The organism is Microbacterium sp. H83, assembly GCF_001650405.1.
Lineage (GTDB): Bacteria > Actinomycetota > Actinomycetes > Actinomycetales > Microbacteriaceae > Microbacterium.
In genome coordinates this window covers 56,158-112,663 of record NZ_LWCU01000054.1, presented here as the reverse complement: position 1 = coordinate 112,663, position 56,506 = coordinate 56,158, and the positions used below count along the sequence as shown (strand labels likewise).

55 protein-coding genes and 1 tRNA gene (2 of these 56 running past the window's edge) are annotated in these 56,506 nt (G+C 70.6%); 36 read left to right on the top strand and 20 right to left on the bottom strand.

Going from position 1 to position 56,506, the window contains the following annotated elements; genetic code table 11:
• Positions 1-327 carry the 5' portion of a VOC family protein gene (locus A4X16_RS16120; RefSeq protein ID WP_067122589.1) on the bottom strand. Its footprint begins 33 nt before the window's first position, so the window shows 327 of its 360 coding nt (coding positions 1-327); the start codon lies at positions 325-327; its stop codon lies beyond the left edge, outside the window.
• 48 nt (positions 328-375) lie between these two features.
• Positions 376-1,260, bottom strand: coding sequence for an SDR family oxidoreductase (locus A4X16_RS16115; protein WP_067122586.1), 885 nt, complete (start codon positions 1,258-1,260; stop codon positions 376-378).
• 169 nt (positions 1,261-1,429) lie between these two features.
• Between A4X16_RS16115 and A4X16_RS18175 the strand changes: the two genes are divergently transcribed.
• The 4 genes from A4X16_RS18175 to A4X16_RS16100 all read left to right on the top strand — a co-directional run bounded on the left by A4X16_RS18175 (position 1,430) and on the right by A4X16_RS16100 (position 6,863).
• Entirely contained in the window at positions 1,430-1,591 is a 162-nt protein-coding gene (locus A4X16_RS18175) for a hypothetical protein (protein ID WP_197491861.1), read from the top strand.
• 32 nt (positions 1,592-1,623) lie between these two features.
• Complete coding sequence (locus A4X16_RS16110) at positions 1,624-2,262, top strand: gamma carbonic anhydrase family protein (RefSeq protein ID WP_067122583.1); 639 nt, start codon at positions 1,624-1,626, stop codon at positions 2,260-2,262.
• Positions 2,259-5,225, top strand: a complete 2,967-nt coding sequence (locus A4X16_RS16105; RefSeq protein WP_067122580.1) for an aminotransferase — start codon at positions 2,259-2,261, stop codon at positions 5,223-5,225. The genes A4X16_RS16110 and A4X16_RS16105 overlap by 4 nt, the downstream gene beginning before the upstream one ends.
• A gap of 210 nt (positions 5,226-5,435) precedes the next feature.
• Positions 5,436-6,863, top strand: coding sequence for an APC family permease (locus A4X16_RS16100; RefSeq protein WP_231880403.1), 1,428 nt, complete (start codon positions 5,436-5,438; stop codon positions 6,861-6,863).
• Between the two features lie 99 nt (positions 6,864-6,962).
• Here A4X16_RS16100 and gdhA read toward each other — a convergent pair whose 3' ends face one another.
• Together gdhA and A4X16_RS16090 are read right to left on the bottom strand one after the other, a co-directional pair.
• The gene (gene gdhA, locus A4X16_RS16095) at positions 6,963-8,333 is read right to left on the bottom strand and encodes an NADP-specific glutamate dehydrogenase (RefSeq protein ID WP_067122577.1); all 1,371 of its coding nucleotides are present in this window, start codon (positions 8,331-8,333) and stop codon (positions 6,963-6,965) included.
• A gap of 146 nt (positions 8,334-8,479) precedes the next feature.
• The gene (locus A4X16_RS16090) at positions 8,480-11,167 is read right to left on the bottom strand and encodes a phosphoenolpyruvate carboxylase (RefSeq protein WP_067122574.1); all 2,688 of its coding nucleotides are present in this window, start codon (positions 11,165-11,167) and stop codon (positions 8,480-8,482) included.
• Positions 11,168-11,255: 88 nt separating this feature from the next.
• On the opposite strand from A4X16_RS16090, the gene A4X16_RS16085 reads away from it, so the two are divergent.
• The 4 genes from A4X16_RS16085 (at position 11,256) to A4X16_RS16070 (ending at position 15,364) form a co-directional block, all read left to right on the top strand.
• Positions 11,256-12,422 carry a Na+/H+ antiporter NhaA gene (locus A4X16_RS16085; RefSeq protein ID WP_067122673.1) on the top strand — a complete coding sequence of 389 codons (1,167 nt, stop codon included), beginning with the start codon at positions 11,256-11,258 and terminating at the stop codon, positions 12,420-12,422.
• A gap of 53 nt (positions 12,423-12,475) precedes the next feature.
• Positions 12,476-13,132, top strand: coding sequence for a MazG family protein (locus tag A4X16_RS16080; protein WP_067122572.1), 657 nt, complete (start codon positions 12,476-12,478; stop codon positions 13,130-13,132).
• An 88-nt stretch (positions 13,133-13,220) separates the two neighbouring features.
• Positions 13,221-14,471, top strand: a complete 1,251-nt coding sequence (gene hisS / locus A4X16_RS16075; protein ID WP_067122569.1) for a histidine--tRNA ligase — start codon at positions 13,221-13,223, stop codon at positions 14,469-14,471.
• A gap of 71 nt (positions 14,472-14,542) precedes the next feature.
• Complete coding sequence (locus A4X16_RS16070) at positions 14,543-15,364, top strand: SGNH/GDSL hydrolase family protein (protein ID WP_082914519.1); 822 nt, start codon at positions 14,543-14,545, stop codon at positions 15,362-15,364.
• Between the two features lie 27 nt (positions 15,365-15,391).
• On the opposite strand, the gene A4X16_RS16065 is transcribed toward A4X16_RS16070, so the two are convergent.
• A complete protein-coding gene (locus A4X16_RS16065; protein ID WP_067122567.1) occupies positions 15,392-16,618 on the bottom strand; it encodes an APC family permease in 1,227 nt (408 codons plus the stop codon).
• Positions 16,619-16,754: 136 nt separating this feature from the next.
• Here A4X16_RS16065 and A4X16_RS16060 point away from each other — a divergent pair, with 136 nt between their 5' ends.
• From A4X16_RS16060 to A4X16_RS16020, 9 genes are all read left to right on the top strand, one after another.
• On the top strand, positions 16,755-17,192 hold the full coding sequence (locus A4X16_RS16060) for a GntR family transcriptional regulator (protein WP_082914518.1): 438 nt from the start codon (positions 16,755-16,757) through the stop codon (positions 17,190-17,192).
• The gene (locus A4X16_RS16055) at positions 17,189-18,214 is read left to right on the top strand and encodes a DUF1648 domain-containing protein (RefSeq protein WP_067122565.1); all 1,026 of its coding nucleotides are present in this window, start codon (positions 17,189-17,191) and stop codon (positions 18,212-18,214) included. The genes A4X16_RS16060 and A4X16_RS16055 overlap by 4 nt, the downstream gene beginning before the upstream one ends.
• A 32-nt stretch (positions 18,215-18,246) precedes the next feature.
• Positions 18,247-18,906: an O-methyltransferase gene (locus tag A4X16_RS16050; protein WP_067122562.1), complete on the top strand. Its 660-nt coding sequence runs from the start codon at positions 18,247-18,249 to the stop codon at positions 18,904-18,906.
• A 100-nt stretch (positions 18,907-19,006) separates the two neighbouring features.
• Complete coding sequence (gene eno, locus A4X16_RS16045) at positions 19,007-20,287, top strand: phosphopyruvate hydratase (RefSeq protein ID WP_067122560.1); 1,281 nt, start codon at positions 19,007-19,009, stop codon at positions 20,285-20,287.
• Positions 20,288-20,339: 52 nt separating this feature from the next.
• Positions 20,340-20,894 (top strand): FtsB family cell division protein, encoded by a 555-nt coding sequence (locus A4X16_RS17620; protein WP_231880402.1) that lies wholly within the window; start codon positions 20,340-20,342, stop codon positions 20,892-20,894.
• An 84-nt stretch (positions 20,895-20,978) separates the two neighbouring features.
• Positions 20,979-21,521: a DUF501 domain-containing protein gene (locus tag A4X16_RS16035; protein ID WP_067122557.1), complete on the top strand. Its 543-nt coding sequence runs from the start codon at positions 20,979-20,981 to the stop codon at positions 21,519-21,521.
• Positions 21,518-22,810, top strand: a complete 1,293-nt coding sequence (locus tag A4X16_RS16030) for a S8 family peptidase (RefSeq protein ID WP_067122554.1) — start codon at positions 21,518-21,520, stop codon at positions 22,808-22,810. Before A4X16_RS16035 ends, A4X16_RS16030 begins: the two co-directional genes overlap by 4 nt.
• 37 nt (positions 22,811-22,847) lie before the next feature.
• Positions 22,848-24,332 carry an NAD(P)/FAD-dependent oxidoreductase gene (locus A4X16_RS16025; protein WP_067122552.1) on the top strand — a complete coding sequence of 495 codons (1,485 nt, stop codon included), beginning with the start codon at positions 22,848-22,850 and terminating at the stop codon, positions 24,330-24,332.
• Between the two features lie 278 nt (positions 24,333-24,610).
• A complete protein-coding gene (locus A4X16_RS16020; protein WP_067122549.1) occupies positions 24,611-25,519 on the top strand; it encodes a hypothetical protein in 909 nt (302 codons plus the stop codon).
• A gap of 24 nt (positions 25,520-25,543) precedes the next feature.
• On the opposite strand, the gene A4X16_RS16015 is transcribed toward A4X16_RS16020, so the two are convergent.
• Positions 25,544-25,616: transfer RNA gene (locus A4X16_RS16015), tRNA-Leu, on the bottom strand.
• Positions 25,617-25,933: 317 nt separating this feature from the next.
• Here A4X16_RS16015 and A4X16_RS16010 point away from each other — a divergent pair.
• The 3 genes from A4X16_RS16010 (at position 25,934) to A4X16_RS16000 (ending at position 29,146) form a co-directional block, all read left to right on the top strand.
• Positions 25,934-27,181, top strand: a complete 1,248-nt coding sequence (locus A4X16_RS16010) for an alanine racemase (RefSeq protein WP_067122545.1) — start codon at positions 25,934-25,936, stop codon at positions 27,179-27,181.
• On the top strand, positions 27,178-28,491 hold the full coding sequence (locus tag A4X16_RS16005; protein WP_067122542.1) for a D-arabinono-1,4-lactone oxidase: 1,314 nt from the start codon (positions 27,178-27,180) through the stop codon (positions 28,489-28,491). The genes A4X16_RS16010 and A4X16_RS16005 overlap by 4 nt, the downstream gene beginning before the upstream one ends.
• Positions 28,492-28,579: 88 nt before the next feature.
• Positions 28,580-29,146, top strand: a complete 567-nt coding sequence (locus A4X16_RS16000) for a LemA family protein (protein ID WP_067122539.1) — start codon at positions 28,580-28,582, stop codon at positions 29,144-29,146.
• Between the two features lie 60 nt (positions 29,147-29,206).
• On the opposite strand, the gene A4X16_RS15995 is transcribed toward A4X16_RS16000, so the two are convergent.
• On the bottom strand, positions 29,207-29,695 hold the full coding sequence (locus tag A4X16_RS15995) for a hypothetical protein (RefSeq protein WP_067122536.1): 489 nt from the start codon (positions 29,693-29,695) through the stop codon (positions 29,207-29,209).
• Positions 29,692-30,948, bottom strand: a complete 1,257-nt coding sequence (locus tag A4X16_RS15990) for a winged helix-turn-helix domain-containing protein (RefSeq protein ID WP_067122664.1) — start codon at positions 30,946-30,948, stop codon at positions 29,692-29,694. Before A4X16_RS15990 ends, A4X16_RS15995 begins: the two co-directional genes overlap by 4 nt.
• 80 nt (positions 30,949-31,028) lie before the next feature.
• Here A4X16_RS15990 and A4X16_RS15985 point away from each other — a divergent pair, with 80 nt between their 5' ends.
• Complete coding sequence (locus tag A4X16_RS15985; RefSeq protein ID WP_067122533.1) at positions 31,029-32,225, top strand: AI-2E family transporter; 1,197 nt, start codon at positions 31,029-31,031, stop codon at positions 32,223-32,225.
• Positions 32,222-33,451, top strand: a complete 1,230-nt coding sequence (gene ilvA, locus A4X16_RS15980; protein WP_067122530.1) for a threonine ammonia-lyase — start codon at positions 32,222-32,224, stop codon at positions 33,449-33,451. The genes A4X16_RS15985 and ilvA overlap by 4 nt, the downstream gene beginning before the upstream one ends.
• A gap of 84 nt (positions 33,452-33,535) precedes the next feature.
• On the opposite strand, the gene greA is transcribed toward ilvA, so the two are convergent.
• Positions 33,536-34,024: a transcription elongation factor GreA gene (gene greA, locus A4X16_RS15975; RefSeq protein ID WP_067122529.1), complete on the bottom strand. Its 489-nt coding sequence runs from the start codon at positions 34,022-34,024 to the stop codon at positions 33,536-33,538.
• A 95-nt stretch (positions 34,025-34,119) separates the two neighbouring features.
• Positions 34,120-34,506 (bottom strand): DUF4307 domain-containing protein, encoded by a 387-nt coding sequence (locus A4X16_RS15970; protein ID WP_067122527.1) that lies wholly within the window; start codon positions 34,504-34,506, stop codon positions 34,120-34,122.
• A 69-nt stretch (positions 34,507-34,575) separates the two neighbouring features.
• On the opposite strand from A4X16_RS15970, the gene A4X16_RS15965 reads away from it, so the two are divergent.
• Positions 34,576-34,860 carry a hypothetical protein gene (locus A4X16_RS15965; RefSeq protein ID WP_067122525.1) on the top strand — a complete coding sequence of 95 codons (285 nt, stop codon included), beginning with the start codon at positions 34,576-34,578 and terminating at the stop codon, positions 34,858-34,860.
• A 15-nt stretch (positions 34,861-34,875) separates the two neighbouring features.
• On the opposite strand, the gene trhA is transcribed toward A4X16_RS15965, so the two are convergent.
• Positions 34,876-35,604: a PAQR family membrane homeostasis protein TrhA gene (gene trhA / locus A4X16_RS15960; protein WP_067122522.1), complete on the bottom strand. Its 729-nt coding sequence runs from the start codon at positions 35,602-35,604 to the stop codon at positions 34,876-34,878.
• A 97-nt stretch (positions 35,605-35,701) separates the two neighbouring features.
• On the opposite strand from trhA, the gene A4X16_RS15955 reads away from it, so the two are divergent.
• The 4 genes from A4X16_RS15955 (at position 35,702) to A4X16_RS15940 (ending at position 40,640) form a co-directional block, all read left to right on the top strand.
• The gene (locus A4X16_RS15955; RefSeq protein WP_067122519.1) at positions 35,702-36,481 is read left to right on the top strand and encodes an isoprenyl transferase; all 780 of its coding nucleotides are present in this window, start codon (positions 35,702-35,704) and stop codon (positions 36,479-36,481) included.
• Positions 36,482-36,680: 199 nt separating this feature from the next.
• Positions 36,681-38,063, top strand: a complete 1,383-nt coding sequence (locus A4X16_RS15950) for a PhoH family protein (RefSeq protein WP_067122516.1) — start codon at positions 36,681-36,683, stop codon at positions 38,061-38,063.
• A 139-nt stretch (positions 38,064-38,202) separates the two neighbouring features.
• Positions 38,203-40,434, top strand: a complete 2,232-nt coding sequence (locus tag A4X16_RS15945) for a carbon starvation CstA family protein (RefSeq protein WP_067122513.1) — start codon at positions 38,203-38,205, stop codon at positions 40,432-40,434.
• Positions 40,434-40,640 (top strand): YbdD/YjiX family protein, encoded by a 207-nt coding sequence (locus A4X16_RS15940; RefSeq protein WP_067122511.1) that lies wholly within the window; start codon positions 40,434-40,436, stop codon positions 40,638-40,640. The genes A4X16_RS15945 and A4X16_RS15940 overlap by 1 nt, the downstream gene beginning before the upstream one ends.
• Positions 40,641-40,786: 146 nt before the next feature.
• Here A4X16_RS15940 and A4X16_RS15935 read toward each other — a convergent pair whose 3' ends face one another.
• The 6 genes from A4X16_RS15935 to xseA form a co-directional block, all read right to left on the bottom strand.
• Positions 40,787-41,623, bottom strand: a complete 837-nt coding sequence (locus tag A4X16_RS15935; protein WP_082914516.1) for a type IV toxin-antitoxin system AbiEi family antitoxin domain-containing protein — start codon at positions 41,621-41,623, stop codon at positions 40,787-40,789.
• A 220-nt stretch (positions 41,624-41,843) separates the two neighbouring features.
• Positions 41,844-43,256, bottom strand: a complete 1,413-nt coding sequence (locus A4X16_RS15930) for a class II fumarate hydratase (RefSeq protein ID WP_067122508.1) — start codon at positions 43,254-43,256, stop codon at positions 41,844-41,846.
• Positions 43,253-43,942, bottom strand: coding sequence for a carbonic anhydrase (locus A4X16_RS15925; protein WP_067122505.1), 690 nt, complete (start codon positions 43,940-43,942; stop codon positions 43,253-43,255). The genes A4X16_RS15930 and A4X16_RS15925 overlap by 4 nt, the downstream gene beginning before the upstream one ends.
• Complete coding sequence (locus tag A4X16_RS15920; RefSeq protein ID WP_067122502.1) at positions 43,939-44,583, bottom strand: DUF4245 family protein; 645 nt, start codon at positions 44,581-44,583, stop codon at positions 43,939-43,941. The genes A4X16_RS15925 and A4X16_RS15920 overlap by 4 nt, the downstream gene beginning before the upstream one ends.
• Positions 44,580-44,819 (bottom strand): exodeoxyribonuclease VII small subunit, encoded by a 240-nt coding sequence (locus tag A4X16_RS15915; protein ID WP_067122499.1) that lies wholly within the window; start codon positions 44,817-44,819, stop codon positions 44,580-44,582. The genes A4X16_RS15920 and A4X16_RS15915 overlap by 4 nt, the downstream gene beginning before the upstream one ends.
• Positions 44,820-44,850: 31 nt before the next feature.
• On the bottom strand, positions 44,851-46,143 hold the full coding sequence (gene xseA, locus A4X16_RS15910; RefSeq protein WP_067122496.1) for an exodeoxyribonuclease VII large subunit: 1,293 nt from the start codon (positions 46,141-46,143) through the stop codon (positions 44,851-44,853).
• 54 nt (positions 46,144-46,197) lie between these two features.
• On the opposite strand from xseA, the gene A4X16_RS15905 reads away from it, so the two are divergent.
• The 3 genes from A4X16_RS15905 (at position 46,198) to A4X16_RS15895 (ending at position 48,866) form a co-directional block, all read left to right on the top strand.
• Entirely contained in the window at positions 46,198-47,277 is a 1,080-nt protein-coding gene (locus tag A4X16_RS15905; RefSeq protein WP_082914515.1) for a 4-hydroxy-3-methylbut-2-enyl diphosphate reductase, read from the top strand.
• Positions 47,216-48,070 (top strand): IclR family transcriptional regulator, encoded by an 855-nt coding sequence (locus tag A4X16_RS15900; RefSeq protein ID WP_231880401.1) that lies wholly within the window; start codon positions 47,216-47,218, stop codon positions 48,068-48,070. Before A4X16_RS15905 ends, A4X16_RS15900 begins: the two co-directional genes overlap by 62 nt.
• 274 nt (positions 48,071-48,344) lie before the next feature.
• Positions 48,345-48,866, top strand: coding sequence for a DUF6264 family protein (locus A4X16_RS15895; protein ID WP_067122493.1), 522 nt, complete (start codon positions 48,345-48,347; stop codon positions 48,864-48,866).
• Positions 48,867-48,927: 61 nt separating this feature from the next.
• On the opposite strand, the gene fbaA is transcribed toward A4X16_RS15895, so the two are convergent.
• Positions 48,928-49,956 (bottom strand): class II fructose-bisphosphate aldolase, encoded by a 1,029-nt coding sequence (gene fbaA, locus A4X16_RS15890; RefSeq protein ID WP_067122490.1) that lies wholly within the window; start codon positions 49,954-49,956, stop codon positions 48,928-48,930.
• A gap of 182 nt (positions 49,957-50,138) precedes the next feature.
• Here fbaA and glpX point away from each other — a divergent pair, with 182 nt between their 5' ends.
• Positions 50,139-51,125 (top strand): class II fructose-bisphosphatase, encoded by a 987-nt coding sequence (gene glpX, locus A4X16_RS15885; RefSeq protein ID WP_067122487.1) that lies wholly within the window; start codon positions 50,139-50,141, stop codon positions 51,123-51,125.
• Positions 51,126-51,282: 157 nt separating this feature from the next.
• Positions 51,283-51,576, top strand: coding sequence for a hypothetical protein (locus A4X16_RS15880; RefSeq protein WP_157560255.1), 294 nt, complete (start codon positions 51,283-51,285; stop codon positions 51,574-51,576).
• Positions 51,577-51,579: 3 nt separating this feature from the next.
• Here A4X16_RS15880 and A4X16_RS15875 read toward each other — a convergent pair whose 3' ends face one another.
• Both A4X16_RS15875 and A4X16_RS15870 read right to left on the bottom strand, forming a co-directional pair.
• On the bottom strand, positions 51,580-52,923 hold the full coding sequence (locus tag A4X16_RS15875; protein ID WP_082914514.1) for a DNA recombination protein RmuC: 1,344 nt from the start codon (positions 52,921-52,923) through the stop codon (positions 51,580-51,582).
• A gap of 44 nt (positions 52,924-52,967) precedes the next feature.
• On the bottom strand, positions 52,968-53,564 hold the full coding sequence (locus A4X16_RS15870; protein ID WP_067122481.1) for an exonuclease domain-containing protein: 597 nt from the start codon (positions 53,562-53,564) through the stop codon (positions 52,968-52,970).
• Between the two features lie 59 nt (positions 53,565-53,623).
• On the opposite strand from A4X16_RS15870, the gene A4X16_RS15865 reads away from it, so the two are divergent.
• The 4 genes from A4X16_RS15865 to A4X16_RS15850 form a co-directional block, all read left to right on the top strand.
• On the top strand, positions 53,624-54,364 hold the full coding sequence (locus A4X16_RS15865) for a class I SAM-dependent methyltransferase (protein ID WP_067122478.1): 741 nt from the start codon (positions 53,624-53,626) through the stop codon (positions 54,362-54,364).
• A gap of 59 nt (positions 54,365-54,423) precedes the next feature.
• The gene (ychF, locus tag A4X16_RS15860; RefSeq protein WP_067122475.1) at positions 54,424-55,497 is read left to right on the top strand and encodes a redox-regulated ATPase YchF; all 1,074 of its coding nucleotides are present in this window, start codon (positions 54,424-54,426) and stop codon (positions 55,495-55,497) included.
• Between the two features lie 63 nt (positions 55,498-55,560).
• Positions 55,561-55,860 carry a hypothetical protein gene (locus A4X16_RS15855; protein ID WP_067122472.1) on the top strand — a complete coding sequence of 100 codons (300 nt, stop codon included), beginning with the start codon at positions 55,561-55,563 and terminating at the stop codon, positions 55,858-55,860.
• Between the two features lie 105 nt (positions 55,861-55,965).
• A protein-coding gene (locus A4X16_RS15850; RefSeq protein WP_067122469.1) for an alpha/beta fold hydrolase crosses the window boundary here: on the top strand, positions 55,966-56,506 show its 5' portion. Its footprint extends 20 nt past the window's final position; only the first 541 of its 561 coding nucleotides appear in the window; its start codon is at positions 55,966-55,968; the stop codon falls past the right edge of the window.

Genomic DNA, 56,506 nt, shown 5'->3' with positions numbered 1-56,506 from the left:
GTCAGGGTCTCTGACCTCGGCGACCCGCTCGCCCCACGGCTGGTCGGCGGGCGCGGAGACCGCCCCTGCACCCGCCGCCACGGCGCGCGCGAAGGCCGCGTCGGCGTCGTCGGTGTAGAGCCACACGGCCACGGCGTCCCCGCGGACGGCATCCGGAGCGAACCCGATGGCGAGAGCCCCGTCGCCGACCGCGAGAGCCACATAGACGTCGACGCCCTCGTGGTCGAAGCGGTAGGTCACGACCGCGCCGAACGCCGCTTCGTAGAACGCCTGCAGTCGAGGCAGGTCGGATGTCCGCAGGATCGGGAACAGGCTCGAGACGACCATGCCTGCAGGCTAGATCCGTCGGATCGTTCGATCAATGCCCGATCTCGATCACAGCGAGAAGCCCCCGTCCGAGGTGAGCACCTGCCCGACGACCCACGATCCGGCGTCCGAGCACAGCCAGCCGATCAGCCGCGCCGGATCGTCGGGGCGCCCGACCCGGCCGAACGGCGTGCCGGCGATCCATTCGGCGACTCCCGACAGATCACGGTCGGTGGTCTCCTCGTCCAGATAGCCGGTGTTGACCGGACCCGGGTTCACGGTGTTGAGCACGATCCCGACGTCGAGGAGCTCCGCGGCGGTGGATCGGGTGATGCCGGCGAGCGCCGCCTTGCTCGTCGCGTAGGAGATCTCGCCGCGCATCGCGCTGTGCCCCTGCCCCGAGGTCATCCAGATCACGTGTCCGGTGGGTCTCTCGAACGGCCCGGCAGCCTCGATGCGGTCGCCGGGGCGGGCGGCGGCTTCCGTGGCCCCGCCGCCGAGCTCCCGTCGCCGTCTGCGCGCGAGCCCGGCGGTGAGGAGCAGCGTCGCCCGTGCATTCGCCTGCCAGTGCGCGTCGAGGCGGTCCGCGGTCATGTCGAAGATCGATCCGTCGCCTCCGCTCATGGCCTGATTGCACACGAGGATGTCGAGCGTGCCGCTCAGCCCCTCCGCGGCGTCGAGGAGCGGCTCGATCTGCTCGGGATCGCGGAGGTCCGCTGCCGTGTCGCCGGAGCGCGCGCCGTCGACGAGCGCGGCGGCGATCCCGGCGCGGACGGCGTCGAGATCATCGCCGCCCCACGGGTGGTCGAGGTCATGGGGACGGAAGTGGTGGATGTGGACGTTCGCGCCGAGTGCCGCGAGGGTCGTGGCGGTGGCGTAGCCGATGCCGCGGCGACGGGAGACGCCGGTGACGAGGGCCGTCCTGCCGAGGAGGGGGAGCGAGGGGGACTGCATGCGGTGCCTTTCGATCGATCGTGCCGTGGGCGCGCGAGAGCGGCCCGAGAGCGGAGGGGGATCGAGTCACCGGCATTGCATGGGGGCCAGCGTAGCAGCGGGCTAGCGCGGGTCGTCGATCACGTCAACGGGGTGTCCGGTCCGTCCGACACGGCCGGATGCTGTGCGCATGTGGACACTGCTCATCATCCTTCTCGTCGTCTGGGCCGGTCTCGCCGTGTTCGGCTTCGTGATCAAGGGGCTGCTCTGGCTGGCGGTCCTCGGGATCGTGCTGTTCCTCGCGACGGTCGTCATCGGGCTGCTTCGAGGTCGCGCCGCGACGAAGGAGTGAGCCCGAGGCTCCCTCCCCACTACGCTGGCGTCATGTTGTACGAGCACCTCGGGGCTCGGCCCCGGATCCATGACACCGCCGTCATCGCCCCCACCGCCGTGATCTCCGGCGATGTGGAGATCGGCCCCGACTGCCAGGTGCTGCACGGCGCGGTCGTCACGGCCGAAGGCGGGCCCATCACGCTCGGCGCGCACGTCATCGTGATGGAGAACGCCCTCATCCGCGCGACAGCCGCGAACGCGGTGCACATCGGTCCGCACACCCTCGTGGGCACTCTCGCGAGCATCGCCGGCGCGACGGTGGGCGAGGAGGTCTTCCTGGCGTCCGGAGCCCGCGTCTTCAACGGGGCACTGGTGGGAGACCGCTGCGAGGTGAGGGTCAATGCGATCGTCCACCGTCGCGCCGTGCTGCCCTCCGGGACGGTGGTGCCGATCGGGTGGGTGGCGGTGGGCGATCCGGTGCAGCTGCTGTCACCCGACCGCGAGGACGAGATCGCGGCTGCCCAGCCCGAACTCGACTTCCCCGGCCATGTCTTCGGCGTCGACCGCGACACCCCCGACCTCATGGTCCAGCTCACCGAGCGGTACGGCAGCTCCCTCGCCCGTCACGCCGACGACATCCGCATCGACGGCGACGGTCATCGCCGCCCGCACCGGGCGGATCGCGGGTGAGCGTCGGCGCGGGACTCGTCCGACCCGATGTCAGCACCGCGGATGCCGCGGAGATCGCCCGCGACTGCTACGGGATCGCGGCGACGGCCGCGGAGCTCGGCAGCAATCAGGACCGCAACTTCGTGCTGACCGAGCCCGACGGCTCGCGCAGCGTGCTCCGCATCGACAACGAGGTGTTCGAGGATGCCGGTCGCGACGCCCAGCACGCGGCGCTCGACGCGTATCGCTCCGCGGGCGTACCGGTTCCCGCCGTCATCCCCGGTCTCGACGGGCAGCTGACCCAGCGCTGGCGAGGGCACGCCGTGCGGCGCAGCGAGTTCGCGGAGGGCGAGGCGCTCGTGGACGCCGGGTACCTCGCGCCCGTCGTGCTCGCGGAGTTCGGCGCTCTGGCCGCGGCCTCGGTGACGGCGCTCGCGCCCCTCCGGCATCCGGGACTCGAGCGGGAGCAGATGTGGGACATGAGGGTCGCGCACGCGCAGATCCTGGAGCTCGCGCCGTCGATCGCCGACTCGACTCTGCGCCGTCGGGTGCTGCGCGCGGCCGAAGAGGCCGAGGCTGCCCTGGGCGTGGTGGCCTCAGCACTGCCGGTGCAGCCGATCCACGGCGATCTCACGGACGACAACGTGACGGGGATCCGCGGGGCGGACTCGCGGCTGCATCCGCACGCGGTGCTCGACCTCGGTGATCTGGGCACCGGATGGCGGGTGGCGGAGCTCGCCGTGTGCGCCTCGTCGATGCTGCACCACGACCCGCGACGGCCGCTGCGGGTGCTCGAGACGATCGCCGCCTTCCATGCGTCGGCGCCTCTCAGCGACGACGAGGCCGCCGCAGTCTGGCCGCTGATCGTCCTCCGTGCGGCACTGCTCGTCGCGAGCGGATGGCGGCAGCTCGAGATCGACGGCGACAACGACTACGCGCGCGAGCGCATCGACGGCGAGCAGGCGATCTTCGACGCGGCCACGGCCGTCCCCCTGATCGAGGCGACGGAGCACGTGCGCGCACGGCTCGGCATCGACGCACCGACCTTCGAGGCACCGACCGTCGACGGCCCCGAGCTGTCGGCCCTGCTGCCCGATCTCGGCGGGCGCATCGCGATCGCCGACCCCGGCGTCGAGTCCGAGGCGCTGGACGCCGGGCGCTGGACGGACCCCGCGGCCGAGGCCGCGCTCATCGCCGCGGCGCACGATGCCGGAGCGCGCGTCGTGATCATGCCGTACGGCGTGTTCCGCCTCACCCGCACGACCGTGGACTCCGACGAGGCGCCCGAGACCTGGCCGATCGAGACGGAGCTGCACATCGCGCCCGGTCCGTCGGCGCGGGTGACCGCACCGGTCGGCGGCGACCTCACCGTGTCGGGGCCGCGGGTGCGGATCGACCGCGGGGACGGCTGGGAGCTGGTCCTGCGCAGCGACGATCTCGAGCAGTTGCGCGGCGGTCGGGTCGAGGCGGGCGAGAGCATCGGACGGCTCGCCGCCTCCTTCGACGAGCGCACGATCGTGGTCGGTGTGCGCCGCGTCGACGCGCCGCCGTCTCTCTCCCGCGTCGGAGCGCCGGCCGCCGCGCCGGCCGTCGGCGCGGAGCTCGTGCGACCGGAGCAGGTCGCGGCCTGGCTGCGGCTCACGGCGGACCCTGCCTCGCTGCTGGGGATCGGCACGCGCGCCCAGATCGACGAGGCTCCCGGCGAGCTCCGTCGTCGCGAGCGCATCTTCGCGGAGGCGCAGGAGCGCTACTACGAGCGTCCTCCGCAGATCGAACGCGGATGGCGCCATCATCTCGTCGACACCACCGGACGCGCGTACATCGACATGGTGAACAACGTCGCCGGTCTGGGCCATGCTCACCCGGCGGTCGCCGAGGCCGCGAGCAGGCAGCTGCGCACCCTCGCGACGAACTCGCGCTTCCTGTTCCGCGATCTCGCCGAGTACAGCGAGCGCCTGATCGCGCTCATGCCGCAGGACAGCGGCCTCGATACCGTGCTGCTCGTCAACAGCGGCTCGGAGGCGGTCGATCTCGCGCTGCGGCTCGCCCAGGCTGCGACGGGCCGTCGGACGGTCGTCGCGCTCCGCGAGGCCTATCACGGGTGGACCATGGCGACGGATGCCGTGACCACGAGCGCCTACGACAACCCCGACGCCCTCGGAACGCGCCCCGACTGGGTTCACGTCGCCGATGTGCCGAACCCCTATCGCGGCACCCACCGCGGCGAGGGGTCCGCACCGCGGTACCTGGCCGACCTGGCCGCCGATCTCGACCGGCTCGCCGCGGATGGTCGCGACGCCGCCGCCTTCCTGTGCGAGTCGGTGCTCGGCAACGCCGGCGGGGTGCTGCTGCCCGACGGGTACCTCGCGGGAGCCTACGATCTCGTCCGTCGACACGGCGGTCTGTGCATCGCCGACGAGGTCCAGGTCGGCTTCGGGCGGATGGGCTCGACCTTCTGGGGGTTCGAGCAGTCGGGGGCCGTGCCCGACATCGTGACGATCGCCAAGCCGATGGGGAACGGCTTCCCGATCGGCGGCGTCGTCACGACCCGTGCGATCGCGGACGCCCTGAGCGCACAGGGGCAGTTCTTCTCGTCTGCGGGCGGAAGCACGCTCAGCTGCCGGGTCGGCCTCGCCGTGCTCGACGCCATGGTGGAGGACGATCTGCAGCGGAACGCGCTCGAGGTCGGGACGCGGCTGGCCGAGGGGCTGCGGGGGCTGCAGCAGCGGCATCCGCTCGTCGGCCCCGTCCACGGCACCGGCCTCTACCTCGGCGTCGAGCTCGTGCGCGACCGCGGCACCCGGGAGCCGGCGGCCGCCGAGGCCGCGGCGATCTGCGAGCGGATGCGGGAACTCGGCGTCATCGTGCTCACCACGTCGGAGCGGTCCAACGTGCTGAAGATCAAGCCGCCGCTGTGCCTGACGCCCGAGAGCGCGGACCACGTCGTCGCCATGCTGGATCGCGTCCTCACCGACGGATGGTGAGATCCGGGAGACGGTGAACGCCGGGGGATGGGAAAGCGCCGGGGGATGGGAAAGGCGGAGCGGATCGCTCTTCGAATACCGCGTCGCCACGCCATGTTAAATGCGTATTTCGAACCGGATCTGCTCTTCCGCTGACGATTAGGTCGGGTCCATACTGATGCTCAGCGTCGGACGACCCGAAGTCCGGCCCCTGCTCTCCGAGGAGAACACATGGCCATGAAGACCACGCCGCTCGCGCAGGGTGGGGGAACGCTCCGCCGGAATCTCGGACTCTGGGCGATCGTCGGCCTGGGTCTCGGGTACATGACCCCGACGGTCGTCTTCGACACGTTCGGCATGGTCGCGCGCGATACCGACAACGTCGTCCCCGCCGCCTACCTGGTCGCGCTCGTGGTCATGGTCTTCACCGCGATCAGCTACGGCAAGATCTCCCGCGCCATCCCGAGCGCCGGCTCGGCGTACACCTACGTGCGCGAGTCGATCCATCCGAACCTCGGCTTCATGGTCGGCTGGACCTCGCTGATCGACTACGTCCTGCTGCCGATGGTGAACTGCCTGATCATCCGGAGCTACCTCGAGGCGCTGTTCCCCGACATCCCCGGCTGGATCTGGGTGGTCCTGTACTGCATCCTCGTCACCGGCGTCATCTACCTGACGATGCGCGGCACCTCCAACATGAACATGATCCTGCTGGTGTTCTCGATCGTCGTCATGGCCGTGTTCGTGGTGATGGTCGTGGCGCAGCTGCTGCGCGGCGACGGCGCGGCGACGATCGCCTCGGCGGCACCCTTCATCCATGACGGCGCCACGCTGGGGGCCGTGCTGATGGGAGCCACCATCGTCTGCTTCTCGTTCATCGGGTTCGACGCGGTCACGATGTACGCGGAGGAGGCGAAGGACCCGAAGATCATGCCGAAGGCCATCCTGCTGACGGTGCTGCTCGGCGGAGCGATCTTCCTGATCGCGGCCTACGTGACGCAGCTGCGCTTCCCCGACTGGAACGAGTTCGCGCCGGGCGGCGACATGCAGTACGTCGAGGACTCCACTCTGCCGATCATCGGCAATCTCGTCGGAGGCAACGTGCTGATGGCGGTGCTGACGGCCGCGGGCTTCTGCGCGACGCTGGCCTCGGGTCTCGCCTCGCACGCGTCGGTCTCGCGCATGCTTCTCGTGATGGGACGCAACAACGTGCTGCCGCAGCGAGCCTTCGGGTACATCAACCCCCGCACGCACACGCCGACCTTCAACATCGTGCTGGTCGGGGCGATCTCTCTCCTGGCGATACCGTTCACGCTCGAGCTGATCGCGGCCTGGATCAACTACGGCGCGCTCATCGCCTTCACGTTCGTCAACATCTCGGTCATCGCGTGGTTCGCCGTGCGCAAGGGGCTGCGGCGGACGCCGCGGGACATCGTCAACTACATCGTCATGCCCGGCATCGGCATGCTCCTCACCGGGCTGCTCTGGGCCAACCTGCACCAGGACGCGCTCGTCGGCGGCCTCACCTGGACGGCGCTCGGCGTGATCTACCTCGCCGTCATCACCCGGGGCTTCCGCAAGAAGGTGGTCGCGTTCGACGAGAACCAGGCCGTCACCGGCTTCAACAAGGTCGTGAAGGTCCCCGTCGACGAGAGCTGACGCGACGCGTGCCGGTCGGATCGCGCACCTCGCAGGAATCCACGGCGGAGACCTGCGGAGTGCGCGATCCGACGCGCGAGGCGGAGGCGGCGGTCGCCGTCAGATGACGCCCTGAGCGAGCATCGCGGCGGCGACCCGCTCGAACCCGGCGATGTTGGCCCCCGCGACGTAGTCGCCGGAGCGGTCGTAGCGCTCGGCGGCGTCGAAGGCGGCAGTGTGGATGTCGGCCATGATCTCGCGCAGCTTGTTCTCGCTGGCGTCGAAGCTCCAGCGCTGCCGCGAGGCGTTCTGGCTCATCTCGAGCGCCGACGTCGCCACGCCGCCCGCGTTCGCGGCCTTGCCGGGCGCGAACAGCACGCCGGCGCTCTGGAAGGCGTCGACGGCTGCCGGGACGCACGGCATGTTCGCGCCCTCGGACACGGCGCGCACGCCGTTCGCGATCAGGGCCTCGGCGCCCGCGAGATCGAGCTCGTTCTGCGTGGCGGACGGCACGGCGATGTCCACCGGGACCTCCCACACGCTGCCGCCTTCGACGAAGCGCGCGCCGGGACGGCGGTTCGCGTACTCGACGATGCGAGCTCGTTCGACCTCCTTGAGCTGGCGGAGCAGATCGACGTCGATGCCGGCGTCGTCGACGACGTAGCCGGAGGAGTCGGATGCCGTCACAGCGACGGCTCCGAGCTGCGCCGCCTTCTGGATCGCGTAGATGGCGACGTTGCCTGAGCCCGAGACGCCCACGCGCTTGCCCTCGAGCGAGTCGCCGTGCACGCCGAGCATCTCCTGGGCGAAGAAGACCGCGCCGTAGCCGGTGGCCTCCGTGCGGACCTCCGCACCGCCCCAGCCCGTGCCCTTGCCGGTGAACATCCCGGACTCGTGACGGTTGGTGATCTTGCGGTACTGGCCGAACAGATAGCCGATCTCGCGGCCGCCGACGCCGATGTCGCCTGCGGGGACGTCGGTGTGCTCGCCGAGGTGGCGGTACAGCTCGTTCATGAACGACTGGCAGAAGCGCATGATCTCGGCATCCGATCGGCCGTGCGGGTCGAAGTCCGACCCGCCCTTGCCGCCGCCGATGCCCTGTCCGGTCAACGCGTTCTTGAAGATCTGCTCGAAGCCGAGGAACTTGATGATCGAGAGGTTCACCGACGGGTGGAAGCGCAGGCCTCCCTTGTACGGGCCGAGCACCGACGAGAACTGGATGCGGTAGCCGCGGTTGACCTGCAGACGGCCGGCGTCGTCGACCCACGGCACCCGGAACAGGATCTGACGCTCGGGCTCGACCAGGCGCTCGAGGATCCCGCCGTCGACGTACTCCGGGTTCCGCTCCAGGACCGGGGCGATCGAGTGCAGCACCTCGTGCACGGCCTGCTGGAACTCGGGCTCGTTCGGGCTGCGGGTCAGGACGGTGTCGAAGACGGGCTGCACCGAGTCGGCGAGCGGCTGGAAGTCGGCGGAAGGCGAAGAGGTCACGCGGGAGCTTTCTGATCGGGGGAGTGCGGTGCGTGCGATCGTGTCGCGTGAGGGGTCGCCGGATCGGGCGGAATCCTCACTCTAGCGGGCAGGCCGACGGCCGAGATCGCACATCGGAATGCCCGTGATCGTCGGGGTGGTGGGGGTCACCCGGTGTTCTGGAGACCGGCGGCCACGCCGCTGACGGACAGCAGCAGAAGCCGTCGCTGCTCGTCCTCCGAACCCGAGCCGAGCGCGTCAGCGGGTTCCCGCAGGGCGCGCAGCGCCCGCAGCTGGAGCAGCGAGAGGGCGTCGACGTACGGCGTCCGCAGCTGCACCGCGCGCTGGAGGATCGGCTTGTTCTCGAGCAGCCCCACGCCGCCGGTCAGGCGGATCACCCACTCGCGGGTCAGGGCCATCTCATCGAGGACGAGCTGCGCGAGGTCGTCGCGGTCGCCGAGAGCGAGGTACTGGCGGGCGATGCGCTCGTCGGTCTTCGCGAGGCTCATGGCCACGTTGTCGATCATGGTGCGCAGCAGCGGCCACTCCCGATAGGCCTCGGTGAGGCGGGCCTCGTCGCCCACGGCCGCGAGCGCCGTGCCGAGCCCGAACCACCCGGCGAGGTTGATGCGGGCCTGCGTCCACGCGAACACCCACGGGATCGCCCGCAGGTCCTCCAGCGACTCGACCGACAGCCCTCGGCGGGCGGGGCGCGAGCCGAGCGCGAGCAGACCGATCTCCTCCATCGGCGTGACCGTGGCGAACCAGGGCGCGAACCCCTCCGCCTTCACGAGCGAGAAGAAGCGCTCCCGCGACGAGCGGTCCATGACCGCGGCGATGTCGGCGAAGCGCGAGGCGGCGTCGCTCGTGCGCTGCTCGACGGTCGGCGACGATGCGAGCAGCGTCGCCGCGGCGACCTGATCGATGTGGCGCATCGCGATCGCGGGCTCGCCGTACCGGGCGAAGATCACCTCACCCTGCTCCGTGAGCTTGAAGCGTCCGTCGACCGAGTGCGGCGGCTGCGCGAGGATCGCCGAGTTCGCCGGTCCGCCGCCACGGCCGAGGGCCCCGCCGCGGCCGTGGAAGAGCGTCAGCTCGATGCCTTCGTCCTTGGCCCACTGCGCGATCTTCTCCTGCGCCTCATACAGGGCGAGGTTCGCGGCGACGGGGCCGACGTCCTTCGACGAGTCGGAGTAGCCGAGCATGACCTCGAGCCGGTTGCCGGTCGCCGCCATGCGGGCCCGGAACTCGGGGAACGTGACGACCTCGGCGAGGATGGCGGGCGCCGCCTGCAGGTCGGCGAACGTCTCGAAGAGCGGGACGACGTCGAGCACCGGGGCGTTCTCGCCGAGTGCGTGCCTCGCGAGCCGGTGCACGTTCGCGAGGTCGGAGGCCGCCTGCGTGAACGACACGACGTACCGCCCTGCCGCGCGCAGACCCCTGTCGCCCTGGATCTCGGCGATGGCGCGGAAGACCTCGAGCACTTCCTCCGTCTGCGCGCTGATCGCCTCTCCGGCCTCGAGCTCCGCGAGGGCGTTCGCGTGCACCTGGGAGTGCTGGCGGACCTCGAGCTCGGTCAGGTGGAAGCCGTACGTCTCGACCTGCCAGATGAGATGCTGCACGCCCCCGAACGCATGGCGCCGGGCGCCGGCGTCCGCCAGCGACGACTGCACGGCGCGCAGGTCGGCGAGGAGCTCCTCGGGGTCCTCGTAGCGCTGCTCGTCGCCGCGCCGCGTCGCGGCCACGCGGTGGGCGAGGGCGAGCAGCACGCGGCGGTGCGGCTCGCCGGGGGAGCGCGCGCCGAGCTCGTCGGCGAGCAGCGGCTCGGCCTCGCCGAACCGCTGCCAGAGGGCCGCGACGGCGTCGCTCGGGGGCGTGTCCTCGGCGTCGAGCGTGAGCGTGCGACCGATGCGCTCGAGGGCGCGCTCGAGTCCGCGCAGCACGTGATCGGACGCGATCCGGGAGGCTTCGCGGGTGACGGATGCCGTCACGAACGGGTTGCCGTCGCGGTCGCCGCCGACCCACGATCCGATGCGCACGAACGCGGGGACGACCGGTGCGCTCGCCCCGGACTCGTCGCCGCGGAGGGCGTCGTCGATGCGGCGGTAGACGTGCGGCACCGTGGTGAACAGCGTCTCGTCGAAGACGCCCATCACGGTGCGCACCTCGTCGGTCGGCGACGGCTTCTGCGCCCGCAGCGGGGCGGTGCGCCACAGCGTGTCGATCTCCTCCAGCATCCGGCGCCGAGCGCGGTGCTGCTCCGCACCGCCCTCGCTCGCGGCATCGTGCTGCGTGAGCAGCTCGGAGAGCCGGCGGATGCCGGACGACACCGCCCGACGGCGCGCCTCGGTCGGGTGCGCGGTGAAGACCGGGTGGAAGCGCAGCCCCTCGAGTCGGCGTCGCGCCTCGTCGTCGCCCACCTCCGCCTTCAGCCGGGCGTATGCCGTGGCGACGGTGTCGGCCGCCTCCTCCCGTCCGGGCTGGCCGGCGCGCTCCCGGAGCACGCGCACGCGCTGGTGCTCCTCGGCGAGGTTGACGAGGTGGAAGTAGCAGGTGAAGGCGCGGGCCACCTCGTCGGCGCGCTCGATGCTGAACGACTCCGCGATGGAGGCCGCGCGCTCGAACGCGTCCGAGGTCTCCTCGTCATAGGCCTGGATGGTGGCGAGGCGCAGTCGCTCGACGTCCTCGAAGAGGTCGTCGCCGCCCGCTTCGCGCAGCACCTGGCCGAGGAGGGCGCCGAGCATCCTGACATCGGAGCGCATGGCGTCCGGGATGCCGCGGCCCGCTTCGAAGCGACCGATGATGCGGATGGCCGAGGTGTCGGTGGGCTCGGGAAAGGCGTGTTCGGGGGTCACCGTTCGAGAGTATCCCGCGAGAGGGGGGTGCTCTGCACGCATGACGGCGCGCGACGTCCGGTCCGCCCGGCGACCTAGCATGGAGGCGATGCGCATCTCGGCGAACCCCCTCCGCGGCCAGCAGTTCCCGGCCGTCCTCCTGCTGCTCGCGGCGGGTCTCGGACTCCTCCTGGCCAATCTGCCGACCCACGACGCTCTCGCCGCCGTGCTCGACCTGCACATCGCCGTGCCGGGGACGAGTCTCGACCTTTCCATCGTCGATTGGGTGTCCGAGGGACTGCTCGCGATCTTCTTCCTGGTCGTCGCGATCGAGCTGCGGCACGAGCTGACCCACGGCGAGCTCGACTCCCCGCGCAAGGCCGTGCAGCCCGCGATCGCGGCGGCCGGCGGGGTGCTGGTGCCCATCGCCGTGTACCTGCTCATCGCGGGCGGCGGAACGACCGCGACGGGCTGGCCGATCCCCACGGCGACCGACATCGCCTTCGCGCTCGGCGTGCTCGCGATGTTCGGCCGCGGGCTCCCCTCGACGGTGCGGGTGTTCCTCCTCGCGCTCGCCATCCTCGACGACATCATCGGGATCGTCTTCATCGCCGTCCTGTTCGCGCACGACGTGCAGTGGCTGCCGCTCCTGCTCGCCGCGGTCGCGGCCGCCGTCTTCTGGGCCCTGAGTCGCGCCCTGCACGCCCGCGGTCACGCCGCGGTCGCCGTCGCGATGGCGGTCGTCGGCGTCCTGGCATGGGGACTCGTCGCGGCATCCGGCATCCACGCGACCATCGCCGGTGTGCTCCTCGGGCTCGTGATGTCACCTGTTCCGGCCGCGCGCACGCGCCACGCTCTCGAGCCGACCGTGAACGGACTGATCCTGCCGGTGTTCGCGTTCGTCGCCGCGTTCGTGGTGATCCCCGCCGTGTCGCCGACCGAGCTCTCGCCCGCGTTCTGGGGCATCGTGGTCGCTCTCCCGGTCGGCAAGATCGTCGGGATCAGCCTGTTCGGATGGATCGCGATGCGCATCCGTCCCCGCGGTGCGGCTCCCGCGCTGCCCTTCGGGGACATCCTGGCCGCCGGCGCCCTCGGCGGCATCGGATTCACGGTGTCGCTGCTGCTCGCGAACCTCGCCTTCGCGGCGCAGCCCGGCATCCGCGATCAGGCGATCCTCGGCGTGCTCGTGGGGTCGCTCATCGCCCTGGTGCTCGCGGGAGCGATCGTGTCGCTGCGCGCGCGCCGGTACCGGCGGCTGGCGTCAGCGGCATCGTGACGCCGCACGGGGCTCGACGGACGGCAGGATGAGGGCATGACGAAGGAGGACCGATGACTGCTCGATCGGACGACCCGCTGCGCACCGCCGCGGACGTCATGCGACAGGTGCGCGAGCGCTGCGTGTGGTCGCAGCGCATCACGCACCGCGACCTCGTGCCCTACCTGATCGAGGAGTCCCACGAGGTGATCGAGGCCGTCGAGGGCGGATCGCGGGACGATCTGCGCGAGGAGCTCGGGGATCTGCTGTGGCAGGTGCTGTTCCATGCGGCGATCGCGGCGCAGGATCCCGACGACCCCTTCGACATCGACGACGTCGCGACGACTCTCTCCGAGAAGATGGTGCGCCGGCACCCGCACGTGTTCGCCGGCGAGGTCGCGACGACCCCCGAGGAGGTCCTCGTGCACTGGAACGCCGCGAAGGCCGCGGAGAAGCGCACGCGCCGCAGCGTCCTCGACGGCGTGCCGCGCGGCATGCCCGCCCTCGCGCTCGCGCAGAAGCTCGTCGGACGCGCGGCCGGGGCCGGTGTCGTCACGCCGGCCGTCGACGACCGGGAATCGCAGCCGCTCGGATCCGAGGAGGAGCTGGGCGCCGCCCTGCTCGGCCTCGTGGCCACCGCCCGTGCCCACGGCTGGGACGCCGAGCGGGCGCTGCGCGAGCGGCTGCGGGGACTCGAGGACGACGTCCGCGCGGCCGAACGCGAGGGCTGAGCCCGCGCGCACAGCCGCCCCCGCGACACGGCGTACGCCGGCGACCTGGGACAATGGTGTCGTGGCCACTGTGAACCCGCCGCGCGGAATGCGCGACATCCTCCCCGCCGACAAGACCCGCCGCGAGAGCGTGCTCTCCGTCATCCGCGACCGCTACCGGTCGCACGGATTCGACGAGATCGAGACGCCGGCGCTCGAGGAGTACTCACGACTGCACGCCGGCATCGGCGGCGACAACGAGAAGCTCGCCTACAACGTGCTGCGCCGCGGCCTCGACGCCGACGCCATCAGAGCGGGAGCCGACGACCAGGCGGCGCTCGCCGATCTCGGGCTGCGATACGACCTGACGGTGCCGCTCGCCCGCTTCTATGCGAGCAATCGCGCGCAGCTGCCCGGGGTCTTCCGCGCCATCCAGATCGGACCGGTGTGGCGCGCGGAGCGCCCGCAGAAGGGCCGATACCGCCAATTCGTCCAGTGCGACATCGACATCATCGGCGATGACTCCGCCCGCGCCGAGGCGGAGCTCATGGTGGCCTCGCTCGATGCGGTGGACGCCCTCGGCCTCGAGGGGGCGACCGTCCGCATCAACGACCGGCGCGCCCTCGACTGGATGCTCGACAGCTTCGGCTTCACGGTCGAGGAGCGCCCCGGTGTCCTCATCACGATCGACAAGCTCGACAAGATCGGCCCGGACGGCGTCGCGGCCGAGCTGCGGGAGCGCGGCGCGGAGGCCTCGGCGGTCGACGCCTTCGAGGCGTTCCTCCGACGTCCCCAGACGAGGGAGTACACGCCGTACGGCGAGCGTCAGGTGCGCACGGCGCTGCCCGAGGGGGCACCCGACGAGATCGTGCAGCACCTCGTCGGGATCGGCGAGGCCGTCGCCGCGGGCCGCGGCGCCACCGACATCCCGCTGGTGTTCGATCCGTTCCTCGTACGCGGCATGGGGTACTACACCGGCACCATCTTCGAGCTCGCGCACCCGTCCGTCAGCTACTCGCTCGGCGGGGGAGGACGGTACGACGGCATGATCGGCCGCTTCCTCGGACAGCAGGTCCCGGCGGTCGGGTTCTCCCTCGGGTTCGAGCGGCTCGTCGACCTCGTCGAGACGGGCGCGGATGCCGGTGCGCAGTCGGTGGTCCTGGTCCACGACGCGGACGTCCCCGTGGCGGAGCTCGTCGCCCACAAGGCCGCGCTCGTCGCGACCGGCGCCCGCGTGCGTCTCGAGCGTCGCACGAAGAACCTCAAGGCGCTGCTCGAGCGGTCCGCGGCCGACGGCTACGGCGCGTTCGCGACCGTGGTCGCGGGGGCCACGACGCTGGAGCTCAAGCCGCTGGCCTGACCGGGGGACGGTCGCCTTTCGACGGCGACCGCGTTCACTCGCCGTTCACGGCGATCGAGTCGAATCGCGGCATGCGCCGTCATCCTCTCGTCGCCGTCATGGGCGTCTCCGCGGGTGCCGTTGCGGCGGCCGCTGTCGTGATCGGCGTCAGGGTGGTCCTGACCCGGCAGGCGGCGATCGCCCGCCGGCGCATCGGAAAGCCGCTCGGCGAGCAGTCGATCGACGCCGATCGGGTGTGGCGGCGATCGCTCGACGGCGTGCCCGTCGAGCTGCTCGTGCTCGGCGACTCGCTGGCTGCGGGGCTGGGCGCGCAACGGCGCAAGGAGACGCTCGGCGGCCGGCTCGCGAAAGGCGTGGCCCGACGCATGCACCGTCCCGTGCACCTGCGCACGGGAGCCGTCGTCGGGTCGGAGTCGCCCGACCTCGCCGGCCAGCTGGCGCTGCTGCCGGCCGACTACGCACCGCACGTCGCGGTGATCGTGGTCGGCGGCAACGACGTCACGCATCGCCTTCCCGTCGCCGTCTCGACGCTGCATCTGCGCGAGACGATCGCGGACCTCCGGCGTCGCGGCGCAGAGGTCGTGGTGGGCACGTGCCCCGATCTCGGCGCGCTGCGTCCGGTGCCGCAGCCTCTTCGACGACTGATCTCGAGCATGTCGCGTCGTCTCGCCGACGCACAGGCCGAGACGGCCCGAGCGGCCGGCGCGCACCCGGTCGATCTGCGCCGCGCCGTGGGTCCGATGTTCTTCGACGACCCCGAGGCCATGTTCAGCCTCGATCGGTTCCATCCGAGCGCGCTCGGGTACCGGCGCACGGCCGAGGCGCTGCTGCCGGAGACGTGCGCCGCCGCGGCTGCCGCCCTCGGCGCGCGCCGTCCGCGGGACGGGTGCTGACGAGGGGGCGCCGACGTCGCAGCCTGATCAGCGCTCGAGACGCAGACGGATCGCGCGGTACAGCACGCCTGCGAGCACGACCGCGGTCCCGACGAGCGACGCCAGCACGGGGAGGGTGTTCACGAGGAGCAGGCAGCCCAGCGCGCCGACCACCTGCAGGAGGCGCGGATAGCGCCGGACCTCCGAGGGCTGGCGGAAGGCCGCGGCGTTCGCGATGAGGTAGTACAGCAGCACTCCGAACGACGAGAAGCCGATCGCGTCGCGGAGATCCGCCACGAGCACGACGGTGACGACGAGGACGCCGATCGCGATCTCGGCGCGTCGGGGCACCTGATGCCGGTCGTCGATCCGTGCGAGGAATCGCGGAAGGTCCCGATCGCGCGCCATGGCCAGCGTCGTGCGTCCGATTCCGGTGAGCAGGGCGAGCAGCGCCCCGAGAGAGGCCGCGGCCGCCGCGATGCGGACCACGGGTGCGAGCGCCGACCATCCGCTGACAGCGAGTGCATCGGCGAGGGGTGCCGAGCTCGCGGCCGCGTCGCCGCCGAGGACGACGACGACCGTGATCGCCACGGCGGTGTACACCGCGACGGCGCCGGCGAGCGCGAGGACGATCGCGCGGGGGATCGTGCGGGCGGGATCCACGACCTCCTCGCCCATCGTGGCGATGCGGGCGTACCCGGCGAACGCGAAGAAGAGCAGACCGGCTCCCTGCAGCACGCCGTACGCGGTCGCGTCGGGGAGCGGGGGAGCCGCCACGTTCGCGGCGCCACCGAGTCCGGCGGCGACGACGACGGCGAGCCCCAGCAGTGAGCACGCCACGAGGATGCGGGTGACGAGCGCCGTGCGGGTCACGCCCATGCAGTTGACGCCCACGAGCGCGACGACGGCGATGACAGCGGTCGGGGTCCGCCATCCGGCGGGAGCGGCGTACGCCGCGAACGTCATGGCCATGGCCGCGCAGCTGGCGATCTTGCCGATCACGAAGCTCCATCCGGCGACGAATCCCCACCACGGTCCGATCTCCGCCCTGGCGTACGCGTAGGTCCCGCCGGCGACCGGATGCACGGCGGCGAGCTGTGCGGACGCGGTGGCGTTGCAGAACGCGACCAGCGCCGCGATGGCGAGTGCGACGAGGATGCCGCTGCCGGCGGCCCCGAGCGCGGGCGCCCAGACCGAGAACACGCCGGCGCCGATCATCGAGCCGAGGCCGATGGCGACGGCGTCGCCGAGTCGCAGGCGGCGGGCGAGGGGCATCCCGTCATCGTCGCACGCACGGGTGAACGACCGGTGTCGAGAGCCCGATGCCGACGCCGATGCGACCGTCCGCGGGGAGAGCTTGTGCGAATTGTTCTAGTTGTCATAGAATTACTAGTGGAAGAGGGAGGCTCGAATGCTGATCCGCGTCGATACCGAGAGCGCCCGGCCGCTCTACGATCAGGTGGCCGCCTCGATCCGCGCCGACCTGCTCGCGGGCGCTCTGTCGCCGGGAGACCGGCTGCCGGCCGCCCGCGACGTCGCGGCCGCGCTGCAGATCAACCAGCACACGGTGCTGCACGCCTATCAGCGGCTGCGCGACGAGGGGCTGATCGAGCTGCGTCGCGGCCGGGGCGCTGTGATCTCCGGCGCGGCCGCCCCGCTCGTGGAGCTCGCGCACGAGATCGATCGCCTCGTGGATCGTGCGCGAGGTCTCGGAGTGTCGGCCGAGACGCTGGCCGGGATCATCGGCTCGCACGCCGACGCGCCGCCACCCGCCCTCGATCCCCGGAGCGATCTCCGCGATCCGCTCGACCCACCGCATCCGCACGACCCCGAGGAGGCACAGCGATGAACACGCCACGAACCGATGCCGTCCGGCAGCCCGAGGTGCGGCGCGCCCGACGGATCTTCGTCATCGTCGCCGTGCTGTTCCCCCTCGTGGTGACGGCGATCGGCATCGTCCTGCTCCTCGGCTGGCTGCCCTCGTTCCCCGATCCCGTCGCCATCCACTGGGGCGTCGGAGGAGCGGACGGGTTCGCCCCGGCGTCCGCGTATCTCTGGCTTCTCCTCGCCGTCGGACTCGGGATCCCCCTTCTGCTCGTGATCGCCACGCTCGTCTCCGTGGGCACGCAGTGGGGTGGCGCCGCGCGACTCCTCGGCGCCTTCGCCGCGGGGATGTCGATCTTCGCCCTCGCCCTGAGTCTCGGCTCCCTCGCGGTGCAGCGCGACCTCGGACCCGACTCGGAGGTCCCCGGCATCGGCGGCGTGATGGGCCTGGCGTTCGCCGGCTTCCTCGGCGTCGGCGCCCTCGCGTGGGCGGTGCAGCCGCGTGTGCGGACGGCTCCGGGGCGATCGCTCGCACCGCGACAGGACGTGCGGGTGGCTGCGGGGGAGCGGGTCGTCTGGCTCGCGACCGCGACCATGCCGCTCGGCGCCCTCGTCTTCCTCGCCACGGTGCTCGCCGGTCTCGTCGCGCTCGCCGTGTTCATGGTGACCACGGGCATCGCCGGTGGGTGGGTGGTCGCTGTCGTGGCGGTCGTCGTCACGGTCGCGATCGCAGCCACGGCCTCGTACCGCATCCGCGTCACGCCCGAGGGCTTCAGCGCCCGGGCCGTGATCGGTCGGCCGCGCATCGAGATCCCGCTCGCCGAGGTCGAGCACGCCCGCGCCGTCGACATCTCGCCGTTCGGGGAGTTCGGCGGCTGGGGGTGGCGGGTCTCGGTCGACGGGCGATCCGGCATCGTGATGCGCCGCGGTCCGGCGATCGAGATCGCTCGGCGCGGGCGCGGAGCCTTCATCGTCACCGTCGACGGCGCCGAGGAGGCCGCGGCCCTGCTCCAGGCCTATGCGGACCGGGCGGCGCGCGCTGCTTGACGCGCACCACGGCCGGCCGGTTGGCTGACCTCATGGAATCGACTCCCTCCGCATGGTCCGACGCGGACGCCTACCTCGCCGACCTCCTGGTCGGGCACGACGCCGCCCTCGAGGAGGCCCTCGCCGCTCAGCGTGAGGCGGGGATGCCCGAGATCGAGGTGGCGCCCGTCGCCGGCAAGCTCCTCAACCTCGTGGCGCGCATCAGCGGCGCGCGCCGTGTGCTCGAGATCGGCACGCTGGGCGGGTACTCGACGATCTGGCTGGCGCGGGCCGTCGGCCCCGACGGCCGGGTCGTCACGATCGAGGCGGAGGCGGACAACGCCGCGATCGCGCGGGCCAGCATCGACGCCGCCGGCGTCGGCGATCGGGTCGACATCCGCGTCGGGAGGGGCGCCGAGGTGCTTCCCACGCTCGTCGGCGGCTTCGACCTCGTCTTCATCGACGCCGACAAGGAGTCGAACACGATCTACCTCGACTGGGCCGCGAGGCTCGGCCGCCCCGGGACGGTGATCGTCCTCGACAACATCGGTCGCGACGGCGAGATCGTGCGCGACGACACGACCGACTCGAAGGTGATCGGCACGCGAGAGGGGCTCCGGATGCTCGCGGAGGACCCTCGCTTCGACGCGACGGCGCTGCAGACCGTCGGCCTCAAGGGCTGGGACGGCTTCGCGCTCGCCGTCGTGGTGTGACGAGGCCGTCTCGGACCCCGGCGCGGCGACGACGGCGGGCTAGACTGGGCGCGGATCGACGACGCTCCACACACCCTTCCCCTGAACAAGGAGCACATCAGTGGCACTGATCGAGGCTGTAGGCGCACGCGAGATTCTGGACTCGCGCGGGAACCCGACCGTCGAGGTGGAGGTGCTCCTCGATGACGGCGTCGTCCAGCGGGCGGCCGTCCCCTCCGGCGCATCGACGGGCGCCTTCGAGGCGTACGAGCTGCGCGACGGCGACAAGAGCCGCTACGGCGGCAAGGGCGTCCTCAAGGCCGTCGACGCCATCATCGACGAGCTCGGCCCGGCTCTCGAGGGCGTCGAGGCGAGCGAGCAGCGCATCGTCGACGAGATCCTCATCGAGACCGACGGCACCGACAACAAGCAGCGCACGGGTGCGAACGCCATCCTCGGAGTCAGCCTCGCCGTCGCCAAGGCCGCGGCCGATTCGGCCGACCTGCCCCTGTTCCGCTACCTCGGCGGCCCGAACGCACACGTCCTGCCCGTCCCGCTGTTCAACGTCATCAACGGCGGCGAGCACGCCGACAACGGCATCGACATGCAGGAGTTCTTCCTCGCTCCGATCGGCGCCGAGACCTACTCGGAGTCGCTCCGCTGGGGCGTCGAGACCTACCACGTGCTGCGCAGCGAGCTGAAGGCCGCGGGGTACGCGACCGGGCTCGGCGACGAGGGCGGGTTCGCCCCCGACCTGCCCAGCAACCGCGAGGGCCTCGACTTCCTGGTCAAGGCGATCGAGAAGGCCGGCTTCACCCCCGGCACCGACATCGCGCTCGGCCTCGACGTCGCCGCCACCGAGTTCTTCTCCGACGGCGTGTACCGCCTCGACAACAAGGACTGGAGCGGCCCCGAGCTGATCGAGTACTACCAGGGGCTCGTGAACGACTTCCCGATCGTCACGATCGAGGACGCTCTCGCCGAGGACGACTGGGACAACTGGAAGCTCCTCACCGACGCCCTGGGCTCCAAGGTCCAGCTCGTCGGCGACGACCTCTTCGTCACGAACCCGTCCCGTCTGGCCGACGGCATCGCGCGCGGCGTCGCCAACTCGCTGCTCGTCAAGGTCAATCAGATCGGAACGCTCACCGAGACGTTCGACGCCGTCAGCCTCGCGCAGCGCTCGGGCTACACGGCGATGCTGTCGCACCGCTCGGGCGAGACCGAGGACACCACGATCGCCGACCTCGTCGTCGCGACGAACGCGGGTCAGATCAAGGCGGGTGCGCCTGCTCGCAGCGAGCGCGTCGCGAAGTACAATCAGCTTCTGCGCATCGAAGAGGAGCTGGGCGACGCGGCGGTCTTCGCCGGGCGCTCGGCGTTCCCGCGCTACCAGGGCTGACCGCAGCTGAGACATGCACACGCCGTTCGCTGAACGGCACGAAGGAGGAGCCGTGGCACGACGACCGGCTCCTCCTTCCGCGTCTCCCGGGAGCTCGCGGCCGCAGACCGCTCCGTCCGCACGGCGGCGCCCGACCGGTTCGGCCGCCCGGACGGCCCGCACCGCGGGGGACCGTCGCGTCGACGTGCGCGAGTGGGCCTCCGGCATCCGCCTGTCCGCGTTCTCGGTGATCATGCTCTCGCTCGTCGTCCTCGGCGCCTGGGTCCTGGTCCCGACGCTCGGCACGTTCATCGACCAGCGCCAGAAGATCGCCGCGCTGGAGCAGTCGATCCAGGTCTCGGAGGACGAGATCACCGCCCTCGAGAAGGAGCGGGAGCGCTGGGATGACCCGGCGTTCATCACGACCCAGGCGCGGGAGCGCCTCTACTACGTCAAGCCCGGCGAGGTCGTGTACCTCATCGACAACGATCTCGACCCGGCGGCTCTGCCGCAGGAGCAGGGACCGGTGAGCGACACGCTCGAGGAGACGCCGTCGGACTGGATGCCGCAGCTGCTGCGCACGCTGACCGCGGCGGGTCTGAGCGACACCGCCGTCGTCGCGCCCTGAGCCGTCCTGTCCTGAGCCGTCGCACCTGCGCGTCGCCGGGCCCCCTCGAAGAATCCTCACGGCATGCTCCCGTACCCTGGAGGGGTGACCACGCCGCCTTTCCCCGCCCCCACGACCGCCGAGCTCGCCGTGGTGTCGGCGCAGTTGGGACGCCCCGCGCGCGGAGTCGTCGGCGTCGCGGCACGGTGCGCCTGCGGCAACCCCACCGTGGTGGCCACCTCGCCGAGGCTCGCCGACGGGACGCCGTTCCCCACGTTCTACTACCTGACGCACCCGGCGGCGACCGCGGCGATGTCGACTCTCGAGGCAGCGCACGTCATGCCCGAGCTCGCGGCACGCCTGGCCGACGACGAGGACGTCGCCGCGGCATACGTCACCGCGCACGAGGTGTATCTCGCCGACCGCGCGCAGTTCGGCGAGGTGCCCGAGATCGACGGCATCTCCGCCGGCGGCATGCCCACGCGCGTCAAGTGCCTGCACGCGCTCGCCGGCCATGCGCTGGCCGCGGGCGCGGGCGTGAACCCCATCGGCGACGAGGCGCTCGTGCGGTCTGCGTGGTCGCCGGACGTGTGCCGGTGCGTCGACCCTGGCGCGGCCCTCCGCGAGGACGAGGCGTCGTCGGCATGAGCCCGCGCCGGAGGCTGCGGAGCGTCGTCGCGATGGCGGCGGTCGTGGCGTCCGTCCTGCTCCTCGGCGCCGCCGCGACCCCTCCGCCCGTCCCGGACGACCCCGCCGACCCGACGCGCGCGCTGGAGTACTGGCTCGACGGCGCGCGCATCCGCGACGCGTGGCAGACGACGCGCGGAGACGGCGTGAAGATCGCCGTGATCGACACCGGCATCGGGAAGGTGCCAGGAGTGTTCGACGAGGCGGTCGCCGGCGGCACCGACGTGTCGGGCACCGGGTCGACCGACGGCCGCACGCCGCTCGGGGCGATCGACGGCGATCACGGATCGTGGGTCGCATCGCTGGCGGCCGGTCGGGGCGCTCCCGACGGCACGGGCATGATCGGGGTCGCCCCCGAGGCCGACCTGCTGTCGATCTCGGTGGGCTTCGGCGCCGCCGCGGCCGTGCCTTTCACGGAGCAGGTCGCGGAGGGCATGCGATGGGCGGTCGACAACGGCGCCGACATCATCAATCTCTCGTTCACCACGAACACCCTCGACTGGGACCGGAGCTGGGACGACGCGTTCCTCTACGCCTTCGAGCACGACGTCGTCGTCGTGGTCGCGGCGGGGAACCGGGGGAGCGGCACGAACATCATCGGCGCTCCCGCCACCATCCCCGGCGTCCTCACGGTGGGCGGCGTCGACCAGACGGGCACCGCGAGCATCGAGGCATCGACGCAGGGCATCACGATCGGCATCGCGGCGCCGAGCGAAGGGCTCCTGGGGGTCTCCGCCGACGGCGAGATCGCACGCTGGAGCGGCACGAGCGGCGCGGCGCCGATCGTCGCGGGGATCGCGGCCCTGGTACGGTCCGCGCACCCCGACATGAACGCCGCGAACGTCATCAACCGCATCATCAGGACCGCCATCCCCGTCGACGGGATGACGCGGACGCCGGATCCGCTGTACGGATACGGACTCGTCGACGCTGCCGCCGCGGTGACCGCCGATGTCCCCACCGTCACGGCGAACCCGATGGGTGATCTCGCGGAGTGGGTCCGCGTGTTCCGTCGCGCCGAGACCGTCCCGCAGCCCGAGCCGTCGGCGGCGCCGGTCGAGGTGCCGCCGCTGCCGGCGGCCGACGCGCCCACCGAGCCCGGTTCACCGCTGCTTCCCAGCGCCGAATCCGTGCGCTACGGTACCCTGCCGCTCATCGCGCTCACAGTCCCTGGTATCCTGGTAGCGCTTGGCGTCACCGCAGCTGCCCGGCGCATCCGATCGGCGCGCGCTCGCACGCCACATTCCTGACTCTAGGAGTTGTCCCCCTGTGCCTCAGAACAGCACTGTGCCCAAGATTCTGATCGTCGGTGGAGGCTACGCAGGCTTCTACACGGCGTGGAAGCTGGAGAAGCACCTTCGCAAGGGTGAAGCCGACGTGACCATGGTCGACCCGCTGCCGTACATGACGTACCAGCCGTTCCTCCCCGAGGTCGCCGCCGGCTCCATCGAGGCCCGCCACTCGGTGGTCGCCCACCGTCGCCACCTCAAGCGCACCCACGTGCTCACGGCGAAGGTGACCAACATCAACCACGCCGAGAAGGTCGCGACGATCACGCCGCCCCTGGGCGAGCCGTACGAGTTCGCCTACGACCAGATCGTCGTGACCGCAGGCGCCGTCTCGCGCACGTTCCCGATCCCGGGCATCGCGGACAACGCCATCGGCCTCAAGACGATCGAGGAGGCCGTCGCGATCCGCGACCGCCTGATGTCGAACTTCGACAAGGCGGCCTCCGTGCCTGCCGGTCCCGAGCGCGACCGCCTGCTCACCGTGGTCGTCGTCGGCGGCGGCTTCGCCGGCATCGAGGTCTTCGCGGAGCTCCGCTCCCTCGCCTCCGCCCTGGTCTCGAAGTACCCGCAGATCACGTTCGAGGACACGCACTTCCACCTCATCGAGGCCATGGGCCGCATCATGCCCGAGGTCTCGCTGCCCACGAGCGAGTGGGTCCTCAAGGATCTCGCGAAGCGCGGCGCCAACGTGCATCTCGACACGCAGCTCACGAGCGCGGTCGACGGCAACGTCGAGCTCTCCACCGGCGAGGTCATCCCGACCGATCTCATCGTCTGGACCGCCGGCGTGATGGCGAACCCGACCGTCGTGCGCGGCGGCGACCTGCCGGTCGAGGAACGCGGTCGCATCCAGACCCGCGCCGATCTCCGCGTCGGCACCCCCGAGGCGTTCGTCGAGGGCGCATGGGCTGCGGGCGACGTGTCGGCCGTTCCCGACCTGTCGGGCGGCGGCGTGGGCGGCTTCTGCGTTCCCAACGCCCAGCATGCCGTGCGTCAGGCGAAGCTCCTCGCGAAGAATCTCGTGGCGGTCCTGCGTGGCGAGGCTCCCAAGGACTACTTCCACAAGAACCTCGGCGCCGTCGCGGGCCTCGGCCTCTACAACGGCGTCTTCCAGTCCGGCAAGCTCGCGCTCAAGGGCTTCGTCGCCTGGGTCGCGCACCGTGGCTACCACGGTCTCGCGATGCCGACGTGGGAGCGCAAGTTCCGCGTCCTCTGGGGCTGGTGGAACAACCTGTGGCTCGGCCGCGACCTGGTGAACCTCGAGACCGTGCAGAACCCGCGGTACGTGTTCGAGGAGTTCGCTGCGCGCCCGCGCCCGGCCGCCAGCGCTCCGGCTCCGGCCACGACGGCTCCGGCCGCTCAGGCCACGGCCGCCGACAAGGCCGCGGGCGAGGAGCCCGCCGGAGCCAAGACCGGCGCCACGAAGCCGGCTGCCGAGAAGTCCGCAGCGAAGACGCCCGCGGAGGCCGCCTCCGCGAAGTGACCTCCCCGCTCGAACGCCCCGATCCCTCCGGATACGGGGCGTTCGTCGTCTCCAGCTCGCATCGCATTCATAGCTCTCACCACTACGGTCGGGAGCGCAAGGGGAGTACTCCCGACTGCGGTGGCGCCGTCACCACGGATCCGATGGCGGATCCCGGCCCACCGGCCCTCTCGGGTGGAGGAGACCTGGCGTCCGTCAACCGCGGACGGCCGAGGACCCCGCACCCGCACAGGATGCGATTTCCGTGGCCGTCCACACGCCACGTGAGGAACCGCATCATGGGAAAGCTCGACCGACTGCTCCGTCTCGCTGCAGGCGCTTTGGATCTCGACGTGGGCCGCGACCGCGGTGAGCGGCAGCGCGGTCGCTCGGCGGCGGGGACACCCGGGCGCGTGCCCGCCGACGGCTCCGCGCCCCCGGCCGATCGGTACACGCCGCCGGCCGACCGGTACACGCCGCCGGCTGACCGGTACACACCGCCGGCTGACCGGTACACGCCGCCGGCAGCAGGTCGAACAGGTGTCGGCCGCGGGACGGACGCCGACCGCGCGGCGATCGCGCGGTACGACTATCTGATGCAGACCGCCGATCCGCATCGCGTGGAGGAGATCCATCGCGAGGCATTCGCCCGGCTGAACCCGTCGCAGCGGGCGCAGGTGCAGGAGCGGATGAACGTCGAGCTCGCGCCTGCCGAGCGTCCCGCCTCGTCGTCGCCCGCTGATCTCGCGCGGGCGGCTGGACGCACAGAGGCAGGGCGGCCCGGCCGGATGCGCGGGCTCCTCTCGCGGGTCCGCGGAGGGGATGACGACGGCCGCGGCAGGGGCGGCCTCGGCGGGATCGCCGGCCTCGGCGCGGCAGGCGCCGTGGGCGGAGCCGCCGTGGGCGTGCTCGGTGTCGTGGCGGCCGGCGCGGTGGCGAGCAGCGTCGCCGGACCCCTGCTCGAGCAGGCGGCCGGTCTCGGGGTCGACTTCGACGCGCTCGCGCAGGGGATCGACGTCGAGGCCATCGCGAGCGGCGTCGGCTTCGACGGCCTGAGCGGTGTCGTCGAGGGTGTGACGGGCGCGGCCGACGGCTTCATCGGGTCGGCGGGCGAGGCCGTCTCCGGCTTCGGTGAGACGGCGGGGGAGTGGGGGCAGAAGCTCGGTGATCTCGGCATCCCCGGCATCGGCGATCTGTTCGGACGCTGAGCGGCGGCGTTCGACCCGGCCGAGTGCCCCCGCTGGGACTCGAACCCAGACTGAAGCGATTTTAAGTCGCCTGCCTCTGCCATTGGGCTACGGGGGCCGGGGGCGCGGGTCCCGCTCAGAGTACACGGGAACAGGATGGCGATGCCTCCGCGAGGGGAAGGAGACAGGCTTCCCAGCGCCCGCCTCCCCCGTGATGCTGCTGAGACAGCATCGTCACCCCCCGGCAATCGACCAGACGGTCGACGAGACCGCCTGACGACGGCCTCAATGATCAAGACGGGGCCGGAGAGCGATCATGACGCGCGTCTGAGCTGGTGTTCCGGAATATCGCGTGGGCGAGGTATCGGATCGCACGCCGTGCGACCCGGTCTCCGAAAGCGTGAGTCGGAGTGCCGGACGCCGTAGTGTGGGGGAGTGCTCGACCTCACCGCCGATCTGAGCCCCGCCCAGGGACCCTCCGCCGTCGTCCCCGAATGGCAGGACCCCGCACGCTACTGGCCGCGCCTCTCGGCGGCGACCGGGCACCTGCCCGCGCCCGTCGCCGTCATCGATCGCGAGGCGCTGCGGCACAACGCGATGGATCTGCTCGTGCGAGCGGGCGGCCTGCCGATCCGCGTGGCGTCGAAATCGGTGCGCGTCCGGTCCGTGCTCGACGCCGTGCTCGCGCTGCCCGGATATCGCGGGATCCTCGCGTTCACCCTGGCGGAGGCGCTGTGGCTCGCCGAGACCCACGACGACATCGTGCTCGGCTACCCGACGGTCGATCGGCAGGGGCTCGAGGATCTCTTCGCGTCCCAGACCGCCGTGCAGCGGATCACCCTGATGGTCGACGACCCGGCGCACCTCGACATCGTCGACAGTGTCGCTCCCGCCGGTGCCCGCCCGGAGATCCGCGTGGCCATCGACGCCGACGCGTCGCTCCGCTCCGCGGCGCTCGGGCACATCGGCGTTCGCCGCTCGGCCCTGTTCACGCCCGGCGAGGTGGCGGCGTTCGCTCGGCAGATCGTGCGTCGACCCGGGTTCCGGCTGGTCGGCCTGCAGATGTACGAAGCCCAGATCGCAGGGCAAGGCGATGCCGCGGGTCCTGATGCTCCCGTGATCCGTCTGATGCAGGCGCGCTCCCGCGCAGAGCTGCGCGAGCGTCGTGCGGCGATCGTGTCGGCGCTGAGGGACATCGCTCCGCTCGAGTTCCTCAACGGCGGCGGGACCGGGTCGCTGGAGTTCACCGGCAGCGACGAATCGCTCACGGAGGCGAGCGCGGGAAGCGGCCTGCTCGGCGGGCACCTGTTCGACGGCTACCGCTCGTTCCGGCCGGCACCGGCATCCGCTGTGGCGTTCGACGTCGTCCGTCGGCCCGCAGCGGACATCGCGACCGTGCTCGGCGGGGGCTGGATCGCTTCCGGACCGGCGGTGGCGTCGCGGCAGCCCCTGGCCGTCTGGCCCGACGGTCTGCGCACGCTCCCTCGCGAAGCGGCGGGCGAGGTGCAGACACCGCTGCAGGGGACGTCGGCACGGCAGCTCGGTGTAGGGGATCGCGTGTGGTTCCGACACGCCAAGAGCGGCGAGGGCGCGGAGCGCGTCGAGCGCTACCACCTGGTGTCCGGCGATGAGGTCGTCGACGAGCTGCCGACGTATCGCGGCGAAGGGAAGGCGTTCCTGTGACGAGAATCGGCGGCACCTGGCAGAACTGGGCCCGGTCGGCCGAGGTGCGGCCGATCCGGGTCGAGCGGCCCCGCAGCCCGGAGGGCGTGCAGCGCGCCGTCATCGCCGCCGCGGCGCACGGTCTCACGATCAAAGCGGTCGGCGCGGGACACAGCTTCACCGGGATAGCGATCGCCCCGGGGGTGCTCCTCGAACTCGACGACCTGCAGGGGCTGGTCTCGGCCGATGCGGCGACCGGTCGCGTCACGCTCCTCGCCGGCACGCGCCTCCACCGCGTACCGGGACTGCTCGCCCCGCACGGCCTCGCGATGGAGAACCTCGGCGACATCGACCGCCAGTCCATCGCGGGGGCCATCTCCACGGGGACCCACGGCACGGGAGCCGGCTTCGGCGGTCTCGCCGCGCAGGTCGTCGGTGTGACGATGGTCACCGCTGACGGCGCGTTCCGCCGCATCGACGACGAGCACGAACCCGAGCTGCTGCCGGCGGTCGCGCTCGGCCTCGGCGCCCTGGGGATCATCGTCGAGGTGACGCTGCAGTGCGTCCCCGCCTTCGTGCTGAGCGCGATCGACGAGCCGGCTCCGCTCGACGACGTGCTCGACTCTCTGCCCGAGCGGGTGTCCGAGGCGGACCACTTCGAGTTCTACTGGTTCCCGCACACGGACGTCGCACTGACCAAGACGCAGAGCCGGATGCCGGAATCGACCCGCCGTGCGCCGCTCCCCGTCCTCGGGAGGTGGGTCGACGAGACGCTGCTCTCCAACGGCGTCTACCGCGCGGTGTGTGGCGCCGGCCGGATCGCCCCGGCGATCACGCCGCCGTTCAATCGTCTGGCCGTGAAGCTCACCGGCGACCGACGGTACACCGACCTGTCGCACCGGGTGCTCACCCAGAGCCGCACGGTGCGCTTCCGCGAGATGGAGTACGCCCTCCCCGCCGAGCATGTGGTCGCGGCCTTCCGCGCCGTGCGCGCGGTGATCGAGGAGCGGGGCTGGCGCATCGAGTTCCCGATCGAGGTGCGCTTCACGGCCGCCGACGACCGCTGGCTGTCCACCGCGCACGGTCGGGCGACCGGGTACATCGCGGTGCACAGGTACTGGCGCGCGGACCCGACGGCGTACTTCGAGGCCGTGGAGCAGATCATGCTCGAGCACGGAGGGCGACCGCACTGGGGCAAGCTCCACACGCTCACGGCAGAGAGCCTGCAGGAGCGGTATCCGCGCTTCGACGATTTCGTCGCGCTGCGCGATCGCCTCGACCCCGAGCGGCGCTTCGCGAACCGCTATCTCGAGCGGGTCCTCGGCGAGTGATCGGCGCGTGCGATCCGCGCGCCGCACCCAGTCGACGCGCAGACAGCGCCGGTAGGATGAGACAAACACGAGGAAGGGTGGGCCTCTGATGGAATGGCTCGTGCCGGTACTGATCGTCGTCGGAGTGATCCTGCTCGCGGGGATCTATCTCTGGGCGACGTACAACTCGCTGGTGCAGCTCAAAGTCCGCGTCGACGAGGCCTGGAGCGGCATCACCGTCCAGCTGAAGCGCCGGGCCGACCTCATCCCGAACCTCATCGAGACGGTCAAGGGATACGCGTCGCACGAGAAGGCCGTCTTCGAGAACGTCACGCGCGCTCGCGCCGAGACCCTGTCCGCGGGCAGTCCCGGCGAGGCGGGCATCGCAGAGGGACACCTGCAGCAGGCGCTGCGCAGCCTCTTCGCGGTCGCGGAGGCGTATCCGCAGCTCCAGGCCAGCCAGAACTTCCTGCAACTGCAGCAGTCCCTCGTCGACACGGAGGACAAGATCCAGGCCGCGCGCCGCTTCTACAACGGCGGCGTCCGCGAGCTCAACACCAAGATCAAGGTGTTCCCCAACAACCTGTTCGCGAAGGGGCTCGGCTTCACCGAGCGCGAGTTCTTCGAGGTCGCCGACAGCGGCGCGATCTCCGAACCCCCGCGCGTCCAGTTCTGACGGACTCACGCAGGAGGCCCGGTGCGCGATGATGCACCGGGCCTCCTGCGTTTCCGGCGCTCACCACACGTCGAGGCGCAGCCGCCCCTCCGACAGCACGACGTCTCCGCGCACCGCCCAGGAGTCGGTGCGATACGTCTCGGTCCTCGGGGCGCCGTCCTGACCCGTGCCCGTGACCGTCGCGACGAGGATGCCGTCGTCCGCCACGAAGCCCTGACCGTCGGGATCGAGCTCGAGCACGGGCAGCCGCTCGATGCGGAGCGCGGCGTCGTCGACCGTCGCGAACTCGGTGCCCCAGGGGATCCGGATGCCGCAGCCCGCGCTCGCGGTGCCACCCGGCATGCCGTCGGCCGCGCACTGCTCGAGATGCTCGTCGAGCTCCGCCTGCGCGAGCGCTCGCACGTCCGGCGACGGCGATGGGGCCGCAGTGGGGGTCGTCGTGGTCTCCGGATCGGGGCGCGGCGCCGATGCCTGCCACACCCACACCGCGATGACGGCAGCCAGCACGACGGCCGCTCCGACCGCCAGCCACCGTGTGCGCCGGCTCACGCCACGCTCTCCCTCAGATGCACGTGCCGCCGGACGGAGGCGTCCGTGCTCGCCAGCGCGGCATGCAGAGCGGGAGCCGCCGTTCCCCATCCCGAGACGGAGACGTTCTCGAGACCCTGCCAGACCGCCGCGAGGGCGACCTGGGGGGCGATGGCGGCGATGTCGGCGGACGGATCCGCCTGCGGCTCCCACCACGCCGACTGGACCTGCAGGGTCGAGGTGGCGCGATCGGCCTTGAGATCCATCCGCGCGACGATGCGGTCGCCGACGAGCACGGGCAGCGAGTAGTAGCCGTAGCGGCGCTTCTCGGCCGGGACGTAGATCTCGATCCGGTAGTCCAGGTCGAAGGCGCGGAGCGCGCGATCACGGAACCAGACGACGGGGTCGAACGGGGTGAGGATCGCTGCGGCGTCCACACGGCGCGGGAGCACCGCGTCGCGGTGCCGCCATGCGGCGATCGGGCGCCCGCCGCGCTCCCACCCTCGGACGCGGACGGGGAGGAGCTCGCCCTCGTCGACGAGATCGGCGATCGACTGCGTCACCGCGCCACGATCACGGATGCGGTAGTAGTCCGAGAGGTCCGCCTGTGTGGCGACGCCCGACGACCTCGCGGCGCGGCGCACCAGCTCGCGGATCGCGTCCGCACGGGGGATCTCCCTGGCCAGGACGGCGTCGGGGATGACCTGCTCGGCGAGGGCATAGGTCCGCTCGAAGCCCTTCCGGCCGCTGATCGCCACATCGCCGGTGCGCCAGAGATGCTCGAGGGCGAGCTTCACGTCGTCCCAGTCCCACCACGTGCCTCGCTCCCGCGGCGCGTCGGCTCTCAGGTCGGCGGGCCTCAGCGGGCCGCGCACGCGGAGCTCGTCCTGGACCCACTGCAGCGTGCGAGCGTTCTCCGCAGCCCAGGACCCCTCGCCCCATCGTGCACGGAAGCGATCCATGCGGAAGCGCCAGAGCGGCCAGTCGTCGACGGGGATGAACGTCGCCTCGTGCGCGAGATATTCCACGTAGTGGGTCGTCCGCGACAGGAAGACCCGGTCGAGGAGGGCGGGATCGTAGGCGCCGAGCCGGGAGAAGAACGGCATGTAGTGGGAGCGCGCGAACACGTTGACGGAGTCGATCTGCAGCACGCCGAGGCGCTCCATCGCCCGATGCAGATGCCGCGCGGCGACCGTCGCCGGCCGTGCGCGGGTGAAGCCCTGCGCAGCCAGCGCGATGCGGCGGGCCTGGGCGGAGCTGAGGGTGTCTGTCACGCCGTCAGCGTAGCGCCGGGCGCCGACATCCACGACGTCGGCCGTCGTGCGCGCTCACGGCAGCGCCGTAGACTTGGGCGATGAGCGATGAGCGGCGTTCCTGGCTGACAGACCTGTTCCGTCCGCGCCCCGTCTCCACGGACCGCACCGTCTCGACGGAGGCCGATGACGCCGTGCCGCTCCCGCTGCGCGTGACGGCGGGCTACGCGTGGCGGCTGCTGCTGATCGCCGCCGCCGGCGGCGTGTTCATCTGGCTCGTCATGCTGCTCAAGCTCCTGGTCATCCCGCTCATGGTCGGCATCCTCATCACGGCCCTGCTGTGGCCGGCGTTCGGCTGGATGCTGCGGCACCGGTTCCCGCGCTGGGCCGCGATCGCGATCTCCCTGCTCGGCACGGCCGCGATCGTCGCGGGTCTGCTCTGGCTCGTGATCTGGCAGGTGCGGGCAGAGCTGCCGAAGGTGCAGGAGAGCTCAGCGCAGGCGTTCGACCAGTTCCAGGTCTGGCTGCACGAGGGGCCGCTCAGCCTGTCCGACACGCAGATCTCCGACTACCTCGATCAGGGACTCGCCTTCCTCAACGAGCAGGCCCAGGCGCTGTGGTCCGGGGCTCTCGCGATCGGGACCACGGTGGGCCACGTCGCCACGGGGGCCCTGCTGTCGCTGTTCATCCTCATCTGCCTGCTCGCCGACGGCGCCGGGATCTGGCGGTGGACGCTCAAGCTCTTCCCGCGTTCCGCGCGGCCCGCGGCCGACGGTGCGGCCAGGAACGGCTGGGCGACGATCGTGAACTACGCGCGCACCCAGCTGTTCGTCGCGACCATCGACGCCATCGGCATCGGCTTGGGCGCCTTCCTGCTGCAGGTGCCTCTTGCGCTGCCGGTCGCCGTGCTCGTGTTCCTGGGCTCGTTCATCCCGATCGTGGGCGCGGTCGTCACGGGCGCCGTCGCCGTCTTCCTCGCCCTCGTCTACAACGGGCCCTGGATCGCCCTCTGGATGCTCCTGGTCGTCCTGGGCGTCCAGCAGATCGAGGGCCATATCCTGCAGCCCCTGCTGATGGGCTCCGCCGTCAAGGTGCATCCGCTCGCCGTCGTCCTCGTGGTCGCGGGCGGCGCGATGATCGCCGGCATCCCCGGCGCGCTCTTCGCCGTGCCCTTGGCCGCATTCGTCAACGTCGCCGCCGTCACCATCAGCTCGGGGTCATGGCGGACGGGGGTCGGCCCGAGTGGCGACCTCATCTGGAGTACGGTTCCGCGACAGCGGAGAGGGAGGAATCAGTGAGCGAAGTCCCCAGCCTGACCGAGTTCGAGAACGCAGCTCAGAGTCTGGCTGAGGTGATCACGCACACGCCGGCTCTGCCCTCGCGGGCTCTCACCGACGCCCTCGGCGCCCCCGTGCTGCTGAAGATGGAGAACCTCCAGCGCACCGGCTCCTTCAAGATCCGCGGGGCGGCGTACCGGCTGTCGCGGCTGAGCGCGGAGGAGCGCTCGCGCGGCGTCGTGGCCGCCTCCGCAGGCAACCACGCGCAGGGCGTCGCGCTCGCGGCGCAGGCCCTCGGCATCCCCGCCACCATCTTCATGCCTCTCGGCGTGCCCGTCCCCAAGCTCCTCGCCACGCGCGGTTACGGAGCGGAGGTCGTGCTCGAGGGCGAGACGGTCGCGACGTCCCTGCGGCTCGCTGCCGAGTTCTCCGAGCGCACCGGGGCGGTCCTCATCCACCCGTTCGACCACCGCGACGTCATCATCGGTCAGGGCACCCTCGGACTCGAGCTGCTCGACGACGTGCCGGAGGTCGACACGATCGTGCTGGGCATCGGCGGGGGAGGGCTCATCGCCGGCGTCGCCGCCGCGGTCAAGGCGCGCGCCGCGGAGCGGGGACGCGAGGTGCGCATCGTCGGCGTGCAGGCCGAGAACGCCGCCGCAGTGCCGCCGTCGCTCGAGGCCGGACATCCCGTCGACATCGTGACCAGGCCGACCATCGCCGACGGCATCCTGGTCGCCCGCCCCGGAGCGATCCCCTTCGACATCATCAAGGACCTCGTCGACGAGGTCGTCACCGTCTCCGACGACGACCTGGCGCGAGCGATCCTCATCCTGCTCGAGCAGGCGAAGGTCGTCGTCGAGCCGGCCGGCGCGGCGGGCGTGGCGGCGATCCTCGCGGGCAAGGTCACGGCGACCGGCACCACGATGGCCGTGCTCTCCGGCGGCAACATCGATCCGCTGCTGCTGCAGCGCGTCGTGTCCCACGGCCTCGCCGCCTCGGGACGCTACCTCACCATCCGCATCCCGCTGCCCGACCGGCCGGGGCAGCTGGCGCGCGTGTCCGAGCTCATCGCGGAGGCGGGAGCGAACGTCATCGAGGCGATGCACACCCGGCACGGTCACGGTCTGCAGATCAGCGAGGTGATCCTCGAGCTCAGCGTGGAGACCCGCGGTGCGGAGCACTCCGAGCACACGCTCGACACGCTCCGGCGGGCCGGCTTCCAGCCGATCGTCGTCCCCGACTGAGTCGCGTCCCCCCCCCGGAGCTCTGTACAGATGCGAGAAGCCCCGTCCGAGCGGACGGGGCTTCTCGCATCTGCGACGTGCGCGTCAGCCGGTGTAGGTCTCGACGTTGACGATCTCGACGGAGATGGATCGTCCGTTGGGCGCTTCGTACGCGGACTTCTCGCCGACCTTGAGTCCCAGGATGGCCTGACCGAGCGGGCTGGCTTCGCTGTAGACGTCGTGGTCGCTGCCCGCGGCGATCTCGCGGCTCCCGAGGAGGAAGACCTCCTCGCCGCCCGCGACGATCGCGGTGACGACCGTGCCCGGCTCGACGATGCCGCGGCTCGCGGGGGCCTCGCCGACCTTCGCGGTCTTGAGCAGGCCCTCGAGCGTGCGGATGCGCGCCTCCTGCTTGCCCTGCTCGTCCTTGGCGGCGTGGTAGCCGCCGTTCTCCTTGAGGTCGCCCTCTTCACGGGCGGCCTCGATGCGCTTGGCGATCTCGTCGCGACCGGTCGTGGACAGGTGCTCCAGCTCGGCGACGAGCCGGTCGTAGGCTTCCTGCGTGAGGAAGGGAACCTGAGCGTCAGTAGACATGACGAAGCTCCTTCATTCGGTATCCGCCGATCGGTGCGGGGGATATGCCAAGACGCCCCGGCACGGTGCCGGGGCGTCGTCTGTCTGCATCGATTCTAGGCGACCCAGCAGCTCTTCACCAAACCTGTCGTAGCTGCGGCCACGGTCGGGACGGTGACGGAGAGCGCCTGCGAATGCGCGTCTCCGGCCGGTATCTCGACGACCTTCCACCCGACGACGCCGAACTCCTCATCGAGCGCCTCGACCAGGCACCCGACGTCCTTGCCCTGCACGCCCGTGATCTGGAAGCGCACGTCGACACTGTGCTCGTCGACGAGATCGAAGCCCAGATCGTCCGAGTCGATCGCGTCCATCTGTTGAGCGACGATCGACCACCCGAGTGCGGCGACGACGAGGGCGGCGACCGCGGCGGCCGCGATCCAGGGCCACTTCCGTCGGCGCGTGCGGCCATAGCGGTCATCGAGCTGCTGTGCGGTCGTCACGAGGTGGGTCTTTCGGTCGATAGGCTGGTATCTCCAGGTTATGCGACCTGTGTGTGAAAGGCAGACTCCATGCTCGCTCTGACCGCGACTCCGATGCCGACTCCCTCGATGACGGTGGCCCCGGAGCTGGTGACCCCCGGATTCATCGGCTTCGCCGCCGTCGTGATCCTCCTCGTCGCCGTGATCCTGCTCATCCTCGACATGAACCGGCGCATCCGCCGCGTCCGCTACCGCGAGGAGGTGCGGGATGAGCTCGACGCCGAGGAGGCCGCACGCGCCGCCGACGAGGCGACCGAGACCGATGCGGATCTCCCGGTCACCCGCGAGGGCGACGACGACCCCGAGAGGCGCTGACAGCGGCTCGGAGCGTCAGGCGCCCAGCGACGGCGAGAGGGGCTCCAGCGCGATGAGCAGGCACGCCGTCCAGTGGCACAGGAACGCCAGCACGGTGCACACGTGGAAGATCTCGTGGAAGCCGAAGTGCCCCTGCCACGGATTCGGCTTCTTGAGCGCGTAGACGATCGCGCCGCCCGTGTACAGCAGGCCGCCGACGATCACGAGCACCATCATCGCGACGTTCGCGTTCAGCAGGTCGACGAGGTACATCACGGCCGCCCATCCGAGCAGCAGGTACAGGGCGACGTAGAGCCAGCGCGGCGCGTTGATCCAGAACACGCGGAAGAGGATGCCGAGCAGGGCGCCGCTCCAGACCAGGACCAGCAGGAGCAGGCCCTTCTCCGGAGGAAGGGCGAGCACCGCGAGCGGGGTGTACGTGCCGGCGATCAGCAGGAGGATGTTCGCGTGGTCGATCCGCTTGAGGACCACCTTGACCTTCGGGCTCCAGTCGAACCGGTGGTACACGGCGGAGTTGCCGAACAGCAGCAGCGAGCTGGCCATGAACACGGCTGCCGCCCACTTCGCGGCGCCGCCCTGCGCGAAGACGACGAGCAGGACGCCGGCCGCGACAGCGATCGGGAAGATCCCGGCGTGGATCCATCCGCGCCATGTGGGACGGATCTCGACCGCGGCATCGTGCGCAGCCTCCTCCAGGAGGGGAAGCTGCGGGACCTCGGGCGCGGAGGAGTCGGGTGTGCTCACGTGCTCACTCTAGGCGCGGCGCCATTCCGAGAGGCGTACATATCCTGAGCATCCGCCCTCGGCCTTCCCTCGCCCGGCACGATAGCGTAGGGAGGTGATGTCACGCGAGGGTCAGGGGCGGGGGCCCCTGTACCGGCTCTACACCAGCAGGCTGCGCCGCCACCTCGATCCGTCGACCGTCCCGCATCACGTCGCCATGATGATCGACGGCAATCGGCGGTGGGCACGACAGCTCGGCTACGACACCCCCGCCGAAGGGCACCGCGCCGGCGCCGCGAAGATGCGCGAGTTCCTCGGATGGTGCGACGAGCTCGGCATCCGGGTCGTGTCGCTGTACCTCCTCTCGAGCGACAACCTCCGCAAGCGCGACTCCGCCGAGCTCGCCGACCTCATCGAGATCATCGCGGAGCTCGCCGAGGCGCTGTCCCGAGAGGGCAACTGGCGCGTCAAGCACGTCGGACGCGCGGACATCCTCCCTCCCGAGCTCGCCCGCGTCCTCGCCGACGCGCAGGAGCGCACGAGCGACCACACCGGGCTGCACGTGAATCTCGCCGTCGGCTATGGCGGACGCAACGAGATCGTCGACGCCGTGCGGAGCATCGTGACCGCGCATCAGGCGTCGGGCGGGACGATCGAGGATCTCGCCGCCCATCTGACACCGGAGATGATCGGCGAGCACTTGTACACCGGCGGCCAGCCGGACCCCGACCTCGTGATCCGCACCAGCGGCGAGCAGCGGCTGAGCGACTTCCTCCTGTGGCAGAGCGCGCACAGCGAGTTCTACTTCGTCGAGGCGCTCGGACCCGACCTGCGTCAGGTCGACTTCCTGCGCGCGATCCGCGACTTCGCCGACCGCGACCGCCGCTTCGGTCGTTGAGGCGCCGATCGCCCCGCAACGTCTCGTTCACGCATTCGTCACAATCCGGCGGCGTGTCGGATCGCGCGGATGTCGGTCGCTGGTCGTAGCTTCTGGGTATCGGGCAAGGCGCCCGTCGAGTCGGCCTCAGGTTCGCGACTCGTGACCCCCTGGTCGACTCGTTCGAAACAACCGGGAATCCCCGGGTCGGGAGTGGGTCGTGACCTCACGTACAGCGCAGCAGTCCACCAGCACCGCGCAGCAGTCCACCCGTAAGACGCCGAGACGTGCGACGTCCGCAGAGCCTGATCAGGATCTGCGCACCTACGTCCTCGACACGTCGGTGCTGCTGAGCGATCCGCAGGCCTTCTTCCGATTCGCCGAGCACTCCGTCGTGCTCCCGGTCGTCGTCATCACCGAGCTCGAGGGCAAGCGTCACGACCCCGAGATCGGCTACTTCGCCCGTCAGGCCCTCCGTCACCTCGACGACCTCCGGATCGAGCACGGACGCCTGGACTTCCCCGTGGAGGTCGGCGAGGGCGGCACGCTCCGCGTCGAGCTGGCGAACACCGACATGTCGGTGCTGCCCGCCGGCATCCGCCTCAGCGACAACGACAGCCGCATCCTCTCGGTCGCGATGCACCTCGCGCAGGACGGGCAGGACGTCACGATCGTCTCGAAGGACCTCCCGATGCGCGTCAAGGCCGCATCGCTCGGGCTGCGGGCCGAGGAGTACCTGGCCGAGCAGGCGGTCGACTCCGGCTGGACCGGCATCACCACCCTCGACCTCTCGGGCGACGAGATCAGCGATCTGTACGAGAGCGAGGTCGGCATCAGCGAGGACGCCAGAGGGCTCCCGGTGAACACCGGACTCATCATCCACTCGGAGCGGGGCTCGGCCCTCGGACGCGTGACCGGAGAGGGCGAGTACCGCCTGGTCCGCGGCGACAGGGACATCTTCGGGATGCACGGGCGGTCGGCCGAGCAGCGCATCGCGATCGACCTGCTGCTCGATCCCGAGGTCGGGATCGTGTCGCTCGGCGGTCGCGCCGGCACGGGCAAGTCGGCCCTCGCCCTGTGCGCAGGGCTCGAGGCCGTGCTCGAGCGCCAGCAGCAGAAGAAGATCATCGTGTTCCGCCCGCTCTTCGCCGTCGGCGGCCAGGAGCTCGGGTACCTCCCGGGCGACCAGGGCGAGAAGATGGGACCCTGGGGCCAGGCCGTGTTCGACACGCTGGGCTCGGTGGTCTCGGGCAACGTGATGGACGAGGTCGTCGAGCGGGGCCTCCTGGAGGTCCTCCCGCTCACGCACATCCGCGGGCGCTCGCTGCACGACGCCTTCGTGATCGTCGACGAGGCGCAGTCGCTCGAGCGCAACGTCCTGCTCACGGTCCTGAGCCGCATGGGCCAGAACTCCCGGGTCATCCTCACCCACGACGTCGGGCAGCGCGACAACCTGCGTGTCGGGCGCCACGACGGCATCGCCAGCGTCATCGAGACGCTCAAGGGGCACGACCTCTTCGCCCACGTGACGCTGATGCGCTCCGAGCGCTCCGCGATCGCGGCTCTGGTCACGGAGCTGCTGGAGGGCGGCGAACTCAGCTGAGGGGGATCGACGGCGGATGCCGTGGCGACGCGGCATCCGCTGTCGTCTGTCCGGCATCCGTGTCGGCGATGCGCGTTTCCTCCCGCCCGCGCGCGGATTAGGCTCGGGGCATCGAACGCAGACGATGGAGTGATGCGCTATGAGCGATGCAACGAAGACCGTCGACGACCACTCGCTTCCTCCGGTGGCGGTGGAGGAGAGACCGCGGTGGACGCCGCTGAAGATCGTGCTGTGGGCGGCGATCGCGGTGCTGGGCGGTGTCGCTTGGACCATGCTCGCGATCGTCAGAGGAGAGACGGTCAACGCGATCTGGTTCGTCTTCGCGGCCGTCTGCACGTACCTGATCTTCTACCGGTTCTACTCGAAGTTCATCGAGCGCAACCTCGTCAAGCCGAACGACCGCCGGGCGACCCCTGCCGAGTACAAGGCCGACGGCAAGGACTACGTCGCCACCGACCGCCGTGTCCTCTTCGGGCACCACTTCGCGGCGATCGCGGGCGCGGGTCCCCTCGTCGGTCCGGTACTCGCCGCGCAGATGGGATATCTGCCCGGCACGCTCTGGATCATCGTCGGCGTGGTGCTCGCGGGCGCCGTGCAGGACTATCTGGTGATGTTCTTCTCGATGCGCCGGGGCGGTCGCTCGCTGGGACAGATGGCGCGTGACGAGCTGGGCCGGTTCGGCGGCACGGCGGCGATCATCGCGACCCTGCTCATCATGATCATCATCACAGCGATCCTCGCGCTGGTCGTCGTCAACGCGCTGGGGGAGAGCCCGTGGGGCGTCTTCTCGGTGGCGATGACGATCCCGATCGCCCTCTTCATGGGCGCGTACCTGCGCTGGATCCGCCCGGGGAGGATCACCGAGGTCTCGCTGATCGGCTTCGTGCTGCTGATGGCGGCGATCATCGGCGGCGGCATGGTCGCCGAGACCGACTGGGGCCAGGCGATCTTCACGCTCGACCGCACCACGATCGCGTGGGGCATCATCATCTACGGCTTCATCGCCGCCGTGCTGCCCGTGTGGATCCTCCTCGCGCCGCGCGACTACCTGTCGACGTTCATGAAGATCGGCGTGATCGTGGCGCTCGCCGTCGCGATCGTGTTCGTCCGTCCGGAGATCACCGTCCCCGCGTTCAGCGAGTTCGCCGGCGGCGAGACCGGCCCGGTCTGGTCAGGCGCGCTGTTCCCGTTCCTCTTCGTCACGATCGCCTGCGGCGCGCTGAGCGGATTCCATGCGCTGATCTCCTCGGGCACCACCCCGAAGATGATCGAGAAGGAGAAGCAGACCCGCTTCATCGGGTACGGCGGGATGCTCATGGAGTCGTTCGTCGCGATCATGGCCCTCGTGGCGGCGATCTCGATCGACCGGGGGCTCTACTTCGCCATGAACTCCTCGCCCGCGGCGACCCTCGGCACGGTCGAGGGCGCCGTGCAGTTCGTCAACAGCCTCGGGCTCACCGGGGTGAACCTGACGCCCGACATGCTCACCAGCACGGCGGAGGCCGTGGGGGAGGAGTCGATCGTCTCCCGCACGGGTGGTGCGCCGACACTGGCGCTGGGTCTCGCGCACATCATGCAGCAGTGGATCGGCGGCACGGGCATGATGGCCTTCTGGTACCACTTCGCGATCATGTTCGAGGCGCTCTTCATCCTGACCGCCGTCGATGCGGGCACCCGGGTGGCGCGCTTCATGCTCCAGGACTCGGTCGGCAATCTCGTCCCCCGCTTCAAGGACACGTCGTGGCGGCTCGGGGCGTGGATCTGCACGGCCGTGATGGTCGCCGGATGGGGGGCGGTGCTCATCATGGGCGTCACCGACCCCCTCGGCGGCATCAACACCCTGTTCCCGCTGTTCGGCATAGCGAACCAGCTGCTGGCGGCGATCGCGCTCGCCGTCGTGCTCACGATCGTGGCTCGCCGGCGGACGTTCCGCGTGCTGTGGGTGGTCGCCCTTCCGCTGGCCTTCGTCACGGTGGTCACGGTGACGGCATCCCTGCAGAAGATCTTCTCGACCGTTCCGCAGGTCGGGTACTTCGCGAACCACGTGGCATTCCGTGACGCGCTCGCCGCGGGTGAGACGTCGTTCGGCACCGCCACGAGCGTCGCGGCGATGGAGGCTGTGGTGCGCAACACGATGATCCAGGGCGTGCTGTCGGTCACGTTCCTCGTGCTGTCTGTGATCGTCATCGCGATCTCGGTGGTGAAGGTGATCCGGGCGGTGCGGCCGGGGCCGGTGGTCGATCAGGAGGATCCCGAGGTCCCGTCGCGCCGCTTCGCCCCGGCCGGGCTGATCGCCACGACCGAGGAGCGTTCCCTCGAGAAGCAGTGGAATGCTCTTCCCGACGAGGCGCAGCCGACGAGGGGACACTGATGAGCACGGTCGTGGTCGACGGCGCGCGGCGGGTCTGGCGCGCGGTCGCATGGTACGTGAACGGCCTCACCGGCGAGTCGCGCTATGCGGCCTACGTCGCGCACCATCGTTCCCGGCATCCGCATCGGCAGCCCCTGTCGGAGCGGGAGTTCTGGCGTCGGCACTACGCCGCGCAGGATGCCGACCCCGGCGCCCGCTGCTGCTGACCGGGGCTCGCCGCCTCGACCCCGTGTCGTGTCGTCCCCGCCACCCAGGGGGCCGACACGCCATGCGTCGGACGTTGTCAGGCTTCGCGTCCGTCCGGTGGTGTGTCGGCCCCCGAAGTGACGCGGCCAGCGGTCGCAGGCGGTGGTCAGGCGTGGTCGCTGCTGCGAAGCAGGGCCTTCTCTATGGCCGCTTGCACGGTCGGCCAGTCGTGGATGACCTGCGCGTAGTCGAAGCGCAGGGTCTCGTAGCCGCGCGCTGACGCGGCAGCATCCCGCACGAGGTCCCTGTGGCGATGATCTCGACCCGCATGGTTCTCCCGACCGTCGACCTCGAGGATGAGTCGTCCGTCGAGCACGAAGTCGACACGACCGACTCCGTCGATGGCCACCTGCGCGGTGAGCAGGATGCCGAGCAGGTGCAGACGCACGCGCAGGATAGACTCGAGTCCGCTCTCCGAGTGCGCATGCGCGAGGTCGGTCAGCCACCGAGCGGATGCCGGGAGGGCGCTGCGTACCCTGAGCAGCGCCGCGCGTGACAGGAGACCCCGGTGCAGGGCGGATTCGAGCGAGGCGAAGAACGACTCGTCGCCTTCGCAGCGGAACAGGTGGATGAGCGCTGTCTCGACATCGACGACGCCCAGCGGCACCGTCCCCCGGAAGAAATGGCTGCCGCACCGGCATCCGTCGTGCTCGTGGATCCGTCCTCGACGACCGACCCAGACGTGTACGCGATCGGCATCGGCCAGCACCCAGACGCCGTGATGTCGCAGGGCGGCGCTGCAGGTGAGCGCACCGCCGTGCGACGCCGCGCGGCGCAGGGCGCTCGGAAGAGCAGGAGAGGCGAACAGGCCCTGACGCACGCGGTCGATCCGCCCGAGGCGAACCGCTCTGGCGAGGGCGGGCCGGTCGACGCCGAGCCGTTGGAGATGCGCGCCGCGTGCGAGGCCGCCGAGGCGATCGAGGGTGAGTCGTGGATCGAGCATCCGGCCAGCATGACCGCGCTTCTGCACGGTGGCCGCAGTGACCGCGAAAGTTCTGCGGCACCGGTGCGAAACCCCGTCCGTCGACGCCCCTGTGCAGGAACGGTGCCCTCACGCACTTCGGGGGCCGACACACCAGTTGTCGGACAGGAACGCGTCCTGTGTCCGACGTATGGCGTGTCGGCCCCCGAGGTGGCCGAAGCGGGACCGAGCCCGGCGGGGCTCAGCCCGGGTGCGTCATCGAGAGCAGGTCGAGCTTCTCGTCGAGCTGCTCGAGCGTCAGGTCGCCGCGCTCGACGTAGCCGAGGTCGATCACGGCATCCCGCACCGTGATGCCCTTCGCGACCGAGTGCTTGGCGATCTTCGCCGCGGCCTCGTAGCCGATGAGCTTGTTCAGCGGCGTCACGATCGACGGGCTCATGCCGGCGAAGGCGGCGGCGCGCTCGGTGTTCGCCTGCAGGCCGTCGATCGTCTTGTCGGCGAGCACGCGAGAGGCGTTGGCCAGCAGACGGATCGACTCGAGCAGCGCGGTGCCCATGACCGGGATGGCCACGTTGAGCTCGAAGGAGCCGGATGCTCCGGCCCAGGCGACAGTCGCGTCGTTGCCGATCACGCGGGCGCACACCATCAGCACGGCTTCGGGGACGACCGGGTTGACCTTGCCGGGCATGATCGAGGAGCCGGGCTGCAGGTCGGGGATGTGCAGCTCGCCGAGACCCGTGTTGGGGCCGGAGCCCATCCAGCGGAGGTCGTTGTTGATCTTCGTCAGAGACACGGCGATCGTGCGCAACGCGCCCGAGGTCTCGACGAGGCCGTCACGGTTGGCCTGGGCCTCGAAGTGGTCCTTCGCCTCGGTGATGGGCAGCTCGGTCTCGGCCGCGAGCAGCGCGATGACCTTCTGCGGGAAGCCGAGGGGGGTGTTGATGCCGGTGCCGACCGCGGTTCCGCCGAGCGGGACCTCGGCGACGCGGGGGAGAGCCGACTGCACGCGCTCGATGCCGAGGCGGATCTGACGGGCGTACCCGCCGAACTCCTGGCCGAGCGTCACGGGCGTCGCGTCCATGAGGTGCGTGCGACCCGACTTGACGGCGTCCTTCCACAGCTCGGCCTTGGCCTCGAGGGCGACGGCGAGGTGGTCGAGCGCGGGGATGAGCGTGTCGATCAGCGCCTGGGTGACGGCGATGTGCACCGAGGTCGGGAAGACGTCGTTCGACGACTGCGAGGCGTTGACGTGGTCGTTGGGGTGGACGTTCGCGCCGAGGATGCCGGTCGCCAGCGTCGCGAGCACCTCGTTCATGTTCATGTTCGACGACGTGCCGGAGCCCGTCTGGTACGTGTCGACGGGGAACTCGCGGTCGTGCGTGCCGGCGGCGACCTGGTCGGCGGCCTGCGCGATGGCGTCGGCGATCGCGCCGTCGAGGGTGCCGAGCTCCTTGTTGGCGAGCGCGGCGGCCTTCTTGATGCGCGCGAGGGCGGCGATCTGCGCCGACTCCAGGCCCTTGCCCGAGATGGGGAAGTTCTCGACGGCGCGCTGCGTCTGCGCCCCGTAGAGCGCGTCGACGGGCACGCGCACCTCACCCATGGTGTCGTGCTCGATGCGGAACTCCTGCGAGTCGCTGCGCGGGGTGTCGGTCATTGCATACCCTCCTCGGTTGCGGGGCTCTGCCCCTCGGTGTCGGTTCCGTCGGCGTCGATGCCGACGGTGATGACGGGCACCGCGGTGCCCTCGGCCAGACGGTAGTTGGCGCCCACGATGCCGAGTCGCCCGTCGGCGACGGCCTGGGAGATGATCTCCGACGACTGCAGCAGGTCGCCGACCGTGTTGCGGAGATGCTCCTCGCCGACGAGCTCGGCGTCGATCTCGGCGACGGTGGATCCGCCGCTCGCCGCCAGCACCTTGCGGGCGGCGGGGACGATCGGGGCGACGAGCTTCCAGATGTGCGGGGGGAGGGGCGCGGCGTCGATGGCGGTGCCGTCGATCGCGGCGCGCACGGCGCCGCACGAGTCGTGGGCCAGGACGACGATCAGCGGCACCTCGAGCACCGCGACGGCGTACTCGAGGCTCGCGACGATCGACTCGCCCATGACCTGCCCCGCATTGCGGACCACGAACAGGTCGCCCAGTCCGAGGTCGAAGATGATCTCGGCGGCCAGGCGCGAATCCGAGCATCCGAACAGCGTCGCGACCGGATGCTGCGCCTCGGTGAGGTTCTTGCGGCGAGCGACGTCTTGGTTCGGGTGGCGCGGCTCGTCGGCGACGAAGCGACGATTGCCCTCCTGCATCTGGGTCCAGGCGGCGGTGGGGGTGAGGGCGTGTGTCATGAGGGCTCCGAGAGATCGCGGATCTGGGGGACGAGCGATTCGGCGAGCTCAGCGGTGGATGCCGCGGAGCGCGACCCGTAGAGCAGCAGGTAGTCGTCGCCGGCCTGCGTGCCGATCGCATACGTGACGTTCTGCTTCGCGCCGGCATCCCCGAGCTGATAGACGTCCCACTCGAGACCGCCGATCGACGTCGTGTCGGTGGGCGCGATCCCGTTGAGGCGCTGGGGTGCCCAGGAGGCGTCGGCGTCGAAGGCCTGCGCGACGCGGATGAATCCGCGCTCGTCCTCTGCGGCCGGTGCGAGGGTGATGTCCCAGACCGGAGTCGCGCCGCTGGAGAGCTCGGCGGCGTTGACCCGCCAGAAGTCGTCGAGCTCGGGGACGATGACGGGGCTGTCCATCGTGGACTCGACGTCGGCTGCGATGCCGTCCAGATCGACGGTCGGCGCGGTCGCCGGCTCGCCGCGGGGAACCGCGAAGACGATGACGACGACGATGGCCAGGGTGGCGATGAGGGCGGCGATGAGGCTGCGGAAGGTCTGGCTCGACCGGTACGCCTTGCTCGACGCGGCCTTGCGCGCCGCGGTCTCCTCGGGGGTCTCGGGGCGGCCGAGCTCGGCGACGATCGGGGCGGACTTGTTCACGACGCGTCCTCGGCGGGAGAGTCGGATGCCGCGGCACGGGCGGCCTCGAGCCGGCGCTTCGCGCCGAGCAGCCACTCGTCGCAGCGAGCGGCGAGAGCCTCTCCGCGCTCCCACAGGGCGAGGGACTGCTCGAGGGTCGGCGCCCCCTGCTCCAGCTCCGAGACCACCTTCACGAGCTCATCACGAGCGGCCTCGAACGACAGGGTGTCCACGGGGGTGTCGTTCAGCGCACTCACGCCTCCATCCTACGCGCTGCCCGGGGCGGCCTCAGTCGGACGCCGGAGTCGAGGCCTCGTCGATCTCGCCTTCGGAGCGGGCGGCGATAGACCCCCGGTCGACCGTGATCGTCAGGGCGCTCCCGGCCGGGGCGTCCGCCGCGTCGCGGAGGATGACGCCGCCCTCGAGGTGGGCGATCGCGTATCCGCGGGCGAGGGTCGCCGCGGGGGAGAGGGCGCGGAGCGACGCGCGCAGCTCGCTCGTGGCGCGGCCGGCGCCGTCCAGCTGCCGGGAGATGCTGTCGCGGCCGCGCGCCTGCAGAAGCCAGAGCTCCTGGGCTCGGGAGTCGATGATCGGGTCGGGCGACCGCAGCGCCGGACGGGAGCGCAGCTGCTCGAGCTGCGCGATGTCGTGCGACAGTCGCTGGGTGAGCCGGCTGGTCGCGCGCGAACGCAGCTGGGCGATCACCGCCCTCTGCTCGCTCACGTCGGGCACGACGCGCTTCGCGGCATCCGTCGGGGTGGAGGCCCGCAGGTCGGCGACGTCGTCGAGGAGCGGATGGTCGTTCTCGTGTCCGATCGCGCTGACGACGGGGGTGCGGGCTGCGGCGACCGCACGGACGAGCCGCTCGTCGCTGAAGCCGAGCAGCGTCTGCGGATCGCCGCCCCCTCGGGCGATCACGATGACGTCGACCTCGGGGTCGGCGTCGAGCCGTGCCAGCGCAGCAAGGGTCTCCGGGACGCACCGGTCGCCCTGCACGGCCGCGTACTCGGTGCGGAAGCGCACCTGCGGCCACCGCAGCTCGGCGTTGCGGTGCACGTCCTTCTCGGCATCCGACCGCTCGCCCGTGATCAGTCCGATGACGTGAGGGAGGAACGGGAGCCGCTTCTTCCTCGACGGGTCGAACAGGCCCTCCTGCCGGAGCTGGATGCGGAGCTTCTCGAGCTTCTCGAGCTGATCGCCGAGCCCCACGTGCTTCATCGCGGATACCGCGAAGCTGAAGTCCCCTGCCTTGACGAAGTAGTCGGCCTTCACCGCCGCCACGACGTGGTCGCCGACGCCCAGGTCGCCCGGGATCCGGGGGCGCACGCTCGACCAGATGCGGATCGAGATCTGCGCATCCGAGCGCGTGTCCTTCAGCCGCGCGAAGATGTTCCCGGCCCGCACGTTCCAGGACGTGATCTCGCCCTCGACCCACACCGTGTTCCAGCGCGCGACGAAGTCGCGGATCGTCGCGTTCAGCCGGGCGACGGAGGTCGGCGCATCGGCCGACGAGTCGCGCGGGGCGACGGCATCCGCGGGCGGAGTCTCGCCGGGACGCGTCGATGCTTCGAAGACCGTCATCCGCTCAGTGCACCTTCCCGCTCCTGCTCAGGTTCTCGGCGGTAGAATTCTGGAGTGACCTCGACTGCCGTTCATCTCCCTCTCCCGCGTGTCCCACGAGTACGTGCGGCGGTCGGGCGGCTCAAGGATAACCCGGTCGTCGGACAGAAGCGTGTTCTGCTCGCCGCTCCGCGCGGGTACTGCGCCGGTGTGGACCGCGCGGTCGTGGCCGTCGAGAAGGCGCTCGAGCGCTACGGCGCACCTGTCTACGTGCGCAAGCAGATCGTGCACAACATCCATGTCGTCACCGAGCTCGAGGAGAAGGGCGCGATCTTCGTCGAGGAGGTCGACGAGGTCCCGGAGGGAGCCCACGTCGTCTTCAGCGCGCACGGAGTCTCTCCGGCTGTCGTCAACGCGGCGTCCGATCGCGGCCTGCACGCGATCGACGCGACCTGCCCTCTCGTCACGAAGGTGCACAGGGAGGCCGTGCGTTTCGCGCGCGACGACTTCGAGATCCTGCTCATCGGCCATGAGGGGCACGAGGAGGTCGAGGGCACGGCCGGCGAGGCTCCGGATCACGTGACCGTCGTGAACTCTCCCGACGAGGCCGACACCGTTCAGGTCAAGGACCCCTCGAAGGTCGTCTGGCTCTCGCAGACGACCCTCTCGGTGGACGAGACCATGGAGACCGTCAACCGTCTGCGCACGCGCTTCCCCGAGCTGCACAATCCGCCGTCCGACGACATCTGCTACGCCACGCAGAACCGCCAGGTCGCGATCAAGAAGGTCGCCGCGAACGCCGATCTCGTGATCGTCGTGGGCTCGTCGAACTCGTCGAACAGCGTGCGCCTCGTCGAGGTCGCCCTCGAGTACGGCGCCAAGGCCGCGTATCGGGTCGACTACGCCGAGGAGGTCAAGCAGGAATGGCTCGATGGCGTCGAGACCGTCGGCGTCACCAGCGGCGCTTCGGTCCCCGAGGTGCTGGTGCGCGAGGTGCTCGACGCTCTCGCCGGCGCCGGATACAGCGACGTCGAAGAGGTGAAGACGGCGGAGGAGGACCTCATGTTCTCGCTGCCGAAGGAGCTGCGCCAGGATGCTGCCGGCCAGCGCGACGCTCGTGCGCTGGGGGGCCGCGCGTCTGGCGGAAGCGCCTGACGTGAACGCCGCGGAGGCGGAGCCGACCCTGATCGGATCCGTGCAACGCGCTCTTCGGCTCGTCGACATCGTCGCGAACTCCCCGCGTCCGCTGCCGGTGAAGATGCTCGCGGCCATCACCGGGCTCACTCAGGGGACCACCTACAACCTCGTCCGCACGCTGATCCACGAGGGGTACCTGGCGAACGAGCCGGACGGGCTGGTGCTCGGATCGAGGTTTCCGGCGTTCCAGACGGAGCAGGACTCGCGGGGCGTCTTCCTCGCCAGAGTGCGCGCGGCGCTGCGTGAGGTGACCGATGAGATCGGCGCGACCGCCTATCTCTCGCGCTTCCACGACGGCGAGATGCATCTCGTCGACATCGTGGATGCGGTGCGGAATCCCCGCATCGAGCTGTGGGTGGGTCTCGAGTCCAGCGCCCACGCGACGGCGCTGGGAAAGCAGATCCTCACCGACATGTCCGACGACGAGCGGCTCGACTACCTCTCCCGCCACCGGCTCGAGGAGCTCACCCCGCGCACGATCAGCGATCGCCGGACCCTCCTGACGCAGCTCGAGTCCTCGCCCGGGTTCACGATCGATCGCGAGGAGTACTCGATCGGCAACGCGTGCGTGGCCGTGCCGGTCATCGCCCCGAACGTCACGGCCTCGCTGGCGATCTCCCTGCCCGCCGACAGCGCCGTGGTCGATCGGGCCCTCGTGACGAAGCTGCAGCAGACCGCCCGTCGGCTGTCGCTCCAGCTGGGGGCGGACGCCCTCGACGGTGCGGAGATCGGACCCGACTTCTCCATCTGAGGGTTGCTGCCCTCAGTTCACTATATGAAGAAGTCGGGCTAGTGCCCCGGCATCCGCTTTCCTATGATCGAGAAGGTAGACGTCTGTACACACGGCGCTACAGGTGGTGGAACGTCCCCAGCGTTCTTCGACCCACTTGGATGACGAACGTCCCCAGCGTTCTCATCCGCGGCCCCGAGGAGTCCCCACTTCTCCGGGGCCGCCATCGTTTTCCGGCCGTCTCGCGGGCCGATCTCTGAGAGGCGCCCGAAGGCGGCGCGAGTAGCATGCTGGAATGACGGAGTACCGGCCCCGATACGGCGAACTGGCGACACTCGACGAGCAGCGCAGAGCAGCCGGTCTCCCGCCCCTGTCGGAGGTGGCGCCGCCTCCCGGCGAGCCGGCGTCCGCGACTCCGGCCGCGCCGGCGTCGAGCGCGCGTCCGCATCCCGTCGACCGGTTCGTCACGATCGCCCTGCTCGCCTACGGACTCATCAACGTCGTGATGACAGGGCTGTCGTACCTCGACTTCCCGACGGCCATGAACGAGGTCATGGGAGTCCTGGGCATCGACGGCGAGTTCACGAACTACGCGCAGGGCGCACTCTGGGGCACCATCGCCGCGGTCGTCCTCGCCGTCGGCTGGGCGCTCACGGCATTCCTCTCGATCCGGCGGCTCCGCAGCGGGCGGATCTCGTGGTGGCTCCCCGTGGTCGGCGCGTTCGCGACCCTCGTCGTCACCTCGATATGCATCGCGATCCCGATGATGGGCGACCCGGCCTTCGTCGCCTTCCTCACGTCGACCACCGGCTCCTAGCGCACCGCATACGACGAAGCCCCCGACCGCCGGTCGGGGGCATCGTCCTGGATGCGGTCGGTCAGCTCTTCGACTGGCCGTACGAGCCGAGCTGGCGCGTCGACTCGACGACGCGGGCGGCCATCGCGCTCTCCGCGATCTTGCCCCACGCGCGCGGGTCGTACTGCTTCTTGTTGCCGACCTCGCCGTCGACCTTGAGGACGCCGTCGTAGTTCTTGAACATGTAGTCGGCGATCGCCCGGGTGTACGCGTACTGCGTGTCGGTGTCGATGTTCATCTTGATCACGCCGTTCGCGACGGCCAGCGCGATCTCGTCGTCGGTCGAGCCGGAGCCGCCGTGGAAGACGAGGTCGAGCGGCTTGGCGCCCGTGTTGTACTTTGCGGCGACCTGCTCCTGGATCTCGCCGAGCAGCTCGGGACGCAGCTTCACGCCACCCGGCTTGTAGACGCCGTGGACGTTGCCGAAGGTCAGGGCGGCGATGTAGCGGCCCTGCTCGCCGAGGCCCAGCGCCTGAACGGCCTGGTCGACGTCGGCGAAGGTCGTGTAGAGGGCCTCGTTCGAGCCCTCGTGCTGGACTCCGTCCTCCTCGCCGCCGACGACGCCGATCTCGACCTCGAGGATGGCGTTGATGCTCTTCATGCGGGGGAGGAGATTCTTCGCGATCTCGATGTTCTCCGCGAGCGGCACGGCCGAGCCGTCCCACATGTGCGACTGGAAGATCGGGTTGCGCCCGGCCTTCACCTCGTCCTCCGACGCGGCGATGAGCGGCTCGACGAAGCCCGCGAGAGCGTCCTTGGGGCAATGGTCGGTGTGCAGCGCGACCGTGACCGGGTAGTTCTTGGCGACCTCGGTCGCGTAGCGGGCGAAGGCGAGGGCGCCGGTCGCGCGGGCCTTCACGGTGTGGCCGGCGAAGTAGTCGGCGCCGCCCGTCGTGACCTGGATGATGCCGTCCGAGCCGGCCTCGGTCAGGCCCTGGAGGACCGAGTTGATGGTCTGCGAGCTCGAGACGTTGAATGCGGGGTACGCGAAGCCGCCGGCCTTCGCGCGGTCGAGCATTTCGGCGTACTGATCCGGGGTGGCGACGGGCATGAGAACTCCTGCGATAGGTGAAGCCGGGACAGCTGTCACTCTATCGGGGTGGGTCGACGGATGCCGTGCGTCGGCGCCGGGCGCCCATGGCGTCCTGCGCTCACGTTAAGAATCGCGGATCCTTCGGTCCTGAGGGCGTGAAAACCGGCGATTCGGTGCGCCTGCGTGGCTAGGCTGACCGCATGGTGAGTCTGACAGCCGACCTGAGCCCCCTTCGACCCGACCGCAACCTCGCGATGGAGCTGGTGCGCGCCACCGAGGCTGCGGCGATCCGCGCGGTGCCGTTCATCGGTCGCGGCGCCAAGGAGGCGGCCGACGGGGCCGCCGTCGACGCCATGCGCGCCTTCCTCGGCACGGTGGCGTTCCAGGGACGAGTGGTGATCGGCGAGGGCGAGAAGGACAACGCCCCCATGCTCTTCAACGGCGAAGAGGTCGGCACGGGCACCGGACCGCAGTGCGACATCGCCGTCGACCCGATCGACGGCACCTCGCTGACGGCGGCAGGTCGCCAGAACGCGCTCTCCGTCATCGCCGTCTCGGACCGCGGGTCGATGCTCGACGCGTCGAGCGTCTTCTACATGGACAAGCTCGTCACCGGACCCGCGGGCGTCGGCGTCGTCGACATCCGCCTGCCGATCGGCGAGAACATCCGCAAGCTCGCCGGAGCGCTGGAGAAGCCCGTCGACGAGATCGTCGTCTCCGTGCTCAACCGGCCCCGGCACGAGAAGCTGATCCAGGAGATCCGAGACGCCGGCGCGGGCACTCGGCTCATGAGCGACGGCGACGTGGCCGGCGGCATCAACGCGGCTCGTCACGCGGCGCGCACCGACATGTGCGTGGGCATCGGCGGGAGCCCGGAGGGCATCGTCACGGCCTGTGCCATCAAGGCGCTCGGCGGGCACATCCAGGGCAGGCTCTGGCCGCGAGACGACGACGAGCGCCAGCGCGGCATCGACGCCGGCCTCGACATGGACAAGGTCTACGAGGCGGACGATCTCGTGCGCGGGGACAACACGATCTTCGTCGCGACCGGCGTCACCGACGGGCAGCTGGTGGCGGGTGTCCGCCGCGAGCACGGCTACATCTACACCGAGAGCGTGGTGCTGCGCGGGGCCTCCGGCACGCTCCGTCGCATCGCCTCGGAGCACCTCGTCTCGAAGTGGCTGTGACCCTCGAGGGCTGAGGGATAGGGGTCCATCGTTACCGACCCGGTACCGCACGAATCGCCGCAGAACCGGCTTTCCCTGCTCCGCGTGGCACAATTGTGTCTGGGTTTGTCGCCGTCGATGGAGCCGCCAGGCACCGCAGACAGAGGAGGGCGGACAGATGACATCGCAGCACACGAGCAGTTCGAAAGCCGCGCCGACGAAGATCGTCACCACCAGCACCGGACGCATCCTGCGCATCAGTCCGGAGGAGGTCGCGGCAGCGACGCAGTCTCCGGCAGCGCCCGCGGCTCCGTCGGTCGTGTCCACCGATCCGGCGCGCCGGGCGGATGTGCTCTTCCGCGTGCGGCGAGACGAAGGCCACGAGCTCAGCGCATGGTGGATGATCGGCGCGTTCGTCGTGACCAGCGGTCTCGTCATCCTGCTGCTCAGTGGCGTGCCGGGCGTCGCATGAGCGTCACCGCGTCCTGAACCGCTCGGACGACCCGTCGTCCGCGAGCCTGCCCCGGACGTCGCCGACGTCGGCCCGCAGCGTCTCGTCGACCGTCGGCACCCCCTCGACCTCCGTCGTTTCGCCGTCCGCCACGGCATCCACGGAGAGGTGCTCGTCCGTCACGGTCACACGCTCATCGGTCACGAGCTCGGGCGCGGTGAAGCGCCGCGCCTGCACCGCCATCGCGGCGGGCGGGGCGTCGAGTGCGGTGGAGTCGATCCCCGGGAACTGTCGAGCCGTCACGAGAACCCGTGTCTCGAGCGATCCGGCGAACCGGTTGTAGCTGTCGACCGTCCGTTCCAGCGCGCGACGGAGATCGTCGGCGTGGCCGGCCAGCACCCCGAGACGGTCGTACAGCTGTGTCCCGAGGGCCAGCAGCGACCGCGCCTCGGTCGAGACCTCCTGCTGCGTCCAGGTGTACGCCACGGTCTTCAGCACGGCCCACAGGTTCACCGGTGACGCGAGCGCGACGCGTCGGCTGAACGCGTAGTCCAGCAGAGCGGGATCCTCGTCGATCGCGGCGGCCAGCAGCGATTCGGTCGGCAGGAAGCAGATCACGAACTCGGGACTCGCCTCGAGACCCGCCCAGTACGCCTTCTTCGCGAGCGCGTCGACGTGTGCGCGGACCGCCTTCACGTGCTTCTGCATGTGCGTGCGGCGCTGCGCCTCATGGGCGTCGCCCGCCGGGAGCGCGGACGCTTCGAGGTACGCATCGAGCGGGACCTTCGCATCGACAGCGATCGACGCGCCTCCGGCGAGGCGGATGACCATGTCCGGGCGTCCCTGCCCGCGGTCGGAGCTGATCGTCGCCTGCAGGTCGAAGTCGACGTGACGGGTCAGTCCCGCGGCCTCCACCACGCGGCGCAGCTGCGTCTCGCCCCAGACCCCGCGGGTCGCGGTGGAGCGGAGGGCACCCGCGAGCGACTCGGTCGTCGCCCGCAGCGCCTCGTCGGACTCCTGCGCGCGCCGGAGCTGCTCGGCCAGCGAGCCGAACTGCGCGTGGCGCTCCTGCTCGATCGCCGAGACCTTCTGCTGCATCTGATGGAGGCTCTCGCGCACCGGGGCGAGGGCGGTGAGCACAGCGTTCTGCTGCTGGACCCGCTGCGCCTCGGCGCGCTGCTCGGAACGCGCGTGCTCGACGGCATCGCGGTAGAGGTCGTACTGACGATCGCGGTCGTCGCGTGCGGCAGCCAGCTCCGCGCCCGCACGGGCGAGCTCAGCGGCGCTCCTCGCCGCGCGGACGAACCAGCCGACCGCTCCTCCGCAGGCGAGGGCGATCAGCACGAGCACGATCGTCAGAGCATCCATGTGGTCCATGATGCGCGGGGCCTCGGACGTTCGTCCGCAGCGACTCAGGCGACGGCGGGCTCCGGCAGTCTGCGCACCGCGGGCTCGGTCACGCGCAGGCCGAGTGCATCCGCGAGCGCGAAGACGTCAGGGGCGCCGAGCCGGCGGGAGGCGTCCATGACGATGTGCGCACACGCCAGGGCATCCGCGAGGGCGTCGTGATGGGAGAAGCCGGTGAACCCGGCGGCCTCCGCGGCCTTGGGGAGTCGGTAGGACTCGAGGTCGTAGACCTTGCGCGCCACCTGCAGGCTGCACAGCGAGCGGTACGGGGGGCAGTCGCCGCCGGTGGCCTCGGCGGCTCTGCGGAGGACGTTCAGATCGAAGCCCGCGTTGTGCGCCACGAGCACGTCCGCGCCGGCGAAATCGCACAGGCGGTCGAACTGCTCGACCCACGACGCGGCGCCGAGGACGTCCTGCGCGCGGATCCCGTGGATCCGGACGTTCCACTCCTGGAACTCGTCGTGACCGGCCGGCGGGCGGATGAGCCATCCGGTCGTGGCGACGACACGGCCGTCGCGGACGCGGACGAGTCCGACGGAGCAGGCGGAGGCGGGACTGGAATTCGCCGTCTCGAAGTCGATAGCGGTGAAGTCCAGGGGCACGACCCCACTCTCTCCCGGCATCCGTGGTCGCCCAGGAGGACGCGCCGTAGGCTGGCGACATGAGTGAGGCACTCTCGACCTCGTTCGGCGCCGAGGCGCACAACTACGAACTGGGGCGTCCCGACTATCCGTTCGACGCGGTGGCCTGGATGCTCGAGTCCCTTCCCTCCGGCTCGCGTCGCATCGCCGACGTCGGGGCCGGGACGGGCAAGCTCACGCGGGTGCTGACCGGTGCACCGGATGCCGAGATCGTCGCGATCGATCCCGATCCCGCGATGCTGAGAACCCTGCGCGACGCGATCCCCGGGGTCCCGACGTTCGTCGGCAGCGCCGAGAGGCTGCCGCTGCCGGATGCGAGCGTCGACGCGGTCGTTCTGGGCCAGGCATGGCACTGGGTCGACCCGGAGCAGGGATCGGCGGAGATCGGACGCGTCCTGCGCAGCGGAGGCACCCTCGGCCTGATCTGGAACGTCCGCGACGATCGGGAGGACTGGGTGCGGAGACTCACCGCGATCATGCACGGCAGCAACGCCGAGGTGATGCTCGCGGGAGGAGGGCCCGTCGTCGCGGCGCCGTTCGGTGCACTGGAGGAGCGGACCTGGGAGTGGACCCGGCCGATCACCCGCGATCTGCTGCATCGCATGGCGTCGTCGCGGAGCTACGTCATCACCGCTCCCGACGACGAGAAGCGTCGCATCCGAGGGGAGATGGACCTCCTCTTCGACGAACTCGGCCTCGACGACGACTCGACCATCGACCTGTCGTACGTCACCCGCGCGTTCCGCACCGTCAGGGCCTGACGCCGTCTCGAGCCGGTCCCGCAGGGTCGAGACACCCGCGACGGGTAGACTCGACCCCCGTGGCTCTCACTATCGGCATCGTCGGCCTGCCCAACGTCGGCAAGTCCACCCTCTTCAACGCTCTGACCAAGAACGACGTGCTCGCGGCGAACTACCCGTTCGCGACGATCGAGCCGAACGTCGGCGTGGTCAACCTGCCCGATCCTCGACTGGAGAGGCTCGCGGAGATCTTCGGCAGCGAGCGCATACTGCCCGCGGCCGTGTCGTTCGTCGATATCGCGGGCATCGTGCGCGGCGCGAGCGAGGGCGAGGGCCTCGGCAACAAGTTCCTCGCGAACATCCGTGAGGCCGATGCGATCGCGCAGGTCGTCCGCGGTTTCGCCGACGATGACGTCGTGCACGTCGACGGCGCGGTGAACCCGGCATCCGACATGGAGACCATCAACGCCGAGCTGATGCTCGCCGACCTCGAGACCGTCGATCGAGCGATCACCCGGTACGAGAAGGAAGTGCGCGGGAAGAAGATCGACCCGGTCGTGCTCGAGACGGCGAAGGCCGCGAAGGATGCTCTCGAGCGCGGCGTGCTGCTGTCGGTCGCGGGCATCGACCTCGCGCCCATCCGCGAACTCGGTCTGCTCACCTCGAAGCCCGTCATCTTCGTCTTCAACGTCGACGAGACCGTGCTCACGGACGACGCCCGCAAGGCCGAGCTCGCCGCGCTGGTCGCGCCGGCGCAGGCGATCTTCCTCGACGCGAAGATCGAATCCGAGCTCATCGACCTCGACCCCGAGGATGCCGCCGAGCTCCTCGCGTCCACCGGACAGGACGAGTCCGGCCTCGACCAGCTCGCTCGCATCGGCTTCGACACCCTCGGCCTGCAGACCTACCTGACCGCAGGGCCCAAGGAGGCCCGCGCCTGGACGATCCCCAAGGGATCGAAGGCACCGCAGGCCGCCGGAGTCATCCACACCGACTTCGAGAAGGGCTTCATCAAGGCGGAGATCGTGTCGTTCGACGACCTCGTCGAGACCGGATCCGTCGTCGAGGCGCGCGCCAAGGGCAAGGCGCGGCTCGAGGGCAAGGACTACGTCATGCAGGACGGCGACGTCGTGGAGTTCCGCTTCAACAACTGACGCGCAGCCGTGCGTCGTCGACGCCGTGGCACAGGCGGCGCACTCACTCCCTAGGATGGCCGGATGACCACCTCCTCCTCGACTCACGGTGCCGCGGTGACGCCCGCTCGCCCTCGGGTGCCCACCGCGGCTGTCTGGATGCTCGTGTCCGCGCCGTTCCTGCTCGCGGTCGGCGCCTTCATCACGGTCGCCATGCAGCCGTTCGTGACCGTCGTGTCCGCGGAAGGGGACGCAGTGCTCATGGCATGGGTCGGTGTGATCCTGCTGTGCCTCGGTGTCGTGTTCCTCACCGCCGGGAGTGTCCTCGTCGGCGTCCGTTCGATGCTGCGTCAGCAGACGGATGGTGCGGAGCGCTCGGCCTGATCCTCACCGCGGACGGCTCCGGCCGGCAACCGGCCGGAGCCGATGCGGACCCACAGGATACGCTGGAGAGCGACCCCTGACGATCGACCGAGGAGCCGCACGCCCATGACCGACACGCAGATCTTCGAGCCGGACGGCCGCGCGATCCCCTTCGCCGACGAGGGCGACGGCCCCGTCAAGCTGGTGCTCATCCAGGAGCAGGGACTCGCCGCCGACGTGCTGGGCGTGGCGGCGCACTACCTCGCCGAGGAGGCCGGCTTCCACGTGCTGCGCATCGGACATCGGGACGGCGACGCGACGCTCGACGAGCGCGTGGAGGACGCCATCGCGGTGATCGACCACGTCGGCATCGAGGACACCTGGATCGGCGGTCACGGCTTCGGCGGCACCATCGCCCGCGCGCTGGTCGCCGCGCACCCTGACCGCGCCAACGGCCTGCTGCTCCTCGGAGTCGAAGACGTCGACATCGAGGTCGCGCCGGCGATCCCCGTCCTGATCGTCCAGGGCACGGAGGACATCGACACCCCGGCGTCCACGGCGGAGGCGCTCCGGTCGTCGATCCCGGATCGCGCCAGCATCAAGACCATCGCCGGCGACCACCTCTTCCCGATGCATCACCCGATCGAGACCGGCGTGATCATCGAGG

Bases quoted from the DNA above. Each gene is read 5' to 3' on its own strand.
- hisS (WP_067122569.1), top strand. From the start codon at position 13,221: ATGCGCGACATCCTCCCCGCCGACAAGACCCGCCGCGAGAGCGTGCTC.
- A4X16_RS16100 (WP_231880403.1), top strand. From the start codon at position 5,436: ATGGCCATGAAGACCACGCCGCTCGCGCAGGGTGGGGGAACGCTCCGC.
- A4X16_RS15940 (WP_067122511.1), top strand. From the start codon at position 40,434: ATGAGCACGGTCGTGGTCGACGGCGCGCGGCGGGTCTGGCGCGCGGTC.
- A4X16_RS15880 (WP_157560255.1), top strand. From the start codon at position 51,283: ATGACATCGCAGCACACGAGCAGTTCGAAAGCCGCGCCGACGAAGATC.
- A4X16_RS15945 (WP_067122513.1), top strand. From the start codon at position 38,203: ATGAGCGATGCAACGAAGACCGTCGACGACCACTCGCTTCCTCCGGTG.
- xseA (WP_067122496.1), bottom strand. From the start codon at position 46,143: ATGACGGTCTTCGAAGCATCGACGCGTCCCGGCGAGACTCCGCCCGCG.
- A4X16_RS16065 (WP_067122567.1), bottom strand. From the start codon at position 16,618: ATGCCCCTCGCCCGCCGCCTGCGACTCGGCGACGCCGTCGCCATCGGC.
- A4X16_RS15985 (WP_067122533.1), top strand. From the start codon at position 31,029: ATGAGCGATGAGCGGCGTTCCTGGCTGACAGACCTGTTCCGTCCGCGC.
- A4X16_RS16085 (WP_067122673.1), top strand. From the start codon at position 11,256: ATGCGCATCTCGGCGAACCCCCTCCGCGGCCAGCAGTTCCCGGCCGTC.
- A4X16_RS15965 (WP_067122525.1), top strand. From the start codon at position 34,576: ATGCTCGCTCTGACCGCGACTCCGATGCCGACTCCCTCGATGACGGTG.
- glpX (WP_067122487.1), top strand. From the start codon at position 50,139: ATGGTGAGTCTGACAGCCGACCTGAGCCCCCTTCGACCCGACCGCAAC.
- A4X16_RS15925 (WP_067122505.1), bottom strand. From the start codon at position 43,942: ATGACACACGCCCTCACCCCCACCGCCGCCTGGACCCAGATGCAGGAG.
- A4X16_RS16070 (WP_082914519.1), top strand. From the start codon at position 14,543: ATGCGCCGTCATCCTCTCGTCGCCGTCATGGGCGTCTCCGCGGGTGCC.
- A4X16_RS15855 (WP_067122472.1), top strand. From the start codon at position 55,561: ATGACCACCTCCTCCTCGACTCACGGTGCCGCGGTGACGCCCGCTCGC.
- A4X16_RS16115 (WP_067122586.1), bottom strand. From the start codon at position 1,260: ATGCAGTCCCCCTCGCTCCCCCTCCTCGGCAGGACGGCCCTCGTCACC.
- A4X16_RS15955 (WP_067122519.1), top strand. From the start codon at position 35,702: ATGTCACGCGAGGGTCAGGGGCGGGGGCCCCTGTACCGGCTCTACACC.
- A4X16_RS15930 (WP_067122508.1), bottom strand. From the start codon at position 43,256: ATGACCGACACCCCGCGCAGCGACTCGCAGGAGTTCCGCATCGAGCAC.
- A4X16_RS16000 (WP_067122539.1), top strand. From the start codon at position 28,580: ATGGAATGGCTCGTGCCGGTACTGATCGTCGTCGGAGTGATCCTGCTC.
- A4X16_RS15895 (WP_067122493.1), top strand. From the start codon at position 48,345: ATGACGGAGTACCGGCCCCGATACGGCGAACTGGCGACACTCGACGAG.
- A4X16_RS15865 (WP_067122478.1), top strand. From the start codon at position 53,624: ATGAGTGAGGCACTCTCGACCTCGTTCGGCGCCGAGGCGCACAACTAC.
- A4X16_RS16110 (WP_067122583.1), top strand. From the start codon at position 1,624: ATGTTGTACGAGCACCTCGGGGCTCGGCCCCGGATCCATGACACCGCC.
- A4X16_RS15900 (WP_231880401.1), top strand. From the start codon at position 47,216: ATGCTGCCGGCCAGCGCGACGCTCGTGCGCTGGGGGGCCGCGCGTCTG.
- A4X16_RS18175 (WP_197491861.1), top strand. From the start codon at position 1,430: ATGTGGACACTGCTCATCATCCTTCTCGTCGTCTGGGCCGGTCTCGCC.
- A4X16_RS16055 (WP_067122565.1), top strand. From the start codon at position 17,189: ATGAACACGCCACGAACCGATGCCGTCCGGCAGCCCGAGGTGCGGCGC.
- A4X16_RS16080 (WP_067122572.1), top strand. From the start codon at position 12,476: ATGACTGCTCGATCGGACGACCCGCTGCGCACCGCCGCGGACGTCATG.
- A4X16_RS16050 (WP_067122562.1), top strand. From the start codon at position 18,247: ATGGAATCGACTCCCTCCGCATGGTCCGACGCGGACGCCTACCTCGCC.
- A4X16_RS16020 (WP_067122549.1), top strand. From the start codon at position 24,611: ATGGGAAAGCTCGACCGACTGCTCCGTCTCGCTGCAGGCGCTTTGGAT.
- A4X16_RS15935 (WP_082914516.1), bottom strand. From the start codon at position 41,623: ATGCTCGATCCACGACTCACCCTCGATCGCCTCGGCGGCCTCGCACGC.
- A4X16_RS15875 (WP_082914514.1), bottom strand. From the start codon at position 52,923: ATGGATGCTCTGACGATCGTGCTCGTGCTGATCGCCCTCGCCTGCGGA.
- A4X16_RS16060 (WP_082914518.1), top strand. From the start codon at position 16,755: ATGCTGATCCGCGTCGATACCGAGAGCGCCCGGCCGCTCTACGATCAG.
- A4X16_RS16030 (WP_067122554.1), top strand. From the start codon at position 21,518: ATGAGCCCGCGCCGGAGGCTGCGGAGCGTCGTCGCGATGGCGGCGGTC.
- fbaA (WP_067122490.1), bottom strand. From the start codon at position 49,956: ATGCCCGTCGCCACCCCGGATCAGTACGCCGAAATGCTCGACCGCGCG.
- greA (WP_067122529.1), bottom strand. From the start codon at position 34,024: ATGTCTACTGACGCTCAGGTTCCCTTCCTCACGCAGGAAGCCTACGAC.